General features: G+C 50.5%; 45 protein-coding genes, 1 tRNA gene and 1 other RNA gene (1 of these 47 running past the window's edge). 13 read left to right on the forward strand and 34 right to left on the reverse strand.

Annotated elements, in window-relative coordinates; genetic code table 11:
• Positions 1-278: 278 nt before the first annotated feature.
• A complete protein-coding gene (argJ, locus tag Q0P86_RS06455; RefSeq protein ID WP_294112480.1) occupies positions 279-1,496 on the reverse strand; it encodes a bifunctional glutamate N-acetyltransferase/amino-acid acetyltransferase ArgJ in 1,218 nt (405 codons plus the stop codon).
• Positions 1,497-1,595: 99 nt separating this feature from the next.
• On the opposite strand from argJ, the gene greA reads away from it, so the two are divergent.
• Together greA and holA are read left to right on the forward strand one after the other, a co-directional pair.
• The gene (gene greA / locus Q0P86_RS06460; RefSeq protein ID WP_290992328.1) at positions 1,596-2,060 is read left to right on the forward strand and encodes a transcription elongation factor GreA; all 465 of its coding nucleotides are present in this window, start codon (positions 1,596-1,598) and stop codon (positions 2,058-2,060) included.
• A gap of 3 nt (positions 2,061-2,063) precedes the next feature.
• A complete protein-coding gene (gene holA, locus Q0P86_RS06465) occupies positions 2,064-3,032 on the forward strand; it encodes a DNA polymerase III subunit delta (protein WP_294112479.1) in 969 nt (322 codons plus the stop codon).
• 96 nt (positions 3,033-3,128) lie between these two features.
• Here holA and pilQ read toward each other — a convergent pair whose 3' ends face one another.
• The 9 genes from pilQ to pyrR all read right to left on the reverse strand — a co-directional run bounded on the left by pilQ (position 3,129) and on the right by pyrR (position 12,904).
• The gene (pilQ, locus tag Q0P86_RS06470) at positions 3,129-4,622 is read right to left on the reverse strand and encodes a type IV pilus secretin PilQ (protein WP_295038190.1); all 1,494 of its coding nucleotides are present in this window, start codon (positions 4,620-4,622) and stop codon (positions 3,129-3,131) included.
• A gap of 5 nt (positions 4,623-4,627) precedes the next feature.
• The gene (locus Q0P86_RS06475) at positions 4,628-6,592 is read right to left on the reverse strand and encodes a hypothetical protein (protein ID WP_295038194.1); all 1,965 of its coding nucleotides are present in this window, start codon (positions 6,590-6,592) and stop codon (positions 4,628-4,630) included.
• Complete coding sequence (locus Q0P86_RS06480) at positions 6,589-7,188, reverse strand: type 4a pilus biogenesis protein PilO (protein WP_295038197.1); 600 nt, start codon at positions 7,186-7,188, stop codon at positions 6,589-6,591. Before Q0P86_RS06480 ends, Q0P86_RS06475 begins: the two co-directional genes overlap by 4 nt.
• The gene (locus Q0P86_RS06485) at positions 7,181-7,804 is read right to left on the reverse strand and encodes a PilN domain-containing protein (protein WP_295038201.1); all 624 of its coding nucleotides are present in this window, start codon (positions 7,802-7,804) and stop codon (positions 7,181-7,183) included. The genes Q0P86_RS06480 and Q0P86_RS06485 overlap by 8 nt, the downstream gene beginning before the upstream one ends.
• The gene (gene pilM / locus Q0P86_RS06490; protein WP_294112475.1) at positions 7,804-8,949 is read right to left on the reverse strand and encodes a pilus assembly protein PilM; all 1,146 of its coding nucleotides are present in this window, start codon (positions 8,947-8,949) and stop codon (positions 7,804-7,806) included. The genes Q0P86_RS06485 and pilM overlap by 1 nt, the downstream gene beginning before the upstream one ends.
• A 98-nt stretch (positions 8,950-9,047) precedes the next feature.
• Entirely contained in the window at positions 9,048-10,070 is a 1,023-nt protein-coding gene (locus Q0P86_RS06495; protein ID WP_290992313.1) for a PilZ domain-containing protein, read from the reverse strand.
• A 66-nt stretch (positions 10,071-10,136) separates the two neighbouring features.
• Complete coding sequence (locus Q0P86_RS06500; RefSeq protein WP_294112474.1) at positions 10,137-11,417, reverse strand: dihydroorotase; 1,281 nt, start codon at positions 11,415-11,417, stop codon at positions 10,137-10,139.
• Positions 11,404-12,342: an aspartate carbamoyltransferase catalytic subunit gene (locus tag Q0P86_RS06505; RefSeq protein WP_294112473.1), complete on the reverse strand. Its 939-nt coding sequence runs from the start codon at positions 12,340-12,342 to the stop codon at positions 11,404-11,406. The genes Q0P86_RS06500 and Q0P86_RS06505 overlap by 14 nt, the downstream gene beginning before the upstream one ends.
• Position 12,343: 1 nt before the next feature.
• The gene (gene pyrR / locus Q0P86_RS06510) at positions 12,344-12,904 is read right to left on the reverse strand and encodes a bifunctional pyr operon transcriptional regulator/uracil phosphoribosyltransferase PyrR (protein WP_290992305.1); all 561 of its coding nucleotides are present in this window, start codon (positions 12,902-12,904) and stop codon (positions 12,344-12,346) included.
• 239 nt (positions 12,905-13,143) lie between these two features.
• Here pyrR and Q0P86_RS06515 point away from each other — a divergent pair, with 239 nt between their 5' ends.
• Together Q0P86_RS06515 and Q0P86_RS06520 are read left to right on the forward strand one after the other, a co-directional pair.
• Positions 13,144-13,689: a peptidylprolyl isomerase gene (locus tag Q0P86_RS06515; RefSeq protein WP_294112472.1), complete on the forward strand. Its 546-nt coding sequence runs from the start codon at positions 13,144-13,146 to the stop codon at positions 13,687-13,689.
• Positions 13,690-13,833: 144 nt separating this feature from the next.
• A tRNA-Ala gene (locus Q0P86_RS06520) sits at positions 13,834-13,906 on the forward strand.
• A 102-nt stretch (positions 13,907-14,008) separates the two neighbouring features.
• On the opposite strand, the gene Q0P86_RS06525 is transcribed toward Q0P86_RS06520, so the two are convergent.
• Entirely contained in the window at positions 14,009-14,314 is a 306-nt protein-coding gene (locus Q0P86_RS06525) for a hypothetical protein (protein WP_290992298.1), read from the reverse strand.
• A gap of 163 nt (positions 14,315-14,477) precedes the next feature.
• Between Q0P86_RS06525 and Q0P86_RS06530 the strand changes: the two genes are divergently transcribed.
• Positions 14,478-15,977 (forward strand): hypothetical protein, encoded by a 1,500-nt coding sequence (locus Q0P86_RS06530; protein ID WP_294112471.1) that lies wholly within the window; start codon positions 14,478-14,480, stop codon positions 15,975-15,977.
• 229 nt (positions 15,978-16,206) lie between these two features.
• Here the strand turns inward: Q0P86_RS06530 and rnpB are convergent.
• The 6 genes from rnpB to surE form a co-directional block, all read right to left on the reverse strand.
• An RNA gene (gene rnpB / locus Q0P86_RS06535) (RNase P RNA component class A) lies at positions 16,207-16,588 on the reverse strand.
• A gap of 41 nt (positions 16,589-16,629) precedes the next feature.
• The gene (locus Q0P86_RS06540; RefSeq protein WP_158212913.1) at positions 16,630-16,770 is read right to left on the reverse strand and encodes a hypothetical protein; all 141 of its coding nucleotides are present in this window, start codon (positions 16,768-16,770) and stop codon (positions 16,630-16,632) included.
• 1 nt (position 16,771) lies between these two features.
• Positions 16,772-17,686 (reverse strand): dTDP-4-dehydrorhamnose reductase, encoded by a 915-nt coding sequence (gene rfbD, locus Q0P86_RS06545; protein ID WP_294112468.1) that lies wholly within the window; start codon positions 17,684-17,686, stop codon positions 16,772-16,774.
• Positions 17,687-17,815: 129 nt separating this feature from the next.
• Complete coding sequence (locus Q0P86_RS06555) at positions 17,816-19,528, reverse strand: glycoside hydrolase family 11 protein (RefSeq protein ID WP_366941277.1); 1,713 nt, start codon at positions 19,526-19,528, stop codon at positions 17,816-17,818.
• A gap of 236 nt (positions 19,529-19,764) precedes the next feature.
• Complete coding sequence (gene gyrA, locus Q0P86_RS06560) at positions 19,765-22,467, reverse strand: DNA gyrase subunit A (protein WP_295038209.1); 2,703 nt, start codon at positions 22,465-22,467, stop codon at positions 19,765-19,767.
• Positions 22,468-22,477: 10 nt separating this feature from the next.
• Positions 22,478-23,287 carry a 5'/3'-nucleotidase SurE gene (surE, locus tag Q0P86_RS06565; RefSeq protein ID WP_294112465.1) on the reverse strand — a complete coding sequence of 270 codons (810 nt, stop codon included), beginning with the start codon at positions 23,285-23,287 and terminating at the stop codon, positions 22,478-22,480.
• Between the two features lie 127 nt (positions 23,288-23,414).
• On the opposite strand from surE, the gene Q0P86_RS06570 reads away from it, so the two are divergent.
• Entirely contained in the window at positions 23,415-24,173 is a 759-nt protein-coding gene (locus tag Q0P86_RS06570; protein ID WP_072977421.1) for a TrmH family RNA methyltransferase, read from the forward strand.
• On the opposite strand, the gene Q0P86_RS06575 is transcribed toward Q0P86_RS06570, so the two are convergent.
• Positions 24,147-25,385, reverse strand: coding sequence for a hypothetical protein (locus tag Q0P86_RS06575; RefSeq protein ID WP_295038213.1), 1,239 nt, complete (start codon positions 25,383-25,385; stop codon positions 24,147-24,149). The two genes, Q0P86_RS06570 and Q0P86_RS06575, sit on opposite strands and share 27 nt — an antisense overlap.
• Positions 25,386-25,590: 205 nt before the next feature.
• On the opposite strand from Q0P86_RS06575, the gene Q0P86_RS06580 reads away from it, so the two are divergent.
• The gene (locus Q0P86_RS06580) at positions 25,591-26,970 is read left to right on the forward strand and encodes a cellulase family glycosylhydrolase (protein ID WP_295038215.1); all 1,380 of its coding nucleotides are present in this window, start codon (positions 25,591-25,593) and stop codon (positions 26,968-26,970) included.
• A gap of 54 nt (positions 26,971-27,024) precedes the next feature.
• Here Q0P86_RS06580 and Q0P86_RS06585 read toward each other — a convergent pair whose 3' ends face one another.
• The 6 genes from Q0P86_RS06585 to Q0P86_RS06610 are packed head-to-tail and all read right to left on the reverse strand — an operon-like array spanning position 27,025 to position 39,721.
• Positions 27,025-28,620, reverse strand: coding sequence for a hypothetical protein (locus tag Q0P86_RS06585; protein WP_295038218.1), 1,596 nt, complete (start codon positions 28,618-28,620; stop codon positions 27,025-27,027).
• Between the two features lie 5 nt (positions 28,621-28,625).
• Positions 28,626-31,388 carry a TIGR02171 family protein gene (locus Q0P86_RS06590; RefSeq protein ID WP_295038221.1) on the reverse strand — a complete coding sequence of 921 codons (2,763 nt, stop codon included), beginning with the start codon at positions 31,386-31,388 and terminating at the stop codon, positions 28,626-28,628.
• A gap of 6 nt (positions 31,389-31,394) precedes the next feature.
• Positions 31,395-34,139 carry a TIGR02171 family protein gene (locus Q0P86_RS06595; protein WP_295038223.1) on the reverse strand — a complete coding sequence of 915 codons (2,745 nt, stop codon included), beginning with the start codon at positions 34,137-34,139 and terminating at the stop codon, positions 31,395-31,397.
• A 34-nt stretch (positions 34,140-34,173) separates the two neighbouring features.
• Positions 34,174-36,963, reverse strand: a complete 2,790-nt coding sequence (locus Q0P86_RS06600) for a TIGR02171 family protein (protein ID WP_295038226.1) — start codon at positions 36,961-36,963, stop codon at positions 34,174-34,176.
• Between the two features lie 46 nt (positions 36,964-37,009).
• Positions 37,010-37,753: a transglutaminase family protein gene (locus Q0P86_RS06605; RefSeq protein WP_294112455.1), complete on the reverse strand. Its 744-nt coding sequence runs from the start codon at positions 37,751-37,753 to the stop codon at positions 37,010-37,012.
• A gap of 6 nt (positions 37,754-37,759) precedes the next feature.
• Positions 37,760-39,721 (reverse strand): hypothetical protein, encoded by a 1,962-nt coding sequence (locus tag Q0P86_RS06610; protein WP_295038228.1) that lies wholly within the window; start codon positions 39,719-39,721, stop codon positions 37,760-37,762.
• A 166-nt stretch (positions 39,722-39,887) separates the two neighbouring features.
• Between Q0P86_RS06610 and Q0P86_RS06615 the strand changes: the two genes are divergently transcribed.
• Positions 39,888-40,772 carry a phosphoribosylaminoimidazolesuccinocarboxamide synthase gene (locus tag Q0P86_RS06615; protein WP_073055694.1) on the forward strand — a complete coding sequence of 295 codons (885 nt, stop codon included), beginning with the start codon at positions 39,888-39,890 and terminating at the stop codon, positions 40,770-40,772.
• Between the two features lie 212 nt (positions 40,773-40,984).
• Here Q0P86_RS06615 and Q0P86_RS06620 read toward each other — a convergent pair whose 3' ends face one another.
• The 6 genes from Q0P86_RS06620 to Q0P86_RS06645 form a co-directional block, all read right to left on the reverse strand.
• Positions 40,985-41,671, reverse strand: coding sequence for a hypothetical protein (locus Q0P86_RS06620; protein ID WP_295038231.1), 687 nt, complete (start codon positions 41,669-41,671; stop codon positions 40,985-40,987).
• Positions 41,672-41,720: 49 nt separating this feature from the next.
• Positions 41,721-42,875 carry a glycosyltransferase gene (locus Q0P86_RS06625; RefSeq protein WP_295038234.1) on the reverse strand — a complete coding sequence of 385 codons (1,155 nt, stop codon included), beginning with the start codon at positions 42,873-42,875 and terminating at the stop codon, positions 41,721-41,723.
• Positions 42,872-45,361 carry an NPCBM/NEW2 domain-containing protein gene (locus Q0P86_RS06630; protein WP_295038237.1) on the reverse strand — a complete coding sequence of 830 codons (2,490 nt, stop codon included), beginning with the start codon at positions 45,359-45,361 and terminating at the stop codon, positions 42,872-42,874. Before Q0P86_RS06630 ends, Q0P86_RS06625 begins: the two co-directional genes overlap by 4 nt.
• Positions 45,362-45,450: 89 nt before the next feature.
• Positions 45,451-47,106: an EAL domain-containing protein gene (locus Q0P86_RS06635; protein ID WP_295038240.1), complete on the reverse strand. Its 1,656-nt coding sequence runs from the start codon at positions 47,104-47,106 to the stop codon at positions 45,451-45,453.
• The gene (locus Q0P86_RS06640; protein WP_295038243.1) at positions 47,099-48,964 is read right to left on the reverse strand and encodes a diguanylate cyclase; all 1,866 of its coding nucleotides are present in this window, start codon (positions 48,962-48,964) and stop codon (positions 47,099-47,101) included. The genes Q0P86_RS06635 and Q0P86_RS06640 overlap by 8 nt, the downstream gene beginning before the upstream one ends.
• A 115-nt stretch (positions 48,965-49,079) precedes the next feature.
• Entirely contained in the window at positions 49,080-49,940 is an 861-nt protein-coding gene (locus tag Q0P86_RS06645) for a Cof-type HAD-IIB family hydrolase (RefSeq protein WP_295038247.1), read from the reverse strand.
• Between the two features lie 113 nt (positions 49,941-50,053).
• Here Q0P86_RS06645 and Q0P86_RS06650 point away from each other — a divergent pair, with 113 nt between their 5' ends.
• A complete protein-coding gene (locus Q0P86_RS06650; RefSeq protein WP_295038250.1) occupies positions 50,054-51,013 on the forward strand; it encodes a bifunctional oligoribonuclease/PAP phosphatase NrnA in 960 nt (319 codons plus the stop codon).
• On the opposite strand, the gene Q0P86_RS06655 is transcribed toward Q0P86_RS06650, so the two are convergent.
• Together Q0P86_RS06655 and Q0P86_RS06660 are read right to left on the reverse strand one after the other, a co-directional pair.
• Entirely contained in the window at positions 51,008-51,670 is a 663-nt protein-coding gene (locus Q0P86_RS06655; RefSeq protein WP_295038252.1) for a LysE family translocator, read from the reverse strand. The two genes, Q0P86_RS06650 and Q0P86_RS06655, sit on opposite strands and share 6 nt — an antisense overlap.
• A 34-nt stretch (positions 51,671-51,704) precedes the next feature.
• Positions 51,705-52,193, reverse strand: coding sequence for a hypothetical protein (locus tag Q0P86_RS06660; protein WP_295038256.1), 489 nt, complete (start codon positions 52,191-52,193; stop codon positions 51,705-51,707).
• A 187-nt stretch (positions 52,194-52,380) separates the two neighbouring features.
• Between Q0P86_RS06660 and mraY the strand changes: the two genes are divergently transcribed.
• Genes mraY through Q0P86_RS06675 form a run of 3 tightly spaced genes read left to right on the forward strand, consistent with a single transcriptional unit; the run spans position 52,381 to position 55,790 of the window.
• Entirely contained in the window at positions 52,381-53,529 is a 1,149-nt protein-coding gene (gene mraY, locus Q0P86_RS06665) for a phospho-N-acetylmuramoyl-pentapeptide-transferase (protein ID WP_294112441.1), read from the forward strand.
• Between the two features lie 3 nt (positions 53,530-53,532).
• On the forward strand, positions 53,533-54,867 hold the full coding sequence (locus Q0P86_RS06670) for a UDPGP type 1 family protein (protein ID WP_295038259.1): 1,335 nt from the start codon (positions 53,533-53,535) through the stop codon (positions 54,865-54,867).
• Between the two features lie 35 nt (positions 54,868-54,902).
• The gene (locus Q0P86_RS06675) at positions 54,903-55,790 is read left to right on the forward strand and encodes a lauroyl acyltransferase (RefSeq protein WP_295038262.1); all 888 of its coding nucleotides are present in this window, start codon (positions 54,903-54,905) and stop codon (positions 55,788-55,790) included.
• Here Q0P86_RS06675 and Q0P86_RS06680 read toward each other — a convergent pair.
• Together Q0P86_RS06680 and Q0P86_RS06685 are read right to left on the reverse strand one after the other, a co-directional pair.
• Positions 55,787-56,620: a transporter substrate-binding domain-containing protein gene (locus Q0P86_RS06680; RefSeq protein WP_295038265.1), complete on the reverse strand. Its 834-nt coding sequence runs from the start codon at positions 56,618-56,620 to the stop codon at positions 55,787-55,789. The genes Q0P86_RS06675 and Q0P86_RS06680 overlap by 4 nt on opposite strands.
• A gap of 119 nt (positions 56,621-56,739) precedes the next feature.
• Positions 56,740-57,381 carry an alpha/beta hydrolase gene (locus tag Q0P86_RS06685; protein WP_295038268.1) on the reverse strand — a complete coding sequence of 214 codons (642 nt, stop codon included), beginning with the start codon at positions 57,379-57,381 and terminating at the stop codon, positions 56,740-56,742.
• Positions 57,382-57,612: 231 nt separating this feature from the next.
• On the opposite strand from Q0P86_RS06685, the gene Q0P86_RS06690 reads away from it, so the two are divergent.
• Positions 57,613-57,671 carry the 5' end (the start) of a YgcG family protein gene (locus tag Q0P86_RS06690; RefSeq protein WP_295038271.1) on the forward strand. 763 nt of this gene lie beyond the right edge of the window, so only the first 59 of its 822 coding nucleotides appear in the window; it begins with the start codon at positions 57,613-57,615; the stop codon falls past the right edge of the window.

Here is a 57,671-nt window from a genome sequence, read left to right on the forward strand (position 1 = left end):
CACAAGCGACTCGTCCTAACGAGTCGTGGTGGCGAGAGAGCTGGCTTCAGAGTAAAGATTCTGGTGAATTTAGCCAGCTCGGTCTTATTAGGTCGTACCGTGAGCGAAAAACGCCTGCTATCAAGCAGGCGTGTTTGCGAGATAATCGGCTCCCGTATAAGGATTCTGTCGAGTTTAGCCATCCCGTGAGCCACAAGCGACTCGTCCTAACGAGTCGTGGTGGCGAGAGAGCTGGCTTCAGAGTAAGGATTCTGGTGAATTTAGCCAGCTCGGTCTTATTAGGTCGTATATTCGGCGTTGATTTTAACATAGTCGTAGCTCAAGTCGCAAGTGAATGCGCTCGCACTAGCGTGCCCGATATTAAGAACGAGCGTTACTTTGTATTCACGCTGGCGGACTACCGCATGCAGAGCCTTCATCTGTTCTTCGTCGAGCTTCACCGGGCGGCCGTTAGACAGCACCTGCACATCGCCGAAGAAAAGGTCCGTATGTTCGGCGACCATGTTGCAGCCGCTGCTGCCTGCACTGCTCAAGATGCGGCCCCAGTTCGGGTCTTCGCCGAACATAGCGCACTTGGCCAAGTTAGACGTACCAATGAAGCGGGCCATGCGCAAAGCCTCTTCGTGGCTTTCGGCCTTTTCGATGCAGAGTTCAATCAGCTTGGTCGCACCTTCACCGTCGCGAACGATATCCTTGGCGAGTTCCTTCATCACAAGCATGAGGGCTGCGCGGAATTCACCCTGTTCAGTAAGCGTCAGGTCTTCGTACTTGAGGCCGCTCATGCCGTTAGCCAAGAGAATGCAAGTGTCGTTCGTGCTGGTGTCGCCATCGACCGTAATCGCATTGAAGGAATCCGCGATATCGGCGCGGAATTCGGCAAAGAAATCAATCGGGAGAGCCAAGTCCGTGGTAATAAAGGCAAGCATCGTCGCCATATTCGGGTGAATCATGCCCGAGCCCTTGCAGGCGCCACCAATCGTCACCACACCCTTTTCAGTCTGGATTTCAACGGCATGGCTCTTGAGCGCAAGGTCAGTCGTCAGAATGGCACGACCAAATTCTTCGGAAGCATCGGCACGGAGATTTTCCACGAGTTTCGGAATACCGGCTTCAATCTTGTCCATCGGCATCAGGTGGCCAATCACGCCGGTGCTGCAAACGAGCACACTCTTCGGAGTAAGTTTCAAGGCTTCTTCAGTAAGGGCAGCCATGCGTTCTGCATCGCGGAGACCCTGTTCACCGGTACAGGCATTGGCGTTACCACTGTTCACCACCACTGCCGATGCAAAATGAGCATGTTCAAGGGCGGCCTTGTCATAGAGCACCGGAGCGGCCTTCACCTTGTTCGTTGTAAACACGGCAAAGCAGCGTGCAGCCTTTTCACTCTTCAAAAGCGCCATGTCGGCGTTACCGCTGGCCTTGATACCGGCACAAATTCCAGACGCGCTGAACCCCTTCGGGGAACAGACGCCGCCTTTTTCCAATACAGTGTACATAGAATCTCCTATTGTTTTCTACCTCCTAAATTATAGAAAAATGCAACAATGTTGAACACCCCCCACATCTGCCCCGCAAAAAAATTCTAATTTAAGGTCATGGCAAAAACACCCTGTACTAAAGAAACTTACGACAAGCTGGTTGAACGTTACACCTTCCTCAAAAAGGTCGAACGTCCCCGCGTTGTCGATGAAATGGAAGAAGCCCGCAAGCAAGGCGACTTGAGCGAAAACGCCGAGTACCATGCCGCCAAGGAAATGCTGGCTCATATCGATCTGGAAATTCCCAAGCTGGAAGACCAGATTTCGAACGCAATTATCGTGGAATTTGACGCAAACTCTGACACCATCCGCTTTGGCGCCACCGTCACCGCCAAAAACCTCGCTACCAAGAGGGAAGTGGTTTACCAGTTGGTGAGCCCCGAAGGCGTCGACCCGATGAACGGCAAAATCAGTTTCAAGAGCCCCATGGGCTCTGCATTCATGGGTAAAAAGAAGGGTGAAATCGTCGAAGTCGTGACCCCCAAGGGCAAGAACCGCTTCGAAATCATCGACTTCAAGTAATCTATGATTGTCGCCCTTATCGGTAAGGACCAGTTCTCCAAGGACAAGCACATCGACAGGTTCCTGTCCGAAGCCCTTGGAGACAACGTCAACGACCCGTTTGCCAAACAGGTCGTGTATGCTACCGATATCAACGTTCCTTCCGTCGCGAACCTCATCATGGAAAGCTGCGGAACGGTCTCGATGTTCGCTCCGGAACAGGTGGTAGTCGTCCGAAAAGCGAACGAAATGAAAGCGGACGACACCAAGGCACTCGCCAGTTGGCTGAAAAACGCCCCGGACTGCAAACTTTTGCTGGATTTTGACGAACTTAAGGCCACCTCCGAACTCTACAAGGTGCTCCAGAAGGTGGGTACGGTCGCCAAGTATGAAGAACCTCGGCAGTACAAGATGCAGGAATGGATTTCAGCGACTATCCCCAAGTTCTTCGGAAAGCCGATTGAACCGGCCGCCAGCCAGTACCTGGCCGACGCCCTCGGCACCGACACCAAGCTCGTCTGTGAAGAAGTCGAGAAAGCGCTCATCTACGCCCCCGACAGTCAAAACATCTCCTACGACCTCGTCAAGACGATGATCACGCCCCGTCGCGAAATTCCGCCTTACGAGATTCTGAATTTCTTCGGGATGCGCGATTCCGTCGGTTATGTGCGCAAGCTCCACGAAATCCTCTACGGCAACAAGAACACCGACGCCATTGCGATCGTGAACGCCCTTTACAGCCATGCAGTTGACCTGCTCAACTTTATGATGCTTTCACCGAAGATGGGCGCCGAAGAAGCAGCCAAGGCTCTGGGCAAAAACTACTTCCTTTTCTGCAAGCAGGGGAACGCCCCCGAATGTTGCCGCCGTTGGGGCAAGCCGCTCCTTTGCCGCGTCATTCGCCGTCTTGCAGACCTCAACTATGAATTCAAGAGTTCCAGTTGGACCGTCACAAGTCAGGAACTCGCCCTTGCCGCCCTCGTGGTGAGATAGACTTAGTTGGTTGAACTTAGAAACCTTTAGCAAATCGAAAAACCTCGAACTTTATGTTCGAGGTTTTCTACTAAGACCTAAGCTCTATCAATCAAACTAGTTCCAGTCTTCCACTTCTTCAGCAGCGGGTTCCGGTGCAGCCGGGGTGGCCTGCGGAGCGGGCTTTGCGGCAGGAGCGCTTTGATCAGAAGGAAGTTTGCCCGTTGCAGGAGGTTCCTTTTCAACCACTTCCGGAGTAGCCATGGAAGGTTCAGAAAGTTCCACATCACCAATGTAGTTGCGGATGATGCGCGGAGTAACGAAGATGATCAGGTCACGCTTTTCAACCTTGTTTCTCGTATACTTGAAGAGGTTGCCGAGCAGCGGAATATCCTTGAGGAAGGGCACGCCCGTTTCGCTCTGGGTGTTTTCGTTACGGGTAAGGCCACCGATCACGACCGTTTCACCGTCTGCCACAACCACCTTGGTCTGAGCTTCCTGCGTACTGATAACCACCTGTCCCTGCGTATCGTAACCATAGGAGTCGTTTTGCGGATGCAGATCCAGCAAGATGCGGTTGTCGCCGGACACGTGCGGAGTCACGGTCAGCTTGATACCCGCTTCCACCAGCTGCGTCGAAGATTCACCGCTATCGTCAATCACGCGGATAGAAATCTTGTCGCCCATGTAGACCTTGGCTTCGGTATTGTCGAGCGTCGAGACCTGCGGAGAAGCAAGCACTTCCGTTTCGGCATCACTCATAATGTTTGCAATCGCAATCTGGAGGTTGTTATCCAGAAGGCTTGCCGTAATGGCAGTCGGAGCCGGATTGTCAGCCGTAGCACCCACTGCATTCAAGCTACGAGAAGGCAACGAATGGATGCCCACGCTTGTACGGGTCGTACCGACCCCACCACCATTAAGACCGTTTGCATCGGAAATGGTTCCCGGGGAAAGAGCCGTAGATCCGGAACGCAGGGCCCAGTCTACGCCAAGTTCACGGGACTTTTCGCTACTCACGACCACGAGCTTAGCCGTAATCATAATCTGCAAAGTTTCCACATCGAGTTCCGTCAAAGCCTTTTCCATCTGTTCGATCTTTCCATCGGTATCGTAAACGATAATGGAATTCGTCCTTTCGACCGTGGTAATGCGGCCGCGGTTCGACTTCATGCTTTCGAGGACTTTCACCAGTTCTTCGGCCTTCGCATGACGGATGGGGAAATTCTTACGCACGAGCGGAGCATTCTGCTCGGCCTGGGCTTCTTCATCCGCAATTTTCTTCTGTTTTGCCAGGTAGGTGCTAGACCTCTGGATCATAATATACTTGTCTTCGACAACCCAGGTCAAATCGTTCATACCGCAAACGATGTCCAAGGCTTCCTGCCAAGTCTTCTTGGTGATATTCAAACTCGTCTTGCCCTTGACTTCGGGAGCAAGGATAATATCGATCTGCGCCACCTTGGAAACCGAGTTGAACACGGCGTCGAAACTCATGTCGACAAAACTGAAATCATACAGTTTCGTATTGGGGGCTTTCACCGAACCTTCGGCGGGAGCAGCGATAGATATACCTACCGCCAAGAGAAGAACAGTCAGTATTTTTGTCATATTTTTCACTTTTGACCCCCAAATTTATCGGGAAGACCCATGGTGTAGCGACGGCTCACCCCGAATTCCTGAATCAGGAAGAGGACGTCAGTTTGAGTAATTTTTAAGACCTTTCCATTAAGAATCTTGTCGTCTTCCTTAAGAGTGTAGGAAATCGACGGATTCTTCGTATCGACCAGAATTGCCATCGGCACATCGGATTCCCAAATGATACCGACCAGTTCGACCTGGTTGATGTTGATACCTTCTTCAACAAGTCCCTTGACTTCGACAAACGGATCGCGACGACCGAAGGAGCTGTAGGTTACCTTGTCTTCGTAAAGTCCATCCAACTGGCTCGTTATGGTCCCCGCATTGACAGCGAGGTTCGTTCCACGATCCAGGTCGATCTGCTTCAGGCGTTCCGCCTGCACCGAGGTCAGTTCGTCATAGAAACCCACGGAACGACGGTTCACGTAACCCACGCGATTACCGTATTGCACCTTGCGGTAAAGTCCCGTAAGGTCAAGACTAACCAGGCGGTCGCCGAATACCAGACGCTGCAGGACCTGAGAATTTTCATTGGGTGCGGCATAGAATTCGATTTCATCGGCCACCACGATGAGTTCACGCAATACCGGGCGCAAGTGGAAAGTCTGCGAACCCGAAATAATCTTCTTGCTTTCCTTTTCCAGACGCTTGACGAACACGTCAAAGTCAGGTTTTTCTTCGACAGCCCTCATCCAATCGCGGATAAAGATTCCATCCGGACGGGCGCACCACGAAATCAGGCCATCCTTGTTAATGGCATTTTCTGCAACCTGCAGGACCAACACGCCGTCCTGAACCAGCATCACCGGCTTCACAGCAGTCTTCAACTGTATCTTAAGACCGTTCGCACCCCAAGTAACAGACTTCACCAAGGAACCCGAAGCAATCCTGAACAGCGGGGACCTCTGAGGACCGGCAAGACCAACCGTAAGGGTATTGTTCTTGTCGGGGCCAGAGACGTTGCGAATATCGATCGGGCTCTCGGCCACCAGGCGGAACTGTTCCATACCGGAGCCCATCAGAACCGTCATTTCCTTCAGGTTCGGGAGCAGGGCGGAAATCTTTCCGCCTTCGTTGATAGCCTTGTCCAGTTGCTTCTGCTGTTCCTCCAAAAGCTTTTCCTGTTCGCGGGCAGCCTTTTCGGCTGCTTTCTTTTCTTCGGCTAGGCGCTTTTTCTCTTCGAGAGCGGCCTTTTCAGCGGCCTTCTTTTCTTCAAGAGCCTTCTTCTCGGCGGCCTTTTTCTCTTCGGCTAAACGCTTCTTTTCTTCAGCGGCAGCCTTCTGTGCAGCCTTTTTGTCTTCAAGGGCCTTCTTCTCGGCGGCCTTTTTCTCTTCGGCTAAACGCTTCTTTTCTTCAGCGGCAGCCTTCTGTGCAGCCTTTTTGTCTTCAAGGGCCTTCTTTTCGGCAGCCTTTTTCTCTTCGGCTAAACGCTTCTTTTCTTCGAGAGCGGCCTTTTCAGCGGCCTTTTTCTCTTCGAGAGCGAGCTTGTCCGCCTGTTTCTTGCGATCGGCAAAAAGCTTGGAAAGCGTCCAGGACTTACCGCCCTTGTTCTTGAACTTGATCAAGAAATTGGACCTGTCCAGACCAATCTCGTTCTTGTCCGTCGTTATCGAGGAGCCCACCGTCATTTCGAACTTAAGGAAGGCAGCCCCCTTGTAAGTATCCTTAACGACACGAACAGACTTGATGAACTTGGAATCGGCATCTACATCAAAGTCGCCTTCACCAAGGGCGAAAGAGGTTCCCGAGAAACCGACCGTCAGCTTTTTGGCAGACGCATTGAACTTTTGGTAGAACGACGGCAAATCCTTATCGGATGCAAAGGCAAATACCGTCTGGCATCCCGATGCATCACAAACAAAGCGCACATCCTTAATTTGTGCAGAGTACGAAGCGACCGCAAGCGACATCAGTAAAAGGAGGGACTTGCACTTCATCATTTACCCACCTTCTTGGAAGTGTAAGTGGTCAAGTTGAACGTTGCCGACATGGTAATCGGTGTCCAACCATGGGTTTCCGCTTTCTGAAGTTCTGCGGCAATACCCGAATAACGGCTCAATCTCAGATTAGAAATAGAGGTCGGATACTTAAAGTTCGCTATAGCAGCAAACAAGTTTCCCAACTCATGGTAACCGGAGTTAACCGCAATGGCATAGCGGTTTTCCTTGTAGTGTTCCTTTTCAGCCTGACCTTCGGGATTGAACTTCTGGATAAGCACACCCGTGCTGCGGATCACCGCATAGAGATCCTGCAAGCGGAGGGGAACCTTTTCGTCTTCGGGGAACATGTTCTTCAGTTCCTCGAAATCCTTTTCGGCCTGCACCAGCTCCATTTCAAGACGGGCAAGGTCATGTTTCTTGGCATTGATCTTGTTCAGTTCTGTCTGAGCGGATTCCAGATCTCTTTCAAGAGATTCCCTCTGGTAGACATACGGATCCCACATGTAGTTATACACCAGATACGCCGCCACCATAATCAACAGGCTAATCGCAATGGCGTATACGTTGCGTTTGTCTTTAAGATCTATCTTACCCATTATCACCCTCCCCAGCATTGAGGTCCTGACGCAGGACAATCTTGATGGTGAAGTTGTAGGCTTCGTCGCCATCGATCTTTGTCGTAGATATGGTGACGAGAGAAACAGACTGGACGCTCACCTGCTTTTCGAGTTTAACCATATACTCGGCAACTTCGGGGAAGTCCAGCGTGACACCGCGCATTTCCATGTCGAATTCACCCAGCTGGTTGATACTGGTAATCCACATATTCGGCGGCAGCACCGAGGAAATGTTTTCAAACAAAACAACCCAGCGTTTCTTGCTCACCTGGATTGACTTGAGCGCGTTGATCTTGGTCGTCACGACGCCCTTCTTTTGTTCTAAATCACTGATTTTGGAAAGCAGCGGACGTTCGCGCTCCACTTCTTCTTGGACACGGCTTAATTCGCTGCTCAAGCTGCCGATTGTCTCGGCGATAAATGCCTGCAACATCAGTACGGCAACAATAGCGACAACAGCCGCCACGGTCGGCCAAATGACACGACGGTCCGTTACCCAGGTAAAATCCTTCTGCTTCTTGCGGAACTCCGGCGGAAGCAGGTTGATGGATATCGCCAAGGCATTCTTAACAGGTTCTTTTTTATTAGACGCCATTAGAACTTCCTCATCGCGAGACCCAATGCAGGGGCATAGATGTTAGACAGCGCAATAGGAATATCACCTTCACCGAACACATTGGATTCACAGGGAACAATCCTAAACGGATGCACAGTATCGGTTTCGATTCCGGAACGTTCCTTGATAAAGTCCTTCAGACCGTAAGCAGTGGCACCACCACCACCCAGCAGTATCTTGTTGAGCGGCTTAGAGTCTTCCAAGGAAGAGAAATAGCGGATACCGATGTCGATCTGTGCCATCAAGTCCTCGTATGCCAGTCTAAGCGCAGCTTCCACTTCGGCTTTGGAAAATCTGTCCACCACCGACAGATCGCCCTTACTCAGAATTTCATGGCATTTTTCAGAATCAATGCTCAAGTTCATACAGGTCTTGCTGATCACCATGTCCAGCGAACCACCCGCCATGGCACGCATCGAATGGAAAACACCGTCCTGCACAAAGGCAACACTCATCTTCTTTTCGCCCACGTTGAACAGGGCCACGGTTTGGTCGCGATCCTTGTCTTCCATGGTAGCCACGTAAGCATTCAACATTCCAAAAATATCGACATCCAACGCAGCCAGTTTGACTCCCCGGCGGTTGAAGAACTGAGCCCAGGAATCAAGCAGGGCACTTTTGGCAGCCACCACGTTCACTTTGAGTTCATCGTTCTCGCGGGATGAAATTTCGTAGTCAATCACGTTGTCCTGGTCATCGAAGGGCGGACGGGATTGGGCGGTCTGAAGAATAATCGCCGCCTCGTTACCGTTCTTGGGAACCTTCACGGAGATTTTGTCGACCAGAACGCCTCCGGCGCCGGCACCACAATTCACAGAAGCCACAACATCGCAAAAGTCATCAATCGGATGGCGGAGCAACAATTTGTACAAGGCATCGCTCAAGAGTTCCTCGCCGTCTTTTTCGCGCTGACCATTCTCGTTAGTAGGAGCATCGCCCTCGCGCACCTGGATTTCGCCATTGACGATAGAACCATCAGGCACTCGTTCCAGGTCCGCGTCGACCACAATCTTGTACCCGCTGGCCCAGTGCAAGACCTTGACGTACTTGATGCTGTAATGACCAACATCAATACCGACCGTCTCGCGCATGCCGCGGATTTTTGAAATCAAACTTAAAGCCAAAGTAAACTCCGATTGTAATACATTTCCTTACTAATTCTACCTTTATAATAGACGAATGTCAAGCGGAAAATTCATCTAAGTCATTGAAAATGAATTAGTTAGCCCTCTTTTACCCATTTATGGGACTCTTTTTCGGCCTTATTGACCTCAAACAGATACTGAAGGACCCTTTCCTGGGTCCAGCCGAAGGCTCCGCGGAACGATGCCGTAAAACAGTTATAATGAGGATGATCCTTGTTTTTTCGTCCTAAATTGCGCAAAATCTCAATTTCAACGTCTTCGTCGCCAAAACTCGGCAGTTCAAACTGGATTCGCAAATGCTGTCCGGGATAGCAATCCCTGGGAAGCCCGACCATAATACCGCCTGCGGAAAGATCCAGGAGAGTCCCTCCGATGTTGGATCCGTCATCAAAGACGGCCGTTACCGGAAAAGCGACCTGTTTACGGACCCAGCGACGCAACTGACGCTTATCGAGGTTCGAAGAGTGCAAGAGCACTAAACGCCCCGCTTCCGCGTAACGGACCGGCAAGACCGTCGTGTAAATGGCATCGTCTGGCCTAGTCCAGCGGACCTTGATTTCCTTATTGACCAAGGAGAACGACGAACCGTCGCTCGTATCGAACGAGATTGTCCAATCCCTTTCGGTACGGGCCATAATTTCGGAAAACTTGACACGGAGTCCGTTTTCGAGCAACAGATCAACACGATCTCCCACATTGAACTGCCTTGTCGAAAAGACTTCCGACAGTGGATTTGACGCCGTGAAATTCAGCTTGACGCGAAGCCGTTCTACAGCAGCAAGCGTTTTAAGCATTTCTTCATTATCGTCAAACACATCATGCTTGTCGTAATAAGTCGAAATCGCCTGTTCAAAAAGACCTGACGAATTCAAGATGGCATCCTTATTTTCAAAGGACGACGCTCTGATTATTTTGTCCAAAGTCTCTTTTTCACTGTCCGTAAAACCGATTGCCGCGGTCTGTTCGTCAAAGACCTTTGTGCCAAACATAACCTCGTTCTCGCGACGATAGTTGATGCGATGTATTTCAATCAGCACCAGCAGCACGAGAAACATGCATGCAATAAAGGCAACCCAGACAAGCTGAAGAGGATCAATCATACTAATTCAGAATTCGGAGTTCAGAATTAGGAATTCAGAATCGTTGGAATTCCGAATTCCGAAATCTTAATTTAACTTAGTCCAGACTCCGTTGATGTAGGTTGCAAGAATCGAGGACGGGAGTTCCTTGCCGAGGAGCGGAGAATTGCAGACATGGCCCGCGAAGTCGCTTTCGACGACCACGTGCGGTTTATCTGCTGCAAGCACAACTACAGCGGCAGCATAATTTTCGTTGCGGACCGCATTTGCCAAGCGAGCGGGAGCCGTCGAGAGAAGCTCGATGGCACGAGCATCACCCACGCGTTCGCTCAGCTTTTTCCAGATGGCAGGCAGCGCGATTTCTAGCGAAAGGGCTCCCGGCACGGAATCTTCGAAGTTCACCACTTTGTCCTGACGGAGCACCGGCGTATGGTTCATGCTGATGGCATTCACAGTGCCGTCTTCGATTCCCTTCCACAGAGCTTCGCGGTCTCCCGCGGAGCGAATCGGCGGCATAATGTGATATGCCGAGTCAAGCGTTTCAAGGCAGGAATCGTCGAGCAGCAAATGATAGAGTCCAACATCGCAGGTCACATCCATTCCCTGCTTGCGGGCGTTACGAATCAAGTCCAGCGTCTCGCCGCAAGTCACCTGCTTAAAGTGGACAGGCACCTGCAGGAAGCGTGCCGTTTCAAGCACCGTGTAGGCGGCAATCGTCTCGGCGATGCGAGGAATGCCCTTCATGCCGAGCATATCGGAATAGGCGCCTTCGTGAACGCATCCGCTGTGGCGAAGCGTCCTGTCCATCGGCTGGAAGAAGAAGCGCTTGCCCGTCATCTTACCGTATTCCATGGCAAGGCGGAGGAAACGGGAATGAGGAATAGCGGCATTACCATCACCGAAGCCAACAACTCCCGAAGCAAGCTCCATCATTTCGGCAAGGCTATCTGTACCAAAGCCCTTGCTGTAGGCACCGAGGAAACGGATATAATAAGCCGTACCACCAGGACCTTCATTAAAATCGCAGGGTCTACGGTTATCGGCAGCGGTCAACTTATCGACATCATCAATCGGGTTGACTGCACTTTCGTATATGGCCCCATAAAAACCGCCCCTGCGCATAGCATCCACACCATCCACATAGGTATAGACATCGTCGCGAAGCGGTTCCATAAAGTCAACGCCAAGAGCAAAGAGCGCAGGCAAAACAAGCGCGCCATTGCAGTCATATTCAAGAGAATCGCTGTTGCTAGAGGAACCCGTCAGACGGACTTCATCACGCAGTTCAAAGGACTTACCGTTCCAGAACTTCGCGTTTTTCAAGACAACATTCGCATAATGTTCATAACTAGGCTTACGAGTTTTCATTGCGGCCTCCAGCCAAAAGGAAGAGAACGGCCATACGGATAGCAACGCCGTTGGTCACCTGATCAAGAATTACAGAATGTTCGCCATCGGCGATGTCGGAATCGAGTTCCACGCCGCGGTTGATTGGCCCCGGATGCATGATGATAACCTTGTCCTTGGCGCATTCCAGGAGTTCTTCGGTAATGCCGAATGTATTGCGGTATTCGCGCATGCTCGGAAGCAGTGCGTCGTCCATGCGTTCCTTCTGCAAACGGAGTGCGATAATGGCATCGGCATTTGCGACAGCCTTCTTCACATCCGGTTCCCATGTCACGTGGTTCATGAGGTCGGTATTGCGCGGCACCAGGGTAGACGGTCCGCAGAGTGTCACATGGGCGCCCATCGTGGACATTCCCCAGAGGTTACTGCGGGCCACGCGGCTGTGGCGGATATCGCCAATGATGGTCACGTTCTTGCCTTCGAGCGTTCCGAGCTTTTCTTCGATCGTCAGCATGTCAAGGAGTGCCTGCGTGGGGTGTTCATGGGCACCGTCGCCCGCGTTCACGATAATCGCGTTGCTATGCTCGGCGAGGAACTTGGGGACTCCCGTCCCCTTGTGGCGGACGACCACGATATCAATCTTCATGGACTCGATGTTCCTGAGCGTATCGACGAGCGTTTCGCCCTTCTTGACGCTGGAATTTGAGCTCGTGAAATTCACCGTATCGGCGGAGAGTCGCTTTTCGGCGAGTTCGAAACTCGTTCGCGTGCGGGTGCTGTTTTCGAAAAACAGGTTCACGACCGTCATGCCCCTAAGGCTCGGTACCTTCTTGACCGGGCGTTCGAGAATTTCGCGGAACTGCTTTGCGTTATCCAAAATAGTACGAATATCGGACTTGGATACCCCCTGAAGTCCGAACAAATGCTTGATCTGCAATGCGCCCATCTTAGGCCTCCACCTCTACGAGATAAACGGAATTTTCTTTATCGATCGGTTCAATCTGCACGCGGACTTCCTGGTCCTGTGCGGTTTCAACCGTAAGACCTACGCAATCGGGCGCAATCGGAAGTTCGCGGTGACCGCGGTCCACCAGCACGCAAAGGCGAATGGCCGCCGGGCGTCCGAGGTCTAGAATCGCCTGCATGGCGGCTCGCACCGAGCGGCCCGTATAAAGCACATCGTCCACGAGAATCACCGTCTTGCCTTCTACGGAAGCAGGCATTTCGGTAATGCGCATTTCGCTTGAACCCATGTGAGTGCGATAGTGAAAATCGTCGCGGTAGAAGGTCGCATCGAGGCTCCCCATCGGGACCGTCTTGTTAAACTTTTGACTTAAGCGCTCGCAGATTTTTTTTGCGAGAGGAATACCACGGCTTGCCATGCCGAGCACCACAATGTCGTCGGCAGTCGGGTGCATCTTGGCAAGCTTTGCCGCCATTTCGTCGAGGGCGAATTCCATCGCCTGAGCCGACAGAAGCTCTCTGATTTTTTTACAGTTGTCTTTCATAGGTAGTAATATTATTTTTCAGGAGCGTCATCCTGGAGCGCAGCGACGGGATCCATTGCAAAAAGCTGGATTTCCTCCCTTCGGTCGAGAATGACTTCCAATATATTTCTTTTGTTAATCTAGCATTTTTTACGGTTTTTCGCCTTACCATACGGAAATTGACCCCATTTTTTTGTATATATAAGAAAAGAAACATCAAACCCCGGCAGTGCCCTGTCGGGACATTAACAGGAGATTCCATGTTCAATCAGCTGGGTAAACCCGAAGCAGGCGAAACCATCGCCATCATGAAGACCAACCACGGCACCATGAAGCTGCGCCTTTTTGAAGAACTCGTCGGCGAATGTGCCACGAACTTTATTGAACTCGCCAAGCAGGGCAAGTATGACGGCGCCCCGTTCCACCGCATCATCAAGGATTTCATGATCCAGGGCGGCGACTTCACGAACCGTAACGGTACCGGCGGACACTCTGCCAAGGGTCCGGGCACCACGATCGGCGACAAATACGATTCCCGCCTCACCCACATGCGCGGCGCTCTTAGCTGGGCAAAGACCGCCATGCCGCACAGCATTGGCAGCCAGTTCTTCATTGTCCACGGCGACAATGTGCATTTCTTGGACCACGACCAGGTGGGCCCCGGCCCCGCTGACGGTTACTCCGTATTCGGCCAGCTCTACGAAGGCTTCGAAGTCCTCGACGAAATCGCAGGAGTCAAGACCGACCGCCGCGACGCTCCCTACGAAGACGTGATCATCGAATCCGTGACGATCGAGAAGGCATAAAAGCTCTGAGGCCGCCTTGCCAAGCAAGGCTTTGGGCTATGAGGTCGGAGCACGCCCCATACCCGGATATGAAAAAAAAATCATTTTTTTTCACATCCACCCTTGACAAGGCGAACCAAACATTCTATATTTGGGCCAGCCCTCGGGGTTATAGCTCAGTTGGTAGAGCGCCTGCATGGCATGCAGGAGGTCAGGAGTTCGACTCTCCTTAGCTCCACTGAAAAACCGCTTGATTATCAAGCGGTTTTTTTTCATTTACAACTGCATTCAAAATTCCGAATGCAACACATTCTCGAAATTTATTCTTTTTCCGGAAATTTTATTCCAACATCGGAGCGACCGTCAAAACAACGAGTCCGATAAGCACCGCATTCAAGAAGAAAAAGGAGCGGCGCACAATCTTGTAGAAAAGAGGCAACCAGTGAAACTCATGGTCGGACGGCTGCAACAGTTCCTTGAACCCGAGAAAAATGCTTATCGCCCCCGTCACGATCATCATCATTGCACCAACAAAATACCCTTCGTTCCAAACAGCCACTGTAAGGATGGTTCCCATCAGCATCGCAATGACTCCGACAACGACTCCTATGCGTAAAATCAGCTTGTTCAATTTTTGCAGTTTCAAAGGAATTCCTCTAGGTTTGGGTTCTTAAATATAAAAAATAAGCTCCGATTCAAATTACAAATCTGTAGCAGCTCCGCTACGGTAACAATAATGGCGCAAAAATGTAACTATGATTTTTCAAAAGACGTTTCTAACTTTGCTCAATCCAAAGTTAGGATTCTCCATGAAAGCTCAAATCATCGCAATTATTACGGGAGCAGCCGCGGTTTCTATTTTTGCCGGCGGCCTGAACACCAACACCAACCAGTCCATCGCCTACCAGCGACACGTCATGCGGTACGCCACCACCGACAACGATGCGCCTATTTTTAACCCGGCGGGAACCGCATTCATGGAAGACGGGTGGCACCTATCACTGAACTCCCAGGCATTCTGGCAGACACGCACCATCTATACAGAATCTCCACTTTTCGACGAAGAAAAGAAATTCGAAGGCAAGGCACAAATTCCTGCAATGCCAAGCCTGCTTGCCACCTGGCACCGCGGCGACCTCGCCATTTCAGGCTATTTCGGAATCGTAGGCGGAGGCGGAAAACTTGACTACAAGAAAGGTATCCCCTCTTTCGAAGCCGCCGTGGCGCAGATTCCGGGGCTTTTAACCAAGAACGGACTTACAACCACCGACTACAGTGCCGACCTGTCGCTCAAAGGAACCTCCTACATTTTCGGTTTCGGTCTCGGCGCCGCCTACCGCATCAACGAGATGTTCTCCGCCTATCTAGGCGCCAAGTTCAGCTACGCCATCAACCACTACGAAGGCAAGCTCCAGAACGTACAGGTCAACCCCAAAAACGCACAGCTCGGTCTTGACGGAGAAATGGTCAAGGCGGCGGTCACCTTCAACCAGCTCTCCGAAACCTTGGCAAGCTATGCTGAACAGGCCGCCGAAGGCGCCCAGAAAGCAGCAGCCGCTGCCAAGCAGTATGAAGCCGCGGGTGACAAGGCTACAGCAGCCCAATATGCGGCCAAGGCAAACGAGCTGAAGGAATCCGCCAAGGAATACACCATCAAGTCCAAGACTTTCGAAGCTGTCGCAGAACAAGTTTCAGACAAGGAACTTGACGTGGAACAGACCGGATGGGGCATCACCCCGCTCGCAGGCATTTCCTTTAAATACAAAGACCTGACTGCCGGTATCAAATTAGAGTACAACACCTCGATCGAAATGAAAAACGACACCAAGAAAAACGAAGTCGGCCTCGCTGCTTACGACGATGGAGTCAAGTCACACAGCGACATTCCTGCATCAATCTATATGGGATTGACTTACGCCCTCTTCGACAACTTCCGCATCAGCGCCGGTTACGGACACTGGTTCGACTGGTATGCCGATTTGCCGGGCGACCAGGAAAAGCACGCCGAAGGTACCGACGAATTCTTGGGTGGCGTCGAAGCAGACATCTTAACGCGTTTGACTATCAGCGGAGGTTTCCAGATTTCGCAATACCACCTGGATGACGAATACATGAGCGACATGAGTTTTATCATGGACAACGTGACCCTCGGCTGCGGTCTTGCCTTCCGAGCCACCGACTGGATCAAAATTAACGTTGCCTACTTCCATTCCATTTACGACGACTGGAAAGAAAAGGAAGCCTACGGCAGCAACACCTACAAACGCACCAGCCGCGGCGTCGGCATCGGTGCAGACCTAGACTTCTAACCCACACCCCTTAAAAAATTTGGTGAGCCATAAGCAGCTCTGCGCAAGCGAGCCGTGATGGCGAGAGCGAGCGCTTCGGGGACGAACTTAGTTATTTGGGCGCGAGCGGTCTTATAAGGAGAAGGCTTCCTCTAATAGAGGAAGCTTGTTGCATTTGGGAAAGGAGGGTGTTAGGGAGGGCGAAGCCTTCCCTAGTCGGAGAATGCCTCCGCTGTTAGCGGAGGCATTCAGATAAGGGGCGGTTGTAAGCCGGGTTTTGTTCCTTCTCGCGAAGGCGATGACCATCTCTCTGGACGAATCGTTACCGACCGCCTCAAGCAACCTACCCGAATTCCAGCTGGCGCGGGCCACTCCAGGTTCACTTGCGTGAACGGAATTCTGCTTGGTCTTGCACCGGATGAGGTTTACCATGCCGCTCCTGTCACCAAGAGCGCGGTGAGCTCTTACCTCGCCATTTCACCCTTACCGCGCAGAGCCGAAACCCTACGAGGCGGTTTACTTTCTGTTGCACTTTCTGTCGTGTTTCCACGCCTGGACGTTATCCAGCATCCTGCCCTGCGGTGCCCGGACTTTCCTCCAGCATTGCTGCCGGCGGCCATCCGCCACCCCAAAGTCAAATATAGGAAATTACCCCTAAAAATAAAAGGGAGAACTATTCCTTGATATGCCCACACTTGTCGCAGGTGAGCTTGTAGCTGTTATCCGGGTCGACAACCATCACGCCGTCGCATTCAGGAACTTCACACGGGAGCTCCCCCGGCATGACTTCGCGGTACGTTTCTTTTTCGGCCATATTATTCTCCGATTTCCTTGAGGTAACGGGCCAAGGCATCTTGCCATGTCGGAAGCGGCTTGAAACCAGCTTCAACGAGTTTACTCTTGTCGAGGCGGCTGTTGAACGGGCGCGCCGCCTTGCTCAAGCCATATTCGGCGGTAGTTACCGGCAACACCTTCGTGGAGAGGCCCGTCTGTTTGTAGATTTCACAGGTAAAGTCGTACCAGCTGATGTACCCGCCTTCGTTGGTGGCATGGTAGTAGCCGTACTTTTCCGTTTCGTTCATATCGATGAGCAAGCGTGAAAGGTCCAGCGTATATGTGGGCGTACCAATCTGGTCATTCACCACGCGCACGGTATCATGAGTTTTCCCCACATTCAACATCGTCTTGATAAAATTCTTGCCATTCAGGCCGAACACCCAAGCGATTCTCACGATAAAATACTTCTCAAGCGTGTTGGCGACCGCAAGTTCGCCTTCGAGCTTAGTCTGACCGTAGACATTCAGAGGCTTGTAATCCTTGCAGTCGGGTTTCCACGGTTCCATTCCCTGACCATCAAACACGTAATCCGTACTAATGTAGGTCATCTTGCAACCCAAGTGATGGCAGGCATCGGCAATATTCTGCGTACCGCCGGCATTTACTGCGCGAACCTTCGCCACATTGGCATCGTCTTCGGCCATGTCCACCGCCGTCCACGCGGCGCAGTGAATCACGGCGTCGGGCTTGATTTCAGAAAGCACCTTGTCAACTGCGGCGCTGTCGGTAATGTCGAGCTGCACATAGGGCATCGTCGTCACGGCGGAACCGTCGGCTACCCCGCTATAAGCTGGCGCCATGTCGGAGCCAACGCCCGTATGTCCGCGCTTCGCAAGTTCGTTCATTACGTCGTGACCCAGCTGGCCACCTACACCCGTCACAAAAAATTTCATTTTTTTACCTCAAAAAGAAATATAGCTAATCGGCATTATGAGATTCCGCAAAGTACAAAAAACGCCCCGTGTGGCAGGGCGTTCTCTTGTCATCCTTGATATAGGAGTGCTTTAGGAATTGACATATTCTTAACGGGTCACGCGCACCAGAGTAAGCTTGCTACCCTGCTTCACCATGTAGACTCCTGCCTTCTGGAACTTGGCGAAGAGAGCGTCGGCAACGGTGGCGCCATTGGCTACATCGACACGACCGAGCGTACGACCCTGCATGTCGAACACCTGGTAGGTCTTGCCAGAAGCATTCAGACGGAGGTCGGCTACGATAGTCTGCGGATCACCACCTTCGGAACCCGGTTCAGCAGTGGTGAAGACCAGCTTGACGTCGCTAATCTTGACTGCACCTGTAGCTTGTCCCAAATTGAAGGCAAACTGAGCGGCATCATCAGAATCTTCTTCCATAGCAAAGATAAATGAGTATTCCTTTTCCGTAGTGGTGATGTCAAATTCCTTAGTGGCGTATGCACCCCAGGGGTCTACGGATTGCTGGAAGGAAACTTCAATCTTGCGAGCTACATCAGCGCTAGCCTTAAAGGACAACTTGTACTTCATGCCCTTATCAAGAGCCAGATTGTACTGAACAAGCTGCGGCTGGTAACTTTCTGCACCAATAGTGGTAACGTCAACCGTAGCCGTGCCACCAGCAACAGAAGTCTTTGCAGCAGAGCCACCCCAGTTTGTACCCTGACCCAGGAACCAAGATGCATCCTGGTTTGTAGAAATCACGCTACCGCTCGGGAAATTACCATCCTTAAGAAGGTTCACAGAGGTTTCGCCTACCAATTCAAACTTGGCGACAACAGACTTTTCCTTGTCCATGGTTACAGAAATGGTTTCGGTAGAGCCGGTAATATCACCTTCCCAACCCACAAACTTCCAGCCTTCGTTGGCTTTGGCGGTGAGCTGTACAGTTGTTTTCGGAGCATAATAGTTGGCGCTGGGGCTCTTGGTCACAGTACCTGCAGCAGCCGGAGATGCAGTTACATTGAGGCCAAGTTCATCGGCACTGCCACCGATTTTCAGCAGGTTCTTCTTAACTTTAGCATAACCATTTGCAGTGCCCGTATTTCCGGTGTAGGATTCAATTTTCATGGAAGCAACTTCATACAGTCTACCCATCTTCATACCCACTTTAGCCCATTCGCTGAAGTGCTTGGAAATAGAAATGGTACCCTTGGTGCGATGCTGGCTCGTATTCGACGGGATGGACCAATACTGCTTAAAGGTGCTGGTACCCGAAAGAGAAGGTTGCTGAATACGGTCGGTAGTATAGAAATCGTAGCTAATACCATCGATAACAGCAGAACCCCACTTTTTACCGCCCGAGGTAGGATTGTAGCTTCCGCGATCCTGAACAATGTAGTATTCAATTTCATTGCTAAAACCACTGGGAATGTCCTGCTGGTCGTAATAGCCCCAGCCATAGACACTGACATACTTCACGTTGTCGGAGGAACTCCATTCCACATCAAATTCGGAGGTAATATTACCCACATTCTGTACGGTAACAGTGGAGTTAGACCCCCAACGCTTTCCGGTACGGGCCAACATGTTGACAGTACCCTGCCATTCAACTTCGAAAGCACCACCATTTTCGGCGCTTACGTTAAGCTTCATAGTTGCGGAACCGGCACCATTCTGGCTCCAGAGTTCGTAATCATAGCCACCAGCGGTACCCATTTTCTGGGATGTGCCATTGGAGCAGGTAACGGTCTGTCCCCAGGAAATGGAAGACGAAATAGCGGCCATGGCAAAGGCTGTTGTTAAAACTTTTTTGATACTCATACTTTTCCTCACAGGGGGTTATTTATACTCTCTTCTAATTTATACTATTCTACATACGTCGTCAAGCACCACCAAATTAATTCCGTTGTAACCTTTTACAACAGGAAAAAAAGGGGAAAACGGCGATTTTTGAGTAAAAAAGCCTACTTTTGATACAGAAAAGCCCCTCTCAAACATGAGAGGAGCGTTATTTATATAACAGATTGCATCGGCCCCTTTCGAGGCCCCGCACCGTTTTATTCCTCGTCGTTTGCCGGCACACCAATCTGCTGTTCCGGCTTGTCTTCGATCTTTTCGACAGAATCGTCATCGACTTCGACGCCCTGCACATGATCGAAGGTTTCCTTCGCCTCAGCGCTATCCTGTTCGATATCCTCGACGCTCGGGAGTGCGGTAGCATCTTGCACCACGTCACCTTCGCGCAGGCTGATTGCCTTGACGCCCTGGGCGTTACGGCCCGTGAGGCGGATATCGGCAGCCTTGATACGAATCACCTGGCCTTCGCGGCTGGTAATGATCAAGTCGTAGTCGTCAGCGACGCTTTCCACAAACACGGCTGCACCCACCTTGTCGGTCACGTTCAAGTTACGCACACCCTTGCTACCACGGCGAGTAATGCGGTAAGTAGAAGGTTCGCTACGCTTGCCGTAACCGTTTTCGGTAATCGTCACGATCTTGTTGCCAGCCTTGAGCCACAGGAGCGAAATCACTTCGTCGCCTTCAGCCAAGGTAATGCCCTTCACACCGTGCGTGCCGCGGCCCATGGCGCGGAAGCAGCTGATCGGGAAGGTCACGGCCTGACCGTTCTTGGTAGCAAGCATCAACAAATCCTTCGGAATCGGGCGGCCTTCGATATCTTCGGCGTCTTCGGATTCCTCGGCGATGGCGGCCTCGGCTGCCTGAGTTTCGGCTTCGGCATCCACATCGTCGCCTTCGGCGGCCTGGCTTGCCTTGAAGTCTTCGGCAGACATGCCCACGAGCTGCACCTTCACCAGTTCATCGTCTTCGTCCAAACTGATGGCGTTCACGCCCGCCTTGCGCGGACGGCTGAACAAGGTGAGGTCCATCTTGTTGATGACACCCTTCTTGGTCGCAAACACGAGACAGAAGTAACCGCCGAACTTGCGCACCGGCACAATCGCCTGTACCTTTTCGCCTTCGGTAAGACCGATAAAGTTGATAATCGGGCGGCCCTTGCCGTTGCGGGTTCCTTCGGGGAGTCGGTAAACCTTGGTCCAGTAAGCGCGCCCCTTGTTCGTAAACACCAGCAGGTAGCTGTGGGTGCTTGCGGTGAAGATCTGTTCGACGTTGTCTTCTTCCTTGAGAGTTGCGCCGATAATGCCCTTGCCGCCACGGTTCTGGGCCTTGAAGGTATCGATCGGCAAACGCTTGATGTAGCCTTCGCGGCTGAGCGTAATCACCTGTTCTTCTTCAGCAATCAGGTCTTCGTAATCGTAGTCATCGACAGCATCTTCGATAGAAGTACGGCGGTCATCGCCACACTTGTCGACGATTGCATCGAGACGGTCGAGCATAATCTTCACGCGGCGTTCGCGCTTTGCGAGAATGTCCTTCAAGTCGGCAACGGTTGCAACGAGTTCGTTGTATTCGTTTTCCAACTTTTCCAAGTTCAGGCCCGTGAGCTGAGCAAGACGCATGTCCACGATAGCCTGCGACTGGATTTCGTCGAGGTTGAAGCGGTCCTGCAAGGCAGTCTTTGCCGCTTCGGTCGTCGGGCTCGACTTGATAATCTGCACCACTTCGTCGATGTTCTGCGTTGCAATACGCAGACCTTCGATAATGTGCAAGCGGGCTTCGGCCTTGTTCAAGTCAAACTGCGTGGAACGCGTAATCACTTCCAAGCGGTGATCCACGTAAACCTGGATAAGTTCCTTGAGGGTCAAAAGCTTCGGCAGGTTGTTGACGAGCGCCAAGTTGTAGATGCTGAACGTCGTCTGCAGCTGCGTATTTTTGAACAAATTATTCAAGACAACTTCGGCGACCACATCCTTGCGCATTTCGATCACGATGCGCATACCTTCGCGGCTAGATTCGTCGCGGATGTCGGTAATGCCGTCGACACGCTTGTCCTTTACGAGTTCAGCAATCTTCTTACAGAGTTCGGCCTTGTTGACCATGTAAGGAATTTCAGAAACGACAATGCGCGGTTTGCCTCGGCCATCGACATCGATTTCGGTACGGGCACGCACGCGCACGCGGCCATGACCCGTGAGGTAAGCATCGCGAATGCCCGCGCGGCCACAAATCACGCCACCGGTCGGGAAGTCCGGACCGGACACATACTGCAAAAGGTCTTCGCCAGAGATATCCGGATTTTCAGCCACCGCATGAATGGCGTTTGCAATTTCGCGGAGGTTATGCGGAGCCATGGAGGTCGCCATACCCACGGCAATACCGGTGGTACCGTTCACGAGCATGTTCGGGAGAGCGGAAGGCAGCACCTTCGGTTCTTCCAAGGATTCGTCGAAGTTCGGACCCATGTCGACGGTATCTTTTTCAAGATCTTCGAGCATGAGGGCACCCATGTTGTTCATCTTGGCTTCGGTGTAACGCATTGCAGCAGCGCCGTCACCGTCGATAGAACCGAAGTTACCCTGGCCGAACACCAGCGGGTAGCGCAGCGAGAAGTCCTGCGCCATACGCACCAAGGTTTCGTACACGGCAAAGTCGCCATGCGGGTGGTACTTACCGATTACGTCACCCACGATACGGGCGGACTTCACCGTCGGCTTGTTCGGCACCACGCCGAGCTTATGCATACTGTACATCACACGGCGGTGTACCGGTTTAAAACCGTCACGCGCATCAGGCAAGGCACGTGCAACAATCACGCTCATAGAATAGCGCAAGTAGCAATCCTGCATGTCCTTTTCAATCAACGACCTGATTTGCGAACCTGGTACCAATTCTTCAGACATTCTTTTTCCTCTAATTATCCACCGGTGTTTCCACCAGCATTTCGTTTATTTCATTTAAACTTTCTTCGTCGGTCTGGTCGATACGGTGGGGAGTAATCGTCGCATAGCCCTGATTCAGCAGATAGTCGTCGCTATCCTCGGGCTGTTCATCCCACAGTTTATCGCCATCCAGTTGCCACAGTCCATTTTCGTGGGAGTAGTGGTCCGTAAACATTCCAAGAGCCATCTTGGTCGCCTTGTACCCCTTGAAGGTCTCGGCGGTAGCCTTTGGAAAATTCACATTCCAGAAAACACCAACGGGAATCCGTTCAAACAGGCGGTCCCTGACCACTTTCACGGCAAATTCCTTCGCCGTTTCGAGCATATTCGGAGTCGTTCCCCTAAGTGAAAGAGCGATGCCCGGCACACCCCAAAGGGCTGCCTCGCGGGCACCTGCGACCGTGCCCGAATAAAGCGACGACACACCGGAATTTTCGCCGAGATTCACGCCCGAGAAGCACACATCAAAAGTCCCCGGACCGGCCCCCTCGGTAGTAAGTCCATGGGCGGCAAAATGGCCCAATGCAAACTTGACGCAATCGGCAGGGGTCCCCGACATGGAATACGCCTCAATGGCCGAATTCTCTGTAATTTTGACTTTTTTGACCGAAAGTCCGCGTCGAACAGTAAAGGCGTGTCCTACCCCGCTCTGCTCCACTTCGGGCGCAAAAACGCACACGTCCGCATAAGGGGCGAGCGCACACGCCAAAGCGAGCATATAGCCACTCTGGATTCCGTCATCGTTTGCGATGAGGACACGTGTCTTTTGGTCTTCTAACATGTAAGATAAAAGATAGAAAATAGTGCGCAGAAATTAGAGCCTAGAACTTAGATTTTATGGCATTTACAAGCCCATCCAACCCAGTTCTGCCAACTGCCGACTAAGTTCTAAAATCTATCTTTGGAGCATGTTTTCCGAGAAGAAGTTTTTAGCGACTAAAGAGACCTCCAAGGCCAAGCGCATGGCCGAACTTTTACGAGTCATCATTTTGCAGCTGGGCGACGACGTGCCCCGCGCCAAGCGTGAATTCGAAACCTACGCCGAATGGATGAAACTCCCCGAAAGCGAGCGCCTTACCGGAAAAAACCAAGCGCAAATGATTGACCTGTACAAGACTTTCCGCACGCGGGCGGGCCTCGGGTTCGAACGGGATGTGTACCTGGAGCAGGAACCGGGGGACCGCGAAGTCGCAAACGAAGCTCCGCTCCCGTTCGCCGTACTCGTGCACAACTTGCGCAGCGCCTTTAACGTCGGCTCCATCATCCGCAGCACGGACTGCTTCGGGCTCGAAGGAGTCCACCTGAGCGGTTACAGTTGCGGCCCCGACCATGTGACGGTCAAGAGCGCCGCTCGCGGCTGCCAGGAATGGATCCCCATCAAGCGCTGGGACTCCCCCTTCGACTGCGTCAAATGGCACAAGGAAAACGGCTACGAAATTATCGCCCTTGAAACCGGCGAAGATATTCCAAGCATCAACAATGTAACATGGCCCGAAAAAGGTCTGATCATTCTCGGCAACGAAGAATTAGGAATCGCCCCCGAACTCATGGCAGAGGCGACGATGAAGGTGACGATACCCATGGCGGGCCGCAAGGCGAGCATGAACGTCGCCGGGGCATTCGCCATCATGGCGTTCTGCCTACGGAGCCGTTGCGGCAGGGGCTGACGATTTCTCGTTGTTCAACGCCTTCACCGCTTCGGTCAAGCGATCGATGGCCTTGATGAGTTCATCCATCTTGGCTTCGCTCACACCACCGGCAACAGCGGCGGGCACACTTGCGGCAGTCGCGGCAGCCTTTGTCGCTCCGGTCGCTGAGCCTGTCGAAGCGTTCACGGGAACCTTGCCAAGCCAGATGTCCGGCCAGCGGTCGTTACCAGTATGATACGTAATACGCGTTGCCGATTCCACCGGTTCGCCAATCTTCCAGATATAGAGCTCATAGTCAAACAGGTCGTGGTCGTGGCCCTTGTCGGTTGCGCCCCACACAAGCCACTTGCCATCGGGAGAAAGGCGCGGGAAGTATTCGTGACTGCGGCGGCCAGGCAAGTCCATCAGCTTCACGTTCTTCGGAATGCCAAAGAAGCCCACCTTTTCAATCTGCTTGCCGTCTTTGGCTGAGAACCAAAGGATTTCACTCGGAGCAGCGGTACCGCCGTTACCCGTGGGGTTCACGCGGTAAAGTTTGCTACCGTCAAAGTTCCAGTCAATCTGGCAACCGTCACCGGACTTGGTCCAGGCGTTCTTCGACAAATCCCACACGCCCGTTTCGCGCATGGAACCGCGGAGCGTAATCGCCACATGCTTGCCGTCGGGGCTCATATTCGGCTCCTGCAGAATCACGCCGGACTTGTTGAAGGCCTTTTCGCCATCAAGCACCAAGGTCTCCGCCTTACTTGCGAGATCCATAGTGAACACCTTGCCGGCGCGGCTAAATACGATCGACTTGCCGTCGGGTCTCCAAGTGCCCCATGTGGCGTTGTCCACCACCTTGCGAGCATTTTCACCAGAAATGTCGACCATCCAAAGGTCCCACTTTTCCGGGTAGTTGGCATCGTTTTCAGGCACCCAGCCACCCTTGCTGCGGTTAAAGAGCACCGTCGATCCATCGGGAGAAATGCGCGGGAACCAGTCCACGTTGTCGCCACTCGTAAGTGCGCGGGCATTCGTACCATCAGCGTTCATAATCCAAATATCATGATGGGAATTTGCACGACTTGTCGCCCAGACAATGGCACCTTCAAGCTTACCCTTGAGAGCATCGAGCGCCTTCTGTTCCTCGGCAGTCGGGTCAACGGCGGCACCCGTCGGAGCCCCCTGCTGGGCAAAAGTAGCCGAGAAAGCCAACAAAGCGGGAATCGCAAACTTCATCACGTTCATATAAACCTCAAAAAAGGGTTCGTTCCTAGGAGAACGGACCATACTATACTGCGTAATCTAGTAAAATGCCTCTAAAAAACGGCACCCAAAGCCCCAAAAATATGACAGAACGCACACTTTACACATCCGTAAACAAAAAAAAAGCACATTTTTTTCCTATTTACCGAATGAAAATTTATTTTCAACATAAAAAGGGATGCCTATCATGAAAAAAACACCTAAAATTGCATTTCTGTCGTCTTTGGCCCTGTGTACCTCGCTTGCTGTAGCCCAAGACATCACCCCCACCCGCGTGGGTCCTGTCAGCCAGTACGGTCAGCTCATGACCGGCAAGAACTCGCAGGGCAAAGGCCGCATCTACGGCAGCTGCGAAGGCGTCAAGGACGGTGCCGAAGTCCAGGTACGCGGCATGAGCCTTTATTGGAGCCTTTTGCCAAAGGCAACGGAATTCTGGACATCCGAAGGCATTTCCACTATGGTCCGCGACATGAATATTCAAGTCGTGCGTGCCGCCATGGCAACCACAACCGATGACTGGTGGGGCTGTAAAGACGGTTCTGAAAGCTGCGGCGACGACAAGTCCAAGCACATCACCGGCTACGCATCCGACTCTGAATTCCAGACGAACCTCATGAACACTGTCGTACAAGCCGCTATCGAAAACGACATTTATGTCATTATTGACTGGCATTCTCACCAAGCACACACCGAAGTTGACAACGCCACCAAGTTCTTTACCGAAATGGCCCAAAAATGGGGTAAGTACGACAACGTCATCTTTGAACTTTATAACGAGCCCATATCTACATCCTGGAACGAGATCAAGGCTTATGCTGAAAAAATCGTTCCCGTCATCCGTCAGCATTCCGACAACCTGATTCTTGTCGGCAACAGGCAGTACGACCAGAATCCGCAAGAAGCCATCGGCAATACAGTTTCTGGCGAAAACATCGCCTACACATTCCATTATTACGCCAATTCTCACTGTTGGAGCGGACAGACCTCTTGGGGATCCGCTTGCGAAGGCGCTAATGCACAGCAGGCAATCGACGCAGGCCTTTCCGTATTCGTTTCCGAATGGGGCACGGGTAACGCCGATGGCGGTGGCGAACCGGACCAGAGCAAGAACACGGGCTGGCAAAATTGGATTGACGGCAATAAGCTTTCCTGGGCGAACTGGTCCGCTTCCAAAATTAGTGAAGGAACCGCCGCATTCCAGGGTTCTTCGAGCAAGACCTCGCTGCAATACACCACTTCCGGCAACATGGTCAAGGGCTACCTTGCCTCCAATCCCACGAGCTACACCAAGTGTGCAAACGGCAACAACGATGGTGGCAATAACGGTGGTGAAACCCCGATATTTACAAAGGCCGACCAGAACCACAACGTAACCTTTGCAGGTAAGACACTCCACATTGCAGGAGCTCCTGCAACCGTTGAAATATTCAGCATTCAGGGCAACCGTCTGATGGTCATTGACAATGTGAGTGGAACACTTTCGCTCGCAAGCCTCCCTGCAGGCAAGTATCTCGCACGCATCAACAGAGGTTCTTCCAAGTTGACGCGAGCATTCCAGATCAAGTAACTCCGTTACACAAACGAGAGAGCAGGAGGTGCGACATCGGTCGCACCTCTTTTTTTAATGTTTATCGAATACAACGAAGTAGTCGTCGCGGTAGGCAAGGTGCCAGGGGGGGGATTTTGCGAGAGTCTGCAGCAGGGCATCCCAGCGAGCGAAGTACTGCAGCGGGAATAAGGCTCGGTCGATGCCTAAGGAATCGGCATCCGACAGAAATCGCTCCGGATGGATCGCGTATGCGAGATAATTCTCAAAAAAGTCCGCCGTCTTAAGGATAAAGCGCCCGTCGATGTAAATGGAATCTGCGGGATTCACAAAGGCAAGGTACCCCCCCGCACGGTCATCATTAAAAAGTCGCCCTTGGTGCGGATGTTCTTGCATCCACCGCGTTGCTTCGACGGGAACACGCTGGTAGGCGACCATAGAATAGTCGTAGGCGGAAAGGGAACGCGCCCAGAGACCCAAGATGAAGAAAGTAGGCAGTAGGCAGTAGACTGTAGGAAGAGGAACGCGAGGAATGAGGGACGAGGTCGCAACCTTCGGTTGCTTTGAGGAGGTTGTCAACACTCCTATTAGTACCGGTAAGAACAGCACAAAGTTGCGCTCGGCAACAAGGGCAAGGATGGCTGTTATCATAAGCCATATCAATTCAGAATTCCGAGCTCCGAATTCTGAATTACGGCAAATAAAACGTTTTATTGCAAAAAAAATTCCAACCAAGCACAATACAATCATCAAGGCACTTTGGAGTGCATTCTCCCCCGCCAGCAACAAGGTAACCGGCGAGCGGTTCTCGGCGATTTCACTTGCAAAGATTGCAGCAGAAGGAGTCATACCCAACAGACGGTCCAGCAAGCCGAACGGATACAGGAACAGGTTCAATCCCTCACGGTGCAAGAAGGGCATCGCAAACAACGCTGCCACAAAAGCGACGCGCCACGCAACAACCTTTGGCGGAAAAACTTTTCCACCTTTGCGATAATCCCAAATTTTCGCAAGCAGCACAAGCAACGCAAAAAACGGACCGAGAATATAAAGCCCCTGACATTTGCACCAAAGGAATTGAACGACAAGGACTAAAGTTACAAATATCAGTTTACAGGTTTTAGAGGATTGAAAACAAGTTGTTGAATCTTGAAATGGCTCTCTGGATCCCATCGCGCGATGCGCTCCAGGATGACCGTTACTTGAAAATGCCGCATCCCGGAGGGAATCGCCATGACAATCTCCAAAAATACGAGGCAAGACATTCCAATAGATTCCGAGGAACAGGAGCGATAAAAGCACTGGACGAATTTCAAAATGATAGCGGAATATAAAAAGAAAAACAACAGCAGCTAGAGGTAGACTCATGCAACTAGAGAATGCCGCGACTTTTCGGGTTTCGCAACGACATTTTTGGGAGGCCGGCAGCAAGAAAAGTGTAAACGTGACGCCCCAAAGAAACGCCTTGAACGCAACGAGAAGCGGAGCGCCGCCAAGACCGTAGACAAAGCCTACCACCAGCTGAAAATATTCATGCACATTCACAACGGGCGTTCGCACTGGAGTCCATGTCGTCACCCACTCGCGAGCGCAAGCCAAATGCCACCAGATATCCGTATCGGTCAGTGGAAAGATGGAAAACAGTATGACGGCAATCGACAGCAACCGCATCTATGCTATTCCAAAGTAATTAACAGGGAATCCAGACGGGCAGTCAACTGTTCAGCACCTTTGATACTCAAATGGTCCGTATTGAGAGCCATCTGGTCGATATAATCATGATTTCCGTTACGGTTTTCATCAAGAACCTTAAAATGAGGGATGCGATCAGCCAATGCCTGAACGGCTTCTATATACTTTGCGGCGGCAGAACGCTGAGGGCCGTAACGGCCCCAGGAACCCGTTTCTCGATAACGGGGATTCTGGGGGAATATCACCCCGATCACATTGATTTGCAAACGATCCATTTCCTTCGCGAAAGATTCTAGACGAGCCAAGTTCCAATCCAGAGCCTGCGCTTGCGTCTTAGACCAATTAGAATCAGACTCCACCAAAGGGACACCCCATTCAGCCGCTTCATTTCCCACCCAGCCCCTTGATTGTCCGTAGACCTCGATCGCCATCGTCGAAAAAGGCGAAACTGCCTCGACGATCTGCGAAAAATCAGCCATATCCTCATTTTCCCAGAAGAAATGGTTCTTGTCATAAATGTAACCTGGAGTATTCATGAACAGGTAATCAGAGAAATCTGTTTTATTTTGCCACAAATCAAAATCCAGCGAAACAACAACTGTCTTCAAATTTTTCAGATGATTTACCCCGTAGTTTTCAGCAACATAGAGCGAAGCATTCATGTCATTTCCCGAATGTCCCATATTCAAGGCGAATCCCGACTTTATTTTGGTTGCAATAATTCCATCCTCGGTTCTGGAGCTACCGACGCAAAGAATCTCCACCTGGTTCGCATATTTCCACATCAGGTTCATCTTATAGGCCAACGCCTCGTGCGGCCAATCCTGGCCTTCCACAAAATAAACCCCTGCACTGTCCAGGTCAAAGACAAACTCGCTCACCGAAGTCTGGACATCACTACTCCACAAGCTCGGGTGCCAAAGTTCATCCCCCTCTACCAGTTCCACGATGTTGCCGTCGTTTAGGTCAATAAGTGCAATTCTTGTATGGGCACCGTTCGCATTTGCAAGGGTCGCCACGGCATAATTACCGTTCGTCACCCATTCGCTATGGTCAAAGGAATAACCCGCAGGAGCAGCAAGAGTCTGAAACAGATTGCCGACACTATCAACAACAAGAAGACGTTCGTGCGTTCCATAATTGACACCCGCATATTCGCGACCTGTTTTTCCACCGAAGTCAAGGAACAATGTACGCTTGGAGCTGTCCTTGGCAAGCGAAGCATTGCAAGCCTGTTCGGCCACACCCTCATTTTGATACCACACCGTATCGTGGGCACTCAACATTACCGTCGAACCATTATTCGCCAAGCGGGCACGCAGAAGTCTCGCCCCCGTCACGGCAAGGGAATTGTCTTCGCTGATACCGCCATGGTAAGCTCCATCAAAAAGCTTTTGCGGCTTGCCGAATTTACCATTCGCAAAAGGCACCTGCCAGGTTGATGCCGACTTGAAAGCGGATTCTTCCTTGTTGTTGCCCGCATCGGTCACATAGACGATTACCGTTTCACCTGATTCTAGCACTCGCCAACGCGGAATCGCAGCCGATCCAACTTCCAGTTTCACCAAATTGGAACCTGCTGCATTCAGATCCCGCACATAAATATCAGATTTTCCAGACACTCCTTCAAGTCCCGTGCAAAAAGCGACATATTTGCCGTCAGGAGAAATTTCAGGATGGTAAACCTCAAGCGTATCCTCTATTTCATACACAGAAAGATTTCCGCTGGAATAGTCAATATACGCTAAATTTCCCGACTTATCGTCCCGGAAAGCCAACTTGACCCTATAGGTTTGAAATAGGGAACGCACCGTTGCGGAACTCGTCAAAGGGACTACGCGACTCGATGACGCCTTACCATCGTTTCCCATCCAAGTCGCCCCAGGAATCGCACCAAAAGCAAGACGGAAACCCACATAATCAGCCCTCGTCGACGACGTCACCGTGTATACATCCCCGCGACTGTAAAGAGTAACAGTTTCCGCTGAATTGCGGTAACTACCTCCCTTCACGATACGCTGTCCAAGCGCGCCACCATCGGGAGCTCCGACATAGTTCGTCACCGTCGTATCGCGGAACTTTCCGAGCCAGTCGTTCACCCACTCCATGGCGTTTCCCGCAACATCACAAAAATGCACAGACGAATCCTTTTTTTCGCAGACGGGATGCAACCTGTAATTCGAATTTTCGGAGGTCCAACCGCCAGCTACGTTCCAGCTCTCCGTTGCCACCAAAATCCATTCCGCTTCGGTCGGTAAACGATACGCGTTCTTTTCGGGACGGTACGCAAAGCCTTCCAAATTTGAGCAATGTCCTTCCGAATCAAAAATGGCGCGGCTGTAAGTATAAGCAGTATCAAAGCCCTCGGACTTGCTACGTTCATTTGCAAAAAGGACCGCATCGTAGTAGGTAATGTTCGTCGCAGGAACCGAAGCCTCACACGACAAGGAAAGTCCCCTTGCCGTCATCAAATCGTTAAATTCAGCACAGGTGACTTCGGTGCGTCCCATCGAAAAATCATAGTCAAAACGAACTTTCATCGACGGTCGCTCATTTGCTTTCGCCGTCACCTCGTTGGTTCCCAAGAGAATCGATTCGCCAGTAGCCTTGATACGGAGCATTCCTACTAACGAATCACCCTCAATTTCTATGTTCGAAGAATTCCCCGAAGACACCCCATCCGAATTGGAACAAGCCGCCCAAAAGATGAATAATATGACCGGAAAAACAAATCTCAAGAAGTCCACCCTCCCCTATTCCAATCCATTTAAAATGAGATCAACAGTCGCCGTAAAGGACTTGGCACCTTCGATACACAAATGGTCGTCATCCACGAACCACTCACTCGGATAACCATGATTACCCATCCTGTTTCTATCAATAAATTTAAAATTGGAATAACTTTTTTCAAGTTCTTGAAAACGGGAAACAAATTGTTCTGCAACACTTCTACGCAACCCATAACGACCATAGGCACCCGTATTCTGATAATCCGGATTTTGAGGGAACAAAATTCCAATGACAACGACATCCTTATTTTGTGCACTTTGAATAATGTCTACAAGAGACTCAAAACTTTTTTCATACAAATTCTTTTCCGAATCATACGCGGAACTATCTCCTTCAACCAACGGAGGATTAGCCCAACCGCCGCAGAATGGATTCATAATAGCGCCACGATCAACTTCATGCAACAAGTACGGTTTCACCTCTAAATAGTTTTTCGTATACTCAAGCAATCCCTCCGGATAACCGTCTTGCCAGTAGTTATGATTTTTGTCGTAAACATAGCCCGGATATTTCTTATAAGCATTCTTGAATAAGTTATCGCTTTTATCGCCATCCGGCTTGTTCCAGAAATCAATATCCAAAGACAGCACAACATATTTCAGTTTTTTCAGATGAGGGAACAAATACAATTCAAGAAAATCCCTTGACATGTGAATGCTATTGGGAGTCTGCGCAAAATTCACCATAAAGAAACGGTTACTCATCAACGATGGCCACAAGGAGTACAGAGGTCTCGAAGAACCTACCACAGCAACATTGACGGAATCCCTGTATTGCCACAGCAATTCCATATTGTAGCGCATCAGGGCTACTCCCCAGTCATCACCATCATTCATATAAATTCCAGCACTATCCGAATCTAGCGAGATATTCACCTCATTGTTTTTTTCTTGACGGATCCACAAGTTCGGATGCCAAAGTTCATCACCTTCGGCAAGGTCCACCACTTTTCCTTCGGTCAAGTCAATTAGCACCATTTTCGTATGGGCGCCGTTCACATTCGTAAGCGTCGCTACGACAAAGTTACCATTCGAAGCCCATTCGCCATGATCAAAAGAATATCCCGCCGGAGCAGCCAGCGTCAGAATCAAGTCACCTATACTATCAACGACAAGAAGCCGCTCGTGCGTGCCATAATTTTCTCCAGCATATTCACGCCCAGTCTTGCTTCCAAAATCAAGGAACAGAGTACGTTTGGAACCATCTTTCGCAAGAGACACATTACAGGCCTGTTCCCCATTATACCATACAGTATCACGGCCGGAAATGCGGGCACGAAGAAGGCGAGCCCCCGTTACAGCAAGGGAGTTGTCTCCGCTGAGACCCCCATGATAAGCTCCGTCAAAAAGTTTTTGCGGTTTACCGAATTTGCCATTTGCAAAAGAGACCTGCCAGGTAGACGACATTTTGAATGCTGATTCTTCCTTGTTGTTCCCCGCGTCATTCACATAAACAATCACCGTATCGCCCGAATCAAGTACGCGCCATCGCGGAATTGCCGCCGATTCAACCTCCAGCTTGACTAGGTTCAAGCCTTCGGCACTCAAGTCCCGCACATAAAGGGACGATTTTCCCGATACACCTTCAAGCCCCGTACAGAACGCCACCCGCTTGCCGTCCGGAGATATTTCCGGATGATAGACATCAAGGGTATCCGCAATTTCAACCACCGAAAGAATTCCGCTAGAATAATCTACATAGGCCAAATTTTCAGTCAAATCGTTACGGAACGCGAGACGAACCTGATTCGCTCCCACCACGGAACGTAACGTCGCAGAGCTCGCAAGCGGCACAATTCTGCTTGATGCAGCTTTTCCGTTATTTCCCATCCAGACCGCAGCAGGAATTGCGCCAAAAGCGAGTCGGAAACCGACATAATCTGCACGAGTCGAAGATGTCACCATATACACGTCGCCTCGACTATACAAATTAATCGATGTTACAGGATTGCGGTATGAGCCCCCCTTGACAACACGCTGTCCCAAGGCACCTCCATCAGGGGCACCGACAAAGTTCGTCACCGTCGTATCACGGAAAATGCCTAACCAGTCGTTGACCCATTCCATGGCATTCCCCATCATATCGCAGAACTGCACCGTTGAATCCATCTTTCCGCAAACACGGTGCAGTTTATAATCGGAATTTTCCGCAGTCCAGCTATGCTCCGCATTCCATTCGGACGATGCCACTAAAATCCATTCAGCTTCCGTCGGCAACCGATAGGCATTCACCTCCGGTCGATAAGCAAAGCCATCTAAGGCTGTACAATGCTTTTCGGAGTCAAAAACAGCCGACGCATAGGTATAGGCCGTATCAAATCCCTCGCTCTTGCTTCGTTCATTCGCAAAAAGAACCGCATCATAGAAAGTGAGACTTGTTGCCGGAAAGCTATCATTATCGCAGTCTAAAACAAGTCCAGAAACATTTTCCATCACCGAATTGAACTCTCCACAGGTCACCTCATGACGCCCTATCGAGAAATCGTAGTCAAAACGGGCCCGCATTTCGGGGCGTTCATTCACCTTCGCCTTGGAATCCAGAGTTCCAAGAACAGTAACGGATTTTAGCGTCTGCACACGCAGCATTCCTGCGAGGGTATCCGTGGAAACATCCACCAAAGTTTTTTTTTCAGCCGACACGCCCACCGAATTAGAGCAGGAACAAACCAGCAGGGAAAAGAATCCGCATATCAACGCAAGCCATTTCATATTCAAATTTCCTTTTCCCTAGCAGTGACAAGTCCTACTCAAAAGTCCTCAAGACTGCATTGATCCGCCTCGTCATTGTTGGTGCACCGATAATGCACAAGTGATCCGTATCAGCAGCAAATGCATCAGGATAATCGTGATCCCCCATCTTGTTTTCGTCCATGAGCTTGAAATTGGGGTAAGATTCATCCAGTTTCTTGATTTTTTCAATCAGTTTCTTGGCAGTACTCCTACGAAGGCCATAACGACCAAAAGCACCTGTTTTCTTGAAAGCAGGACTTTGTGGGAAAATCACCCCGACCACATTGACATCGTGTGCTTGCGCTTTTTTGATAATCCCTTCCAAGGCAGCCATATTATCATCTAACAGATACTGCTGATTATCATAGAGAGTCGAATCCATTTCTGCGTCTACATCTTCCCCCCACGAACGGCAATTTATCCCTAGAAGGCGCCCGCGGTCTCTCACAAAATTAGGTTCATCCGAAACAGTCAAATAATTTTCAGTATACTCCAGCAAGCCCTCCGGATATCCCGATTCCCAATACCCATGATTCATATCATAAACATAGCCTGGATAATCAGCATAACGAGTCGCAAAGAAGTTATCCCCTCCAGGACCATCGATTTTATACCAGAAATCAATATCCAGCGAGATGATAATATATTTCAACTTCTTAAAATGCTTGTACACATACAGATCGAGAATATCCCTTGATGTATAAATTGAATTCGGCGTCTGAGCCAAATTAACCACAAAAAAATCTTTGTTGAAAGACCAGGGAGAAACCGAATTCAGCGGCCTCGAAGAACCAACGACAACCACATTCGCCGAGTCGCGATAGCGCCAAATCAATTCCATGTTGAAGCGCATTAAAACGGCGCCCACATCGTCATCGGCCTTCATATAGACGCCAGCACTGTCAGGTTCAACTTTAAATTTTGAAAAATTCATCGGCGTATACGCCCAGAAATTTGGATGCCAAAGGTCATCCCCTTCCACAAGGTCCACGACCTTACCGTCATCCATCTGGACAAGAACGATTTTTACGTGGGAGCCATTCGAATTCGAGAGAGTCGCTACAGCCAAATCCGAACGGCCACGCACCCATTCCGCGTGGTCAAAAGTATATCCGTCCGGAGCAGCCACCGATTGAATCAATTTTCCGGTGCTATCAGCGACAAGAATTCGCTCGTGAGTCCTGTAGCTTTCGCCCACGAATTCCTGCCCCACTTTTCCTCCGAAATCAAGGAACAACGTCTTTTTTGCAGAATCCTGCGAAAGCGAAACATTGCAAGCCTGTTCTCCTCCATACCACACTGTATCGCGGGCATTCCCCGTCACCGTCGCCCCCGACTCTGCAATTCTTGCACGAAGCAGACGCGCCCCCGTTACGGCAAGCCGCCGATCCGTTGATATTCCTCCATGATAGGCTCCATCAAACAGTTTTTTCGGTTTCCTAAAACTTCCCTTTCTAAACGGGACTTGCCAAGTTTCCATTTTTGCAAAAGTAGAATTTTCCTTGTTGTTTCCCGCATCGGTCACATAAACGATCACAGTGTCGCCGTTTTCGAGGATGCGCCATCTCGGAATGGCAGCATTTTCGACATCGAGTTTCACTACGCTTCCAACATCGAGTTTCACTACGCTTCCATCTTCAATGTCCAAAGACCTCACGTATATTTCTGACTTTCCCGAAACCCCCTCAAGCCCCGTGCAGAAGGCGACAAACCGACCGTCCGGAGAAATTTCAGGATGGTAAACCGGCATCGTATCCGCAATTTCCTTTACATAAAGGACTCCGCTTGAATAATCCAGAAGCGAAAGGTTTCCCGAAATGTTATTCCTAAAAGCAAGCCTCATCTTGTAGGTTTTCGTGAATTTTCGGATTGACGCGGTATTCAATAGCGGCAGGGCGCGACTCACAATCGTACTACCTTTATAATCAATCCACATCGCTTCGGGAATTCTACCAAAACCGAGACGGAATCCTACATACACCGCTCGCGTCGTCGAGGTTACAGCGTAGACATCTCCACGACTGAATATGAAAAGATTCTTTTCTGTCGTCTGGTAAGAGCCGCCCTTAATCACTCTTTCACCAAGGCTCCCTCCATCTGGCGCCCCCACATAATTCACGACTGTCGTATCGAGAAATTTGCCAAGCCAATCATTTGACCATTCCATAGCATTTCCCACCATATCGCAGGGAACGTTTGCATTTTTTTCTAGCGAACAAACCTTGTGCAACTTATAGTCCGAATTTTCGGCCACCCACCCTTTTTTAGGATTCCAATTCTTGTTTGCAACAAGCATCCACTCTGCCTCGGTGGGCAAGCGGTACGCGTCTACTTCAGGATGAAAAACGAGACCCTCGATTCCGGTACAATGATGAGCATCGTCAAAAGACACATCGGTATAGGTATAAACCGTATCCAGACCGATAGCCTTGCTCATTTCGTTCGCATAAAGAACAGCGTCGTAATAAGTCAGATTCGTCGCAGGAAGGCTATCGTTTTCGCATTCCAATTTAAGCCCTGTCTCAGGAACCATCTTTGCATTGAAATCGCCACAGGTCACCTCATGACGCCCTATAGAAAACGAATAATCAATCTGAACCTTCATGGAAGGGTGCTCACGATCCAGCGACAAGGGAGCATTCGTTCCCAAAGTAACCGATGCATTCGTGGGTTTTACACGAAGCATTCCCGGAAGAGAATCCTGCTTAAGTTCCACACGCATTTCATCGGGAGTTTCCGGCCCTACCGAATTTGAGCAAGCTAGCAACAACGATGTTATGACAAAGACTAGGAATAATCGCATTTGCTAAAAATAGCAATTTTGCCCTACCGGCACCCTTACAAAAACGCTACAAATGGTCCGGTAAACGACTTTTCGCAATTTCTTGATTCACCTTGATTCCAGGATATTCCGGGAAAAATTCCTCGGCCATGCGGTACCAGGTCAGGGCCCTGCGCAAATCCGTATCTAGGAACAGATTTCCCATATCAAAAGCGGCCAATCCCACAAACTGCGTAGAGGTCAGCGGCTTAAATTCAAGCCCCGTCCAGGGGCCAGCCTTGTACTTTTCCCGGTACTCAGCATCCGTATAAGAAAATCCCCGACGATTAGGTTCCAAATTGACCGCCGTTTCAGAATTTCCATAGCGCAAGAACACATGCCCCGGAAGGAGAATCACCGAAAGCGGAACATTCCTTTCCTCGGAAACCATCATCGCCAGCCACGAAAGTCCCATGCAGCCGGATTTTCTCGTTTGCAGAACACGGGTTGGCAAAATGGCATTTTCCGAAACCGCAGAATCACCTGCACCCGCAAATTCAATGTTCCAGTATTCCCACAAAAGGGACTTTAAACTATGCAAGGTGTCCCCAGACAGAGCAAGCGAACTGTCAAAAAAAGCGAGTCCCGCCTTCCACGCCACAACCGAATCCATGCAGCCAGGCATTTTGTCTTCAAAGGAACAGGCTGCGTCGCGAAACCCCATCGTTTCTGTGCGACCACTCCAAAGCACCAGTGCCAAGGACATCGCAAATACGAGAATCAGCACCGGCCAAAACAGGCGCTTCGCAAGACGGGATAACCTAGAGAACATCCTGATCTACAATCCGTCCCATTCCATCGGAGACTGCCAAAAGTCGCGAGCCGTCATCATATAAATCACAAGTCGCTTACTCTGCATATCCTTCTTCATTTTCATCATACGATGGTACACGCCGGGGCCGCCACCCCAACTGGTAAGCACCTGCACATCGAGGCCCGTTGCATAGGCCAGGAGCGATCCCGGTCCACCGCTCTTTTGGTCCACCGATTCAAACACGCCCGTGAACGAGTCGCCCATCAAGAGGATTGGCGCATTCTTGCCCCCCTTGTAAGCTTCTGTCCCCTTGAAAACCTTCATCACAGACAAAGTATCTGCCGGATACTTCGACTTTTCGGCATCGGGCATATGAGCCACCAGGTCGCCTTCGCGAAGCGTCCTGGTTTCCTGCATATTGAGCGTTCCCGGCTGGGCGCCGGATTCCGCATACCAGGAATACTGCGTCACGCGGGAAGCCAACTGTTCAAGCGCCGCAAGCATTCCCGAAAGCGCCCAGTGCGTATCGTAGCGTTGATAACTAAAGTGGGGCGGTTCATCCCCCGCCTTTGCCGCCATGAGCGCTGGGTAGACATCCAGGACATCGAGTCCCGCGGCAAGCATTTCGCGGGTAAATTCACGGCCCGCCGGATTCACGCAAAGATCCGCAGCAGTTCCTTCTACAAGGCGTTCCCCATAAATTTCTTCCTTCACGGGAATCGGGACCACCAATAGCTGGACGCCAAGGGAATCAAGATACTTCTTGAGTTCCAGAAGGCGCGGCAGCGGATTGTGCAAGCTATCCTGCGCCGTAATCTTGTCTGCAGTCAGATAGTTAGCATTGCGGCGGAACCAGAGCATTTCATTCGACGCCCAGGCGTTCTGCTCCTTAGGCAATTTATGGAGCGTTTTCGAAAGTTCATCGCGGAATTTTTGCGTCGCATCGTTCTCCGGGCAGGAACCTTCGACCGAAGCAAGCGTCTGCAGGCGGAACGCAGAACTCGTATCAAGAGCGCGGTTCACGGTAACCACCTCGCCCGCCTCGGCCAGGGAATCGGCGGTTCGCTTTGCACGCAACGCCTCGTCGCTCAAGCGGAAGGCCGGAGCCTCAAAAGCAACCCACGTCGGAGTCCCCATCGGGTTTCCGCGCATCACCGCAAACGGCCTGTTCTTATCACCTTCCCAGGGAGCACCCGCCGTATGCGGTTCCAAGTCCGTATTCAAGGTCGGATACCAGTAAGACGACAACGTTCTTGCCCAATTCATGGCATCGTCGATATTCATTTCTCCCGTCAGGTAGTAATTCAGGATTTCGGCTGTTTCACCCTTTGACGCCAGTTTCAACTTTCCGTAGAACACGGTCCGTCCCGTCCATAAAGCGGGCATCACCTCGACCCACCATTCCACCGAACCATCGCTCAGGGGCACACCCCACAAGCGTGAAACGGTCTGGAATGCACGGAAAACCTCGGGTTCGTTCCACTTGACCGCCTCGACCGCATTCAGCAAAACACCCAGCGAATCATTCCCGGTCTGCGCATAGAGAATCTTTGACAAAGGTTCCCAGGCCAGGGGCTGTCTTTCTGCAACAACGGCGGGTTCATGTTCCGAAAGCGAATCGAGCATCGGGAACGGGTATTCCGCAAGCTTTGCCGACGCCATTTTTCCCGCATAGTTTTCAGGCTTTTCGTCCTTGCCCGCCTGGCGGATCGGATTGTTGAAATAGGCCGCAAAATCAAGCGCTGCCAAGGTCGGCTTATCGACAACACGCACCTGCTTGTCGGCACTCATCACCTTCAGTTCAAAAACCGTAACCGGCGTAGAAGGTTGCGGAGGCATCACCTTCGGGCGTTCCGATTCCTGCACAGCACTATTTGCGGAACCTTCCACGGCATCCGGTTTACTAGAGGCACAAGCCGAAAGCCACACAGCCGCCACAGAAGCGACCACCGTCAAGCCAAACATCGTCTTTATCGAAAAATTCATATTTCAAACCTTAATTTGAAAGGTACCGGGCCGCTCTAAAAGTCCCCACAAATGCGACAGAGGCTACAGTTAAAGAAAAAAATAGGGATTTCAATAAGTTCATAACGCACCGTGTTTTAGTGAAAATAGAAAAAAGAGCGCTTCAAATTACTAAATTTGGGGTACTATGAGCTTAAAATTTGAAACCCCCATTACCGAAGTTCCGCTGTTCCACCAGGGTAAAGTACGCGACATGTACGACCTGGGCGACAGTTTCCTGATGGTCGCCAGCGACCGTCTTTCCGCTTTTGACGTGGTGCTCCCCACCCCGATCCCTGGTAAGGGCAAAATCCTCAACCAGCTTTCGCTGTTCTGGTTCCAGCACCTCGGCATGAAGAACCACCTCATCACCGCCGATGTGAACGAATACCCGGCCGTTTTGAAGAAGCACGCCGACTACCTCCGCGGCCGTTCCATGATCGTGAAGAAGGCTCACCGCCATTCCGTGGAATGCATCGTCCGCGGCTACATCGTGGGTTCCGGCTGGAAGGACTACCAGAAGACCGGCAAGATCTGCGGTCATGTTCTCCCGGAAGGCTTGCAGCTCTGCCAAAAGCTGGAAAAGCCGCTCTACACGCCGAGCACCAAGCCCGACGTTGGCCACGACGAAAACATCAGCTTCGAACAGACTTTCGACATCGTTGGCGAAAAGGTTGCAACGACACTCCGCGACATGTCTTTGGACATCTACACGAAGGCCCGCGACTATGCAGCAAGCAAGGGCATCATCCTTGCCGACACCAAGTTCGAATTCGGTGAAATCGATGGCGAGACTATTCTCATCGACGAAGTGCTCACGCCGGACTCCAGCCGTTACTGGCCGGCCGACAAGTACCAGGTGGGCAAGAACCAGGAAAGCTTCGACAAGCAGTACGTTCGCGACTGGCTCGAAACTCTCGACTGGGGCAAGACCTACCCGGGTCCGGAAATTCCGGCAGACGTCGTGAAGAACACGCTCGCCAAGTACGAAGAAATCTTCGTGCGCCTCACCGGCAAGCAGCCGGAACTCTAATGAGACCGCTCGGCTCTATCGCATAAAAAAGATTGTGATTTCGCCTCGCTACCCCCGCAAGGGGGGCCATATCCACATAAGCACTAAAGTGCTAAGTGGCCAAAGGTCGCAACCACGCCTCGTTAATACGAGGCGTTTGTTGCTCACGGGAGACCGCACTATTTAAAAACGCAGATTAAAAACGCAGATCTTCGCGTCTGCGTTTTTTAGTTTTACTTCTTGATTAAACGAAGTATTCCCTGCTTGTTGAATTCCAGGCTGTCTTTCGGGAAGGGATTCTTGGCTTCGGCGCGGAGCACGTAATGAACACCTTCGCCGAGGTCGACTTCGGAGCCGGATTTGGCCGGAACACCTTCGCCGAACAAAGAATCTGCCGCCATCAGCAAAGCTTCTTGCGGGTCTTCGGCACTCGCTGCAATGCACAAATCCGGCAGCACGAACGTTGCTAGCCCGAGCGTATAAATCGTATCACCCGCTTCTACGAAATTGATCCACGGGTCCATCGGGTATTCGCCATCGCCCACTTCTTCGCGGAAACCCGCATCGGTCCAGGCGGCGCCACATTGCTGCATGTACACGCCAAGCGCACCTGCGTTCAAGACTTTCAGAATGGCCATATTCACCTGGGTCACTTCGTCGATATTCTTGACTTCACCGAGCAAGAATAGCAGCGATTTGTGAGCATCGATTGCGGCTGCTGTTTCAGCGGGAATATCCTGATGTTCCTTGAAAATATCGTCAAGGCCATCCACATGTTCCTTGCGGACCACCTTGAACATTACGCTGCAACCGGGAATAATCGCCGACGTCGCATCGGCCGCAAGCGTCACCGTTTCGGTTAAAGCGAGGGGTTCGTTAACTTCTTTTGTGAGAGGGAAAGCAAGAATGAATTGAGGCATAGTTAGTTGAATGAAGAATTAAGAATGAGATGAGTCATCCTGGAGCGTGTCATCCTCGAAGCGTAGCGGAGGGGAGACGGGATCCAGCATTGGATACCCTCCCTTCGGTCGAGAATGACATAAGTTCTTTAACAGCATCTTTCAGTAGGTTATTCTCTCCTGGTTTCGGGAGGGCCACGCAGGCTTTTTCACCAATCGTTGCAAGCAGGCTTTCTGTCGAAAACCTGGATTCATCGATAGTCGCGGCGAAACCTTCGCGAGCAAGATCGCGTCCGAGAATCACCTGTTCATACTGTCCCGGAGTCGGTACAAATACACAACGGGCACCAAGGACAGCCATGTCCATCACGGTGCTGTAACCGCCGCGCGAAATCACCCACTGTGCCGACCGCACCACAGAAGCAAACTGCTCGTCCGGCAGATGCGTGAACAAGTCCAGGTTATTTTCATTGGAAGTCTTCAGCCCAAGCGACGGTTTTCCAAGAATAATCGCATGACGTCCCGGAATTTTGACAAGTACTTTACGCAACAGGTTCTCGAAGCGGGTTCGGGCAGGTTCCACCCCCGAAACAACCGCCACGAAACAATAGGGACCGAGTTTGCCCAAACAAGTCGAAGAATCCCACTCCTTTCCGCCGAATCTTGACAACGCCCCTACATACTTTACCGGCACCGGGCAATTTTTCACATGCGAAAGCGAGCCCGCATAGCCAGGAAATTCCGGCAAGTCCGGCACCCAGACCTCGTCAAAATGTTTCATCACCGAGGCTTGCCAAAGCATCCCGAGCGATTCAAACGCTGACAGCACACGGGGAAAGGCAATACGCCGCTGGTGCGTCATATAAATCGATTTGGCATTCCGGCTATAAAATCCAAAACGATTATCGGAGACCAGTACATCGTAGTGGAAACGTTTCACCATTTCCTCGGCAATACGATGTTCATAATTCATCACCGTCCGCAAATGGGCTCCGTTCTTCACAAGCCAGAGTCCCATATTGTAGCCGTGCTTCGGGTACACAATGTTGTAAGAAGGCACTAAACGCTGCCGAAGTTCCGGGAATATACCCCGTAAAAGCCCTGCATTGGAACGCACTACGGCAAGTTCGACTTCAGCCCCGTGATTCAGGAATTCCCGAATCACGGGCACGCAACGAGTCGCATGCCCAAGCCCCCAGTCAAGCGGTGCTACCAGGACTTTCAACGAACGGCCTCCAGCCAGACATTCGCCCAGTCGCCGTGATCGCAGTCCTTGTCCTTCTTATCTCCTTCATCTAAGCGGAGTTCCAATACTTTCACGCCGGATACGTCAACATTGATATTCTGCTTTTCCGTCGAATACAATCGTTTGCTGCGGAACAATTCACGGTTGTCGCCCAGAACAATAAACGAAGCACCATCGCCGCAAGCACTTTCGTCATCCAGGCCGATGGTCGCATGCAACGTTGAATAACTACGCGGCAAACTGTAGCGGATAAACGCCGGGGCGTGCGAACCGATACCGTAGCGGAAGACTTCCTTGTCGAGCGTCAACTTGCGATGTTCAACCGTCGCATTCATCTGCGGTTGTCCCCACGCCTGTTCAAACGCATCGATTTTCAACTTCGAAAGCAGTAACACCTCCGGAGTTTCCACAAAGAAATCCTTCACAAGTCCAAGCGTATCAGAATCGGGCATCATGCATTCAAAGTTCACGCGGTTCATACCTGCCGTAATCTTCGCGGAATCCAGCAGCAAGGTATCGGCTTCCTGCGTAATAACCAATTCCTCCTGCAGTTCGCCATTCAGCGAGTAGTTGCAGGTAATCGCCTCGGGGAAACGCTTGTTCACGACCATCGCCCCATCGGCCATATCACCCACGAAGAAATTCTGCTGGTATGTCGATACACCCTTCTTCGCAATAATCTTATATATCGCAAGAGGATAACCGAACAGCTTTGGTTCAATCAACACGCGCTCACTCTTGTAATCCTTCAGGATTTCGTCTACCTGGTCCGTCGTCTTGAATCCCACCACACGGGACTTCCGGTTGAGTTCGCCGTAGCCATCCTGTCCGCGAACCATGTAGATATTTCCACCGGACTGCTGTTGCCACTTGGCAAAGGTCTCGGTATCCCACCCCATAAAAGTGCGTTCGCTAAAGGAACTATGCCTAGAGGCAAGCATCTGCCAAGGTCGTGCATAGATGAATATGGAGTTTTCGGGGAAAGACTCCAAAGATTTGTCCAAATAGTCTTCTTCACCCAGCAGCTTATTCTTGTAATAAAGCATATTGTGACGGAAGCTATCCCCATGGTAAATCATGAGTCCCACCGAAAGGGCCACCGATACCGCCAAAACAATCTTTCCAGCCGCATCAGGTTTCATCTTGGTCGTAAAGGCAAGGGCATCAAAGAGTCCCAATGCCATAATCAGAGCAAACAGCGGAAGCGCCACCAGCACGTAACGTTGATTGATGTCAATCGTAAACGTTCCCGACACATTCAGGAGGATTACAAAAATCTGCACGCAGAAGGTAATTCCAAGCAAGGCCCCACGCCAGTAACGACGCGAATAAATCAGACGGAATAGGAGCCACGCAGTCGCTGCCAGAAGAATAATCGTAAAAGTCGTGTAGAACGGGTTCATCATGATTCCGCCAAAAGACGAATCTTCTTTTAAGTTCAACATGATTTCGATATTTGTCTTCAGATTGAACCACAGATTTTCAAGCGAATGAGCCGCATGTTCACCCCCCTGGAAATCGTAGCCGCGGTAGGCCGCCATCGTGTTCACCGAAGGCCAGCTCACCGCAATCACAGATGCCACAAAAAGCGGAAGTCTATGCGCCTTTTCAAAGAAATACTTGTAGTAATAAAGTGCAAAAGGAATAAAGGCAAAAACAGTCTCTTGGCGAGTCTGTGCAAAGAATCCGAGCAGCGGGACCGTCAGCAGGAAATGTTTCCAGTTCACCTTGTTCGCCGGGACAAAGGCATACCACGCCATCAGAGCAGCAAGCAAGAAGATGTAAAGCACTTCTGTCGAGGCCGACCTGGCCTGCAACAAATAAATCGGCATTCCACCCAAGAAAGCGGTCGCCGCAAGTGCCGCCCAGTCATTCTTGAACCACTTGGAAAGCGCAAAGAAAAAGAACAGGAGACTCAACAGGTAGAAAGGATAGTTGACCAGCAAGGCCGTGTCGCGCCCCGGTTCCATGAAGTTGAACACCAGCGAATAGACGAACCCGAGCGCCTTTCCTTTAAAATTATTCACTTCGGTCTTACAATCCAGGACCCCATCTTTCCAGATTCCCTCGTTACAGATGCCTCCCGTATGATCAAAATACATCTGGAGTCCCATTGACTCCCAGCTAGTCTCGTCGCTCAGCACACGGTGCGTATTGCTGATATTCCCGAACATGAACACCGAGAACACAAGTGCAATTCCGGCAAAGGCGCAGATGCTTTTTCCCGAAGGCTTGAAATTCTTTCTGCCGCGCAAAATCTCGGGCAAGTTCACCGCCAACCCCACAACCAGCAGGATAAAAGTCGAAAGAATGGCGTAGTAGCCCCAGTCGATATCCCAACGTCGAGCGTACGAAACAGTCAAATTGTTGAAAACAAGGAATGCGCCCACCAATACGGCAAGTGTAATTCCCAACACAATAAAATGCCTGCGACTGTTACCCAGGCGTTCAAGAATATTCTTCATGTCCCTAATTTAGTTAATTATTTCGTTCAAAATTCAGAGTTCTGAATTCAGAATTGCTTTTCAACTCCGAATTCATAATTCTGAATTATCTACGCATTCACATATTTGTCCATAAAATCGTTAATAGGCAACGGTTTCGAATAGTAGAATCCCTGCAAGTTCTTGATTTTAAAGCGCAGCAGGAATTCACGCATTTCAGGCGTTTCGATACCTTCTGCCGTCACCGAAGACGAGAACGAATCCGCCAATTCCGAAATAAAACGCACCGTTTTCTGGTCAGAAGAATCCTGTTCGATATTCATCACGAAGCTACGGTCAATTTTCACCGAGGTAACCGGAATTTCTCGCAGAACCCCAATCGAGCTAAACCCTGTACCGAAATCATCAAGGGCAACCTTGATTCCTCGACCACGGAGCCTCGTGAAAATATTCTTAAGAAGATCCATGTCCAAAAGACGGCAACGTTCCGTAATTTCCAGGCACAGGTTCTGTGGCGGGAACTTTTCTTGTTCAAGAATATGAAGTACGCTATCAACAAAGTCCGGCTTTTCCAGCTGCGTATACGAAAGGTTCACGTTAATTACAAAACTCGGATAGGAATCAAGAATTTTCTTTGCATCCCTGATAGAAGTTCTTAAAATCCACTTACCCAGTTCCGGGAACAAATTATCTTGTTCCAAAACATCGACAAACTGTACGGGCGGAACAACACCATACTCGTTGCTATTCCAACGAATCAAGGCTTCGGCGCCAACAATCTTTTCGGAATCAGCGTCTACAATCGGCTGATAGCACAAATAGAAGCCTTCGCAATTATTCACGATGCTGTTGCGAATCACATTGATTCGTTCAATCGCAATGCGCTTATCATCATTTACGTTGTTCTTAAGAACGAACAGTTCTCCCAAGTGGTTGTTCTTGGACTCGTAATATGCAAATCGCAGGCAAGAATAAACCGTTTCTGCACTGACATCAAATTTTTCCAAGTTGATGGCTCCCGCCACAAACGAAAGAACTACGCGGGTTCCATCCACGTTAAAGTCATGAATGGAATTATACTGAATTCGCTTATACAGGTTCTTCAGGTCATCAACAGAAGCTTTCCGACAGACAACAGCGAACTTGGTACCGTCCATTCGATACCACGTTCCCATACCATGCGCCTCAGTCTTAACCATTTTCGAAAATTCCTGTAGCACACGGTTTCCAAAAGTATAGCCGTAAATTTCGTTCAGGCGAGAAAAATCATTAATACCCAGAATCATAATCTGCAAGCTTTCTCCACGACAACTTGCCGATTGCAGATCTTCCAGAAAACCGTACAGGCTCCTCATATTGGAAATATCGTCAAAATAACTCAGCGTATCGTTATTCTTGATTATTCCGCCAAAGAAATCTGGAGTACCATTCCCATCACGGAGCACAACACCTCGGCACGTGCAAACAATATAGCGGTCATCTTTTGTCAACACGCGATACTGAAGATTATGCTCACTTAGTTGGCCACTCATGACCTTATCGATATTTTCTTTATAAGCGGCGCGATCATCCGGATGGATACGCTCCATCCAGGTATAGGCGACCCCCTGCATATACTCGTCAGGCAAGCCGAAATAGCGAACAGCCTCTTTGGACCAGCGGGTCCAATCCGTCCCCATATCAGTCATATAGGTATATGCACCATTCGAAAGTACAGAAAAAGCCTCGTACAAGGAATCTATTTTCGCTTTGACAGCATTATCCATCAATTTCTCCTTCTGATGCAACAACGCGGTTCTTGCCCAACTTTTTAGCCCTATACAGAGCGTTGTCGACACGAACAATCGTGGCATCAACACTTTCGCCCTTCCGAAGTTCAGCTACACCGGCACTCACAGAACGACAACCTGCTTTTTCAAATGTAATATCATTGAACGCGACACGAACCCGATTAGCAAAATCCATAGCCGTTTTTAAAGAAGATTCTTGCAAAAGCGCCATAAATTCATCCCCTCCCCAACGACCAATAGGCGATTTTACATCCAAGACCACCGGGCGAATATTAAATTCAGTATTACCTATGTTTTCTTTGCACATCGCCTCAAACTCGTCTGCGTTAAATTCAGACGCACGCACCCCAGAGAGTCCTGTATCATCGGCTACAGTGCGTAAGATTCGTCCCATTTCAGCAATGACCACATCACCTTCAGCGCGCCCGTAGATTTCGTTAATTTGTTTAAAGTCATCAATATCAAGCATAACAAGGCAACCCGACGCCCCACTTTCGACACATTCATTAATCCTGTGTTGGATTTCGGCGCGGTTAAACATAGACGACAGCGAATCCGTAACTGCGGTAAACGAAAGTTTCGCATTTGCTTCTATTTGTTCGCGAGTCGTAGCATCAATAAAGGTCGCCAGACGGTTAATCATGGAAACCTTGCCCGAGAAACTTTCTTCAGGCACCTCAAAATCGTAACGTTCCCCACCCTTTCCTTCACGCATTCCTGCAATAACAAGAGTCGCATTGTGCTGGTTCACGCAACAACCCGTACGCAAGAATTCACTAGAAGAATAAAAGCCCGAAGTAGACGCAATACTCTGCAGCGGGAGCGTCTCACTACTAATTTCTTCTTTGCCCCAAAAGATTCGACGCACCACACAAGAAAAGACTTTAATGACTTCCGGGTTGAACACTCCTACTTCGCGGCCGTCTTTTCGAACACTTGCGAGAATAGTCCTCGGATCACCATAAGCAAGTCGCACCTTTACCCCTTCTTCAATATCTGAAGACATGACCACGGAACCATCCTCGTTACAGGCAACCGGCGCACGCATGATATCGATTCCATTTCGCTTATAGGACAACGGGAATTCCAGCGTATTGAAAATAAAATGTTCGTCATTTAGGACATTCAGATAACGATGATAGATTTCATAAGCCGGCACGCCATCCATTTTATACAGCACAGGGCCTTGCGCCTTCGTCACTGAAAATTCACGGCCAAGGGGTTTCCATCCTATTACATGAGTTGTATAGACAAAAAAGTCCTCACCTCCCATCAAAAGGACAAGAACTCCTTTTCCGGAATACCCGCCCACATTTGAAAAAACGCATGTTTCTGAATTTTTCAAATCAGGATTGTTGGCTCCACCGCCAAAAATGGCAATCGATGGATCCACGCCCTTGAACGCGTCGCAGAACGACGCCATGGATACTCCAAGGGTCGTCAGTTGCAGTTCAACCGCCTTCACCCATGGATTCGCCTTGATTTCATCTTTTATGCTTTCTACTACACCGGCATTTTCATCGCTTATTGTATACTGTAACAGTTTTATTTGGGTCGTAGGATATTCAAAAATCGTACAGATAACGGAAATTTCCGCATTAGAAATCCGTCCATCCACAATGTTGCCCGCCGTAGAACAACCCATATACACAGAATCCGGGAAATTCTGCGATATAACATCGCAAACAAGGTCTATTTGCCCCCGATCCATGGAATTGGAATAAATCTGAAATACCACATGAGAAAACACTCTTGACTTGCACCAGAGATTAATCTTATCCAGATCCCGTTTTAAAGAAGTGACGCTGTGATAATCAAACTGGAATTGTTTCATATATATGGAATCCCTGCACAATAATCCTATATATAAGATATCATATTGACATTGGTTTTGTTCGAAAAAATTTGCGTTAATTATTCCAACTTGGAATATTTGGGATTAAAATGCCCTAAATGACGAATTTATGAACAATTTCGGCAATTCCACCGTGGTTATTATCCGCTTTTGTCACATAATTGGCCTCCGATCTCGCCACCTCGGAGGCATTTGCCATGGCAATTCCTACTCCTGCAGCCTCAATCATCGTGCAATCATTCTCCTCGTCGCCCACAGCAATGGTATCCGAGAGAGGGACCTTGTAAAAATTGGCCATGAACCGCACCGCGTCGCCCTTATTGGACTGCATGTGCGAAAATTCAAGCATTTCGGGCTTGCTGAATACATCAAAGAGTTTGCCCTCCGTCGTCTTGCGCATCTCGGTGCGGAAATCCACCAAGCTTGAATGATCGAACGGGGTAATGATATTCACCTTGATAGGCGGCTTCACCACCACGTTGATCGGCGCCGTCGGTGCTTTTCCCGAAACAACATCCGCTAAGCCAAAGAATTCGCGGATATCATCCACGACAGCATAATCCATCTGCATCAAGCGGCAGTAGGTCTTGAGCTGTTCCGTCTCGTATTCCGACACCACAAGGTCGCCCGCGTAGGTATGCGCATGCATCCCCCGCTTATGGGCCTCGTCCATGATGAACTTGACCGATTCCACCGGGATGCGACGAGTAAGGATAGACTGTTCGGTAGCGCAATCGTAGATGAGGCCTCCGTTGAAGCTCACTAAAAAGAAGCCCGGCTTGTCGAAACCGTACCTTTGCGCCAACTTTTTGGCACTCGTAAGCGGACGCCCAGTGCAGAGCACCAACTTATGACCGCACTTAAGCATTTCCTCGATAGCCTTCATGTCTATATCGAGAATGGTCTTGTCGTCGGTCAAGAGCGTGCCGTCAAGGTCGGTGAAAAGAAGTTTCATGCGTAGAATATAGTAATTCAGAATTCGGATTTCAAAATTCGGGACAACTATTGGTAGAGCTTAGATAAGAAAGGAATGCTCTAACTCTAAGCTCTTTTTCTATATTCATCGATATGAGAATCGATGATTTTTTGAGCGAAGCAAAAACTGTAGCCATTTTCGGGCACGTGCGTCCGGACGGCGACTGCGTGGGGTCGACCACGGGCATTTACAACTACATCAAGGACAACTGTCCGGGCATTAGCGTGGACCTGTATCTTGAGAACTTCCCCGACAGCTACAAAATTCTTCGCGGGGCAAGCGACGCCCGCTCCGCCTGGACTGCCGAAAGCAACGGCGGCAAGCCCTACGATTTGGCCTTCTTGATGGACACCCCGAGCTTTGAACGGGTGGGTGCAAATGGAACCGAATGCATCAAGGCCGCGAAAAAGACCATCAACATCGATCACCATATTTCAAACCCGCTGAACCTTTGCACCCTGAACCTGGTGGAACCCGAAGCGAGTTCCGCAAGCGAAGTGCTTTACGTAAGCCTCGACAGGAGCAAGGTTTCAAAAGAAGCGGCAAACAGCATGTACTTAGGAATCGTGCACGACACGGGTGCCTTCAAGTTCAGCTGCACCGGCAAGCGCACCATGCAAGTGGTCGGTGACTTAATCGAAAAGGGCGTTGACTTCGCGAAAATCGTGAACGAGACCTACTATACGCGCACCTACAAGCAGACGCTCGTGACCGGATTCGTCATGGAAAACTGCAAACTCGGGCTCGGCGGTAAAGTGGTCTACGCCCACATCACCCCCGAAGACATGCAGCGTTTCGACGTGACGCCGGTTGAACTTTCGAATGTCATCGACACCATCCGCGAAGTCGGCGGCACCGAAGTGGCCTTATTCCTGTACCCCGTGAACGGCAAGTACAAGATCAGCCTGCGCAGCAATTATGTAGTTGATGTAAACGCCATCGCCCGCGAATTCGGCGGAGGCGGCCACACCCGTGCCGCCGGTGGCGACACCAGCGATGCGCCTGAAATCACTATCGAGAAAATCCTGAAGCTGGTTGAAAAGCAACTATAGCGCGAACAAGGCAACCGCAAGCAGCACGAATACGACACCGCTGAACCAGTTGAGGTTGCGGTTCGCTTTCGGGCTATTCAGCAAGAACTTTTTGACGGCACCCGCAAGTAACGCGACGGAGCCGAATACAACGAACGTCGCAACGATAAATTCAGCGCCCAAAATTACCATTTGCAGGCTCGGGTGAATGGGGCGCTCCAGGCGAACTGCCGGCGGAATAAACGAAAGCAAAAAGAGAATCACCTTCGGGTTCGAAATGTTCATGAGGATTCCGCGCAGGTAAAGCTTGCGACCGGAAAGACGCGCCTCTCCCAGATTCTTCGACTCCGTCACTTCGTGACTCCGCTCAGGATGACACTCGGAAGCCTCGCCAGCAGCAACCGTGCCGGCACGGACCAGGAAGCTCTTGTAGGCCAAATACAGCAAGTACGCCGCCCCCAGGCACTGCATTACAAAGAACGCCTTCGGGCTTGCAGCGACTAAGGCGGACACCCCAGCCACGAGCAAGCCTACCTGAATCACAATACCCGTGCAAAGTCCCAAAATCACGCAAAAACCGGCACGGGCGCCGTGGGTCGCACTTTGCGCCAATACAAATAAGTTATCTGGGCCGGGGGCAATTCCCACCACCAAGGCAGCAATAAAGAATTCTAGCATAGACTGTAGGAAATTGGCTGTAGATGGTTGATTTCTATAGCTTGTCCAAGAAACTATCGACATCGAGTTCGTCGAGGTCTTTCTGCAAGTCCGAAAGCACATCGTCCGAAATGACCGCCGGCTGAACCGTTTCCGGCGCACTCGGGGCCATGGCTCCAGCAATGTTTTCTGCAGCGGCGTCGAATTCCGATGGAGCAGACCCCGCACGCGGATTAGGCAGGCGATCACCCTTTTCGGATCGTTCTTCAGCCAGGGCTTCGGAGGCATCGACCATCTTTTTGAGGGCCTCGGCCACAGCACCCATAGCACCACCATTGCTGACAACGGCGTCTATCGCGCGACTCAGTTTCTTGCGGAGTCCGGCAAATTCTTCGCGATCCAACTCGGCAACTTCGCCATGGAAATACATCAAAGGGGTCTTGCAGCGGGCGCAGCAAAACACCATCATGTTGGCGCCATCCCCTTGGATTTGAGCGTCAAAGGATGTACCACAATGGGGGCAGTCAATATGGAATTCACTCATGCCCTATAATTTAGCAAAAATCCGAGTTCTACAACATTATTTTTTTTGATATCATTCCTATCGCTAACTTTATTTTTATTTTTTATCATGTCCTGCTTGTTTTTCGTGCACCTTTTTATGATTTTTCACTTTGTGAATATATCTGAGTTACAACTCCTAACTCCGAAATCCAAATTCTGAATTATCCATGCTTTGCCAGTGGCTTTATCATTTAACTAGCATTGACCTTTTCGACGGTCGTCTATTCCGTGCGGGTGTCGCCGCCATGCTCTCCATCATCCTCGTCATGACCTTCATGCCGATCTACATTCGAAAGCTCCAGAGCCTTGATGCAACTTCCGACTTCGATAAAGATGGTAAATCCAAGTCTCCCCCGATTATGGGCGGTCTGCTTCTGGTGATTGTCGTAGAAATCGTGTCACTCCTGGTGTGCAAGATGAACGGCTACACCATTTCGACTCTGATTGTGCTAGCCGCGTTTTCTGCCGTGGGTGCCATCGACGACATCGCCAAAGTCAAGGCCAAGCGCCTAATCAAGCTCGGCAAACTCAAGGCCGCCGACTACATGGACAAGGCCGACGGTATTTCTAGCAGCCTTAGACTTTTCCTCTATTTCTTGTTTAGCTTGGTCGTCGCTATCTTCTGCTACAAGTTCATTCCCGAACTCAAGGGCGACCTGACGATTCCCTTCTGCCCCATCGACGTGTTCCAGATTCACCTGCCCAACTGGGTTTTCGTCGGATTCATGACTTTTGTAATCGCCGCCTCTGCCAATGGCACCAACTTTACCGACGGTCTCGACAGTCTTGTTTCGGTGCCGATTCTTTCGAGCATGATTTTCGTAGGGCTCGTAGCTTACGTGAGCGGCAACTTTATCTTTAGCCAGTACCTGAGCGTTCCGTACCTGCCCGGCTGCGACGAACTGTTCCCGCTTGCCATGTCGATTGCAGGCGCACTCCTCGCCTACTTGTGGTTCAACAGCCCTCCGGCCGAAATCTACATGGGCGACGCCGGTTCCGTAGGCTTTGGAGCCGCTATCGGTATTATGTTTATTCTGGTACAGGCAGGGCTATTCCTCCCCATCGTCTGCATCATCATCATCGCCGAAGCCTGCTCCGTGTTGCTCCAGATCAGCTGGTTCAAGTTCACCAAGAAAACCACCGGCGAAGGCAAGCGCATTTTCCTTTGCGCACCTCTCCACCACCACTTCCAAAAGAAGTGGGAAGGCCGCTTCCCGAGCAAGCCGCTCATGAATTCCAAAATCGTGTGGCGCATGCACCTCATCAGCATTTTCGCGCTCATCGTGAGCATGGTGATTTTCTTCGGCATTAGGTAAAATATGAACATTATTGAATCCTTGAATGCGGCGGGTCAGCAAGAGCTGGTCGCCAAGCTAGAATCTTTGAGCGGCGATGCCCGCAAGCATTTGGAGCGCGACATAGCCAGCCAGGACTGGGAAGAGTTGAAGGCTCTTTATACCGAAAAATCGAACGCCTCGCTGGAAGACAACGTGTCGGGAGACTTGAAACCGATGCCGTTCAAAACCGCGATTGACGACTTGCGCTACGACTTTTGGAAAGAGACCGGCGAAATACTTTTGGGCAAAGGTCAGGTAGCCGCGTTCCTCGTGGCAGGCGGTCAAGGTTCTCGCCTCGGTTTCGATGGTCCGAAGGGTATGTTCGACATCGGTCTTCCGAGCCACAAGAGCCTTTTCCAGCTGCAGGCAGAACGCTTGCAGAACTTGGCCGCCCAAGTAGGCTATGCGATTCCGTGGTGCATCATGACGAGTCCGCTGAACCACGAAGCGACCGTCAACTTCTTTACCGAGCACAACTTTTTCGGTTACGCCCGCGAAAACATCCGTTTCTTTGAACAAGGCACGATTTGTGCGCTCGACCCGAACGGGAAGGCCGTCGTCGACGAAAACAACCGCTTGGCTCTGGTGCCCGATGGAAACGGAGGATGCTTTAGGGCGCTCGCCCAAAGCGGAACTCTCGCCTGGTTGATTGAAAAAGGCGTTCGCTACGTATTCCTTTACAGCGTCGACAACGCCCTCTGCCGCATTTGCGATCCCGCCTTTATTGGCGCACTCGCGAGCGAAGGCCGCAGCATGTCGGCATCCAAGGTGGTGCACAAGGCGGGACCCAACGAAAAAGTGGGCATCTTCGCCTTGCAGAACGGCAAGCCCGGTGTCGTCGAATACAGCGACTTGCCCGAAAGCTACCGCGATATGACCAACGCTGACGGAAGCCTCACTTTCGACGGCGGAAACATTGCCATTCACCTGTTCAAGCTTGAGGGACTGCGCAAGTTGCAGACAAGCAAACTCCCGTGGCATACGGCCCGCAAGACCGTTTGCGGCATCGAAAAATGCTGGAAGTTCGAGCAGTTCCTGTTCGACGCCTTCCCGCAGCTGGGCACGATGATGCCGTTTGGTGTGGTGCGCGAAGAGGAATTTTCTCCGGTGAAAAACGCCGAAGGAAACGACTCCCCGAAGACTGCACGTACCATGATTGGCCGACTTCACCGTGAATGGTTGCGCAAGGCCCACATCGAAGTAAATCCGAACAAACTGTACGAAGTCTCGCCCACACTGAGCTATGCAGGCGAAAGTCTCAGCCGTCGCGTGTTCGAACGTGAACTCGGAAGAAATATTCTGGAATTCGATGAATAATCTAGAATTCGGAATTCAGAATTCGGAATTGCCTTATGCGAGTAAAGTTCATCGCATATAATACATTGGTGAACATCCTGTTACGAATGCCGGATATTTTTTATTCGGCACTTTTTGCAGTTGCTTTTCCGATTTACAAGGCGCTGCATACCGAGCGCGCTTACGGGCGCACGGTAAAGCACCTTGCTCGCTCAAGGGCTTATTTAAAAACAGGCATTTGCGCCCGTGACGTTTTCAAAGGCATTTTCTGGAACGCGCTGGATTCATACCGGGGGCTCGCACGCTTCAAAAGTGTCGAAAGCCGAATCGTCTACGAAAACGAAGAAATCATCGGCGAAGCTATAGCGGAATGCGCCAAGAACGGAAAGCCCATCGCAGGCATCAGTATTCATCAAGGAGCATTTGAATTGCTGCACCGCGCTCTTTGCCGCTACAGCGAGCACGTGCACCTGATTACCGATTCCGTTGGCAACGAATCCTTCCGCGAAGTTCTCAAGGATCTCCGCAGCGATCCGCATCTCACCGAATACCACCCCGAAGAAACAGGAAAACTTATCCGTGACCTGTTCCATACCAAGGGAATCCTCGCGATGGTTTTCGACCAGGGCAAGAACACCAAGGGCAATTCCGTCGAACTCTTTGGACAAAAAAGCACGCTGTACTTGCGCCTTCCACAAAAGGTGAACGAGATGGGCGCAGGCATCGTTCTTTTCCGCACCTGGACCGAATACGCACCACAAAAACGCATCGTCATCCGATTCGAAAAATACTATCCACCCCGATTCGACAAAACGCTCGCGGGCAACAACTTGCAAAAAGACGAGCATAGCGCGCTCGTCTCAAGTATCGCAAAAGAAATGGAATCCTGGATATCCGAGCACCCAGAACAATGGAGCTGGAATTACCACGGAAACTTCCGCTAGTCTCCGAACAGGGTGTCCTTGATGCGCTGCAAGGTAGATTCTTCTTCGCCGCTGCGCACGATCACCACGATTTTCGATTTCGCATAATGGTCCGTAAAGCTTACGATCCGTTCGCGTTCTTCCGTGACCGAAAATGCGGCAAGCCCAATATCGGCCTTGCCAGAATCCACTGCGGCAATAATTTCATCAAAATCAATATCGACAATTTCAAGCGGACGTTCCATAAAATCCGCGATATAGCGCGCAATCTCGATATCAATTCCCTGGGGACCGCTTTCGGTACGGAACTCGTACGGAGGGAACTCGGCATTGGTCGCAATCCTCAATACTGGGCCACTCGCAGAATCAGGTTTATAATGATAATCGCCCGAACCACCGATATACGATGCAAAAATAGAATCATAGACACCCATCGTCCGCATCTGGATGAGCGCCATATTGACAGTATCAAGCAGGCCCCAATTCTTCTTGGCAACAATTCCCGCATACGATTCTTCCATAAAGACTTCATCAAGAATACGCAGGGACTGGTACTTGCCTTCAAAGACAGAAGCCGGGGCATCGTCACCCAACACCGCATCTACATCGCCACGACGAAGCGCCTGGACGGCCTCTTCCAGGGTCGGATATTTTTCCACCTGAAGCTTGGCTGTATCGCCACCAAAATCGGCTGCATAAACTTCGGCGGTACTCGCCTCCAGTACACCGACCTTCTTATTCGTTAAATCATTAATTGCAAAGACACGATTTTCCGGGACATTGGACTTTCCGCATCCCGTAAAGCAAATGCAAAACGCAATCAGCACCCCCAAAAAACACTTCGCTCTCATCGTTACATAAGCCTCACAATATACTTACATCAATTTCAATATAGCAAAAGAAAACCCCAAAAGAGGTTTCGATGGCATCATAAAAAGCTTTTCTAGCGTAATTTTGTCAAGATTTGCCGCTAAAATAGGAGCATCGGGGGCCAATGTCCCGCCTTCGGACGTTCCTTGAACTCCGCTCCAGGCATAAAATCGGCCAAGGCAATCGTCATCGATGGAGGAACCGCCCGGTCCATGCGACCATAGAGGACCTGTACGCCACCTCCTGCCGTATCAATCAAGGAATCAATGCGATTCTTCGCCATGTACTCCAGTCCCAAGCGCAACGCCTCCGGTTTTATGCGTTTGGCACATTTCAACCAGTCGTCCTGCCATTCCCCCAGTTCATCTTCAAGCAACTCATAAAATGCATTGATCGTCGCATCCGACGCTGTCAGTGTTTGATGCGCAATAAAGGAGAGATTTTCTGCCGTCCACTCACTTTCTTCGGAACAGTAATCCGCAAAAGGAGACAGCAGGATCCAGCGTTGTCCCTTAGGCCGGAAAGCAGCATTCTTCAACAAGGCAAAAGCACCCAGTCCCCAACCTACGACAGTCGATGCCGAGGCAAGGTCCGGTTCTCCATACAAATGATCTAAATACGAAACCATTTTTTCGTAAGGAACAAAAAGATGGTCCGCCTCTGGCGACACCGTCGCCAGTTCGTCTTCCCACAACCCCATATCCGAGGCAAAATCCGGGAGCCATATCCATTTTTCTTTCATAACACGTTCCTAGAATTCTGTTCGTAATACATTCCTAAATATACAGAGTTTTTTAGAAATGGAACAATTCTCAGAAAAAAAATTCAAATTCGTCCATTTTTCATATTCCAATGTGGAATATTCTGAATGAAAAATAAAGTTCATAGTCCACTTTTTTGCGATAAACATTATATTTTCAAGGTGATGTTTCAGAGAAATAAATTCATTTTTCGTTTTTTCATTTTTTTCTGCTTGAGCCTTGCGCTTTCCGCATGGGCAGAAACATCGACCGAAGCCCCTAGATACCCGCA

It is taken from the genome of uncultured Fibrobacter sp. (assembly GCF_946062555.1).
Classification (GTDB): Bacteria; Fibrobacterota; Fibrobacteria; order Fibrobacterales; family Fibrobacteraceae; genus Fibrobacter.

What these genes read in the sequence shown, in the direction of transcription:
- argJ (WP_294112480.1), bottom strand. Translation starts at nt 1,496, where the DNA reads ATGTACACTGTATTGGAAAAAGGCGGCGTCTGTTCCCCGAAGGGGTTC.
- greA (WP_290992328.1), top strand. Translation starts at nt 1,596, where the DNA reads ATGGCAAAAACACCCTGTACTAAAGAAACTTACGACAAGCTGGTTGAA.
- holA (WP_294112479.1), top strand. Translation starts at nt 2,064, where the DNA reads ATGATTGTCGCCCTTATCGGTAAGGACCAGTTCTCCAAGGACAAGCAC.
- pilQ (WP_295038190.1), bottom strand. Translation starts at nt 4,622, where the DNA reads ATGACAAAAATACTGACTGTTCTTCTCTTGGCGGTAGGTATATCTATC.
- Q0P86_RS06475 (WP_295038194.1), bottom strand. Translation starts at nt 6,592, where the DNA reads ATGATGAAGTGCAAGTCCCTCCTTTTACTGATGTCGCTTGCGGTCGCT.
- Q0P86_RS06480 (WP_295038197.1), bottom strand. Translation starts at nt 7,188, where the DNA reads ATGGGTAAGATAGATCTTAAAGACAAACGCAACGTATACGCCATTGCG.
- Q0P86_RS06485 (WP_295038201.1), bottom strand. Translation starts at nt 7,804, where the DNA reads ATGGCGTCTAATAAAAAAGAACCTGTTAAGAATGCCTTGGCGATATCC.
- Q0P86_RS06495 (WP_290992313.1), bottom strand. Translation starts at nt 10,070, where the DNA reads ATGATTGATCCTCTTCAGCTTGTCTGGGTTGCCTTTATTGCATGCATG.
- Q0P86_RS06500 (WP_294112474.1), bottom strand. Translation starts at nt 11,417, where the DNA reads ATGAAAACTCGTAAGCCTAGTTATGAACATTATGCGAATGTTGTCTTG.
- Q0P86_RS06505 (WP_294112473.1), bottom strand. Translation starts at nt 12,342, where the DNA reads ATGGGCGCATTGCAGATCAAGCATTTGTTCGGACTTCAGGGGGTATCC.
- pyrR (WP_290992305.1), bottom strand. Translation starts at nt 12,904, where the DNA reads ATGAAAGACAACTGTAAAAAAATCAGAGAGCTTCTGTCGGCTCAGGCG.
- Q0P86_RS06515 (WP_294112472.1), top strand. Translation starts at nt 13,144, where the DNA reads ATGTTCAATCAGCTGGGTAAACCCGAAGCAGGCGAAACCATCGCCATC.
- Q0P86_RS06530 (WP_294112471.1), top strand. Translation starts at nt 14,478, where the DNA reads ATGAAAGCTCAAATCATCGCAATTATTACGGGAGCAGCCGCGGTTTCT.
- Q0P86_RS06540 (WP_158212913.1), bottom strand. Translation starts at nt 16,770, where the DNA reads ATGGCCGAAAAAGAAACGTACCGCGAAGTCATGCCGGGGGAGCTCCCG.
- rfbD (WP_294112468.1), bottom strand. Translation starts at nt 17,686, where the DNA reads ATGAAATTTTTTGTGACGGGTGTAGGTGGCCAGCTGGGTCACGACGTA.
- Q0P86_RS06555 (WP_366941277.1), bottom strand. Translation starts at nt 19,528, where the DNA reads ATGAGTATCAAAAAAGTTTTAACAACAGCCTTTGCCATGGCCGCTATT.
- gyrA (WP_295038209.1), bottom strand. Translation starts at nt 22,467, where the DNA reads ATGTCTGAAGAATTGGTACCAGGTTCGCAAATCAGGTCGTTGATTGAA.
- surE (WP_294112465.1), bottom strand. Translation starts at nt 23,287, where the DNA reads ATGTTAGAAGACCAAAAGACACGTGTCCTCATCGCAAACGATGACGGA.
- Q0P86_RS06570 (WP_072977421.1), top strand. Translation starts at nt 23,415, where the DNA reads ATGTTTTCCGAGAAGAAGTTTTTAGCGACTAAAGAGACCTCCAAGGCC.
- Q0P86_RS06575 (WP_295038213.1), bottom strand. Translation starts at nt 25,385, where the DNA reads ATGAACGTGATGAAGTTTGCGATTCCCGCTTTGTTGGCTTTCTCGGCT.
- Q0P86_RS06580 (WP_295038215.1), top strand. Translation starts at nt 25,591, where the DNA reads ATGAAAAAAACACCTAAAATTGCATTTCTGTCGTCTTTGGCCCTGTGT.
- Q0P86_RS06585 (WP_295038218.1), bottom strand. Translation starts at nt 28,620, where the DNA reads ATGCGGTTGCTGTCGATTGCCGTCATACTGTTTTCCATCTTTCCACTG.
- Q0P86_RS06595 (WP_295038223.1), bottom strand. Translation starts at nt 34,139, where the DNA reads ATGAAATGGCTTGCGTTGATATGCGGATTCTTTTCCCTGCTGGTTTGT.
- Q0P86_RS06600 (WP_295038226.1), bottom strand. Translation starts at nt 36,963, where the DNA reads ATGCGATTATTCCTAGTCTTTGTCATAACATCGTTGTTGCTAGCTTGC.
- Q0P86_RS06605 (WP_294112455.1), bottom strand. Translation starts at nt 37,753, where the DNA reads ATGTTCTCTAGGTTATCCCGTCTTGCGAAGCGCCTGTTTTGGCCGGTG.
- Q0P86_RS06610 (WP_295038228.1), bottom strand. Translation starts at nt 39,721, where the DNA reads ATGAATTTTTCGATAAAGACGATGTTTGGCTTGACGGTGGTCGCTTCT.
- Q0P86_RS06615 (WP_073055694.1), top strand. Translation starts at nt 39,888, where the DNA reads ATGAGCTTAAAATTTGAAACCCCCATTACCGAAGTTCCGCTGTTCCAC.
- Q0P86_RS06620 (WP_295038231.1), bottom strand. Translation starts at nt 41,671, where the DNA reads ATGCCTCAATTCATTCTTGCTTTCCCTCTCACAAAAGAAGTTAACGAA.
- Q0P86_RS06630 (WP_295038237.1), bottom strand. Translation starts at nt 45,361, where the DNA reads ATGAAGAATATTCTTGAACGCCTGGGTAACAGTCGCAGGCATTTTATT.
- Q0P86_RS06635 (WP_295038240.1), bottom strand. Translation starts at nt 47,106, where the DNA reads ATGGATAATGCTGTCAAAGCGAAAATAGATTCCTTGTACGAGGCTTTT.
- Q0P86_RS06640 (WP_295038243.1), bottom strand. Translation starts at nt 48,964, where the DNA reads ATGAAACAATTCCAGTTTGATTATCACAGCGTCACTTCTTTAAAACGG.
- Q0P86_RS06645 (WP_295038247.1), bottom strand. Translation starts at nt 49,940, where the DNA reads ATGAAACTTCTTTTCACCGACCTTGACGGCACGCTCTTGACCGACGAC.
- Q0P86_RS06650 (WP_295038250.1), top strand. Translation starts at nt 50,054, where the DNA reads ATGAGAATCGATGATTTTTTGAGCGAAGCAAAAACTGTAGCCATTTTC.
- Q0P86_RS06655 (WP_295038252.1), bottom strand. Translation starts at nt 51,670, where the DNA reads ATGCTAGAATTCTTTATTGCTGCCTTGGTGGTGGGAATTGCCCCCGGC.
- Q0P86_RS06660 (WP_295038256.1), bottom strand. Translation starts at nt 52,193, where the DNA reads ATGAGTGAATTCCATATTGACTGCCCCCATTGTGGTACATCCTTTGAC.
- mraY (WP_294112441.1), top strand. Translation starts at nt 52,381, where the DNA reads ATGCTTTGCCAGTGGCTTTATCATTTAACTAGCATTGACCTTTTCGAC.
- Q0P86_RS06670 (WP_295038259.1), top strand. Translation starts at nt 53,533, where the DNA reads ATGAACATTATTGAATCCTTGAATGCGGCGGGTCAGCAAGAGCTGGTC.
- Q0P86_RS06675 (WP_295038262.1), top strand. Translation starts at nt 54,903, where the DNA reads ATGCGAGTAAAGTTCATCGCATATAATACATTGGTGAACATCCTGTTA.
- Q0P86_RS06680 (WP_295038265.1), bottom strand. Translation starts at nt 56,620, where the DNA reads ATGAGAGCGAAGTGTTTTTTGGGGGTGCTGATTGCGTTTTGCATTTGC.
- Q0P86_RS06685 (WP_295038268.1), bottom strand. Translation starts at nt 57,381, where the DNA reads ATGAAAGAAAAATGGATATGGCTCCCGGATTTTGCCTCGGATATGGGG.